This is a genomic window from Winogradskyella schleiferi (genome assembly GCF_013394655.1).
In the GTDB taxonomy this organism is placed as follows: Bacteria; Bacteroidota; Bacteroidia; order Flavobacteriales; family Flavobacteriaceae; genus Winogradskyella; species Winogradskyella schleiferi.
Genome location: NZ_CP053351.1, coordinates 749,731 through 807,401, shown reverse-complemented (window position 1 = coordinate 807,401; position 57,671 = coordinate 749,731). Strand labels below are relative to the sequence as shown.

General features: G+C 35.2%; 62 protein-coding genes (2 of these 62 only partly in view). 15 read left to right on the top strand and 47 right to left on the bottom strand.

Annotation, left to right across the window (positions count from 1 at the left end; all coding sequences use genetic code 11):
- The 34 genes from eno to rpsL all read right to left on the bottom strand — a co-directional run.
- Positions 1–768, bottom strand: the 5' portion of a protein-coding gene (gene eno, locus HM990_RS03560; protein ID WP_178987620.1) for a phosphopyruvate hydratase. 525 nt of this gene lie to the left of the window's left edge; 768 of the gene's 1,293 nt are visible here — the first part of the coding sequence; it begins with the start codon at positions 766–768; its stop codon lies beyond the left edge, outside the window.
- A gap of 335 nt (positions 769–1,103) precedes the next feature.
- Positions 1,104–2,207, bottom strand: a complete 1,104-nt coding sequence (gene carA / locus HM990_RS03555; protein WP_178987619.1) for a glutamine-hydrolyzing carbamoyl-phosphate synthase small subunit — start codon at positions 2,205–2,207, stop codon at positions 1,104–1,106.
- A gap of 189 nt (positions 2,208–2,396) precedes the next feature.
- Entirely contained in the window at positions 2,397–2,873 is a 477-nt protein-coding gene (rplQ, locus tag HM990_RS03550) for a 50S ribosomal protein L17 (RefSeq protein WP_178987618.1), read from the bottom strand.
- 154 nt (positions 2,874–3,027) lie between these two features.
- Positions 3,028–4,020, bottom strand: coding sequence for a DNA-directed RNA polymerase subunit alpha (locus tag HM990_RS03545; protein ID WP_178987617.1), 993 nt, complete (start codon positions 4,018–4,020; stop codon positions 3,028–3,030).
- A 94-nt stretch (positions 4,021–4,114) separates the two neighbouring features.
- A complete protein-coding gene (gene rpsD, locus HM990_RS03540; RefSeq protein WP_178987616.1) occupies positions 4,115–4,720 on the bottom strand; it encodes a 30S ribosomal protein S4 in 606 nt (201 codons plus the stop codon).
- A 247-nt stretch (positions 4,721–4,967) separates the two neighbouring features.
- Positions 4,968–5,351: a 30S ribosomal protein S11 gene (gene rpsK / locus HM990_RS03535; protein ID WP_173281865.1), complete on the bottom strand. Its 384-nt coding sequence runs from the start codon at positions 5,349–5,351 to the stop codon at positions 4,968–4,970.
- A gap of 101 nt (positions 5,352–5,452) precedes the next feature.
- A complete protein-coding gene (rpsM, locus tag HM990_RS03530) occupies positions 5,453–5,827 on the bottom strand; it encodes a 30S ribosomal protein S13 (RefSeq protein WP_178987615.1) in 375 nt (124 codons plus the stop codon).
- Positions 5,828–5,830: 3 nt separating this feature from the next.
- Positions 5,831–5,947, bottom strand: coding sequence for a type B 50S ribosomal protein L36 (gene ykgO, locus HM990_RS03525; RefSeq protein WP_008269159.1), 117 nt, complete (start codon positions 5,945–5,947; stop codon positions 5,831–5,833).
- A 71-nt stretch (positions 5,948–6,018) separates the two neighbouring features.
- A complete protein-coding gene (gene infA / locus HM990_RS03520) occupies positions 6,019–6,234 on the bottom strand; it encodes a translation initiation factor IF-1 (protein WP_007094967.1) in 216 nt (71 codons plus the stop codon).
- Between the two features lie 79 nt (positions 6,235–6,313).
- Positions 6,314–7,678: a preprotein translocase subunit SecY gene (gene secY / locus HM990_RS03515; protein WP_178987614.1), complete on the bottom strand. Its 1,365-nt coding sequence runs from the start codon at positions 7,676–7,678 to the stop codon at positions 6,314–6,316.
- A 9-nt stretch (positions 7,679–7,687) separates the two neighbouring features.
- Positions 7,688–8,140: a 50S ribosomal protein L15 gene (gene rplO, locus HM990_RS03510; protein WP_178987613.1), complete on the bottom strand. Its 453-nt coding sequence runs from the start codon at positions 8,138–8,140 to the stop codon at positions 7,688–7,690.
- Positions 8,141–8,155: 15 nt separating this feature from the next.
- On the bottom strand, positions 8,156–8,338 hold the full coding sequence (rpmD, locus tag HM990_RS03505; RefSeq protein WP_178987612.1) for a 50S ribosomal protein L30: 183 nt from the start codon (positions 8,336–8,338) through the stop codon (positions 8,156–8,158).
- Between the two features lie 11 nt (positions 8,339–8,349).
- Positions 8,350–8,874: a 30S ribosomal protein S5 gene (rpsE, locus tag HM990_RS03500; protein WP_178987611.1), complete on the bottom strand. Its 525-nt coding sequence runs from the start codon at positions 8,872–8,874 to the stop codon at positions 8,350–8,352.
- A 6-nt stretch (positions 8,875–8,880) separates the two neighbouring features.
- Positions 8,881–9,237, bottom strand: a complete 357-nt coding sequence (gene rplR, locus HM990_RS03495; protein WP_178987610.1) for a 50S ribosomal protein L18 — start codon at positions 9,235–9,237, stop codon at positions 8,881–8,883.
- Positions 9,238–9,247: 10 nt separating this feature from the next.
- A complete protein-coding gene (gene rplF / locus HM990_RS03490; RefSeq protein WP_178987609.1) occupies positions 9,248–9,790 on the bottom strand; it encodes a 50S ribosomal protein L6 in 543 nt (180 codons plus the stop codon).
- A 12-nt stretch (positions 9,791–9,802) separates the two neighbouring features.
- Positions 9,803–10,201, bottom strand: a complete 399-nt coding sequence (gene rpsH, locus HM990_RS03485) for a 30S ribosomal protein S8 (protein ID WP_178987608.1) — start codon at positions 10,199–10,201, stop codon at positions 9,803–9,805.
- A 104-nt stretch (positions 10,202–10,305) separates the two neighbouring features.
- Entirely contained in the window at positions 10,306–10,575 is a 270-nt protein-coding gene (rpsN, locus tag HM990_RS03480) for a 30S ribosomal protein S14 (RefSeq protein WP_178987607.1), read from the bottom strand.
- Between the two features lie 2 nt (positions 10,576–10,577).
- Positions 10,578–11,129 (bottom strand): 50S ribosomal protein L5, encoded by a 552-nt coding sequence (rplE, locus tag HM990_RS03475; RefSeq protein WP_178987606.1) that lies wholly within the window; start codon positions 11,127–11,129, stop codon positions 10,578–10,580.
- 2 nt (positions 11,130–11,131) lie between these two features.
- Positions 11,132–11,443, bottom strand: coding sequence for a 50S ribosomal protein L24 (gene rplX, locus HM990_RS03470; protein WP_178987605.1), 312 nt, complete (start codon positions 11,441–11,443; stop codon positions 11,132–11,134).
- A gap of 12 nt (positions 11,444–11,455) precedes the next feature.
- Positions 11,456–11,824, bottom strand: a complete 369-nt coding sequence (gene rplN, locus HM990_RS03465) for a 50S ribosomal protein L14 (protein ID WP_092446808.1) — start codon at positions 11,822–11,824, stop codon at positions 11,456–11,458.
- Between the two features lie 2 nt (positions 11,825–11,826).
- Positions 11,827–12,084 (bottom strand): 30S ribosomal protein S17, encoded by a 258-nt coding sequence (gene rpsQ, locus HM990_RS03460; RefSeq protein ID WP_178987604.1) that lies wholly within the window; start codon positions 12,082–12,084, stop codon positions 11,827–11,829.
- Between the two features lie 17 nt (positions 12,085–12,101).
- Positions 12,102–12,293, bottom strand: coding sequence for a 50S ribosomal protein L29 (gene rpmC / locus HM990_RS03455; RefSeq protein WP_115818549.1), 192 nt, complete (start codon positions 12,291–12,293; stop codon positions 12,102–12,104).
- Between the two features lie 12 nt (positions 12,294–12,305).
- Positions 12,306–12,725, bottom strand: coding sequence for a 50S ribosomal protein L16 (gene rplP, locus HM990_RS03450; RefSeq protein WP_178987603.1), 420 nt, complete (start codon positions 12,723–12,725; stop codon positions 12,306–12,308).
- 20 nt (positions 12,726–12,745) lie between these two features.
- On the bottom strand, positions 12,746–13,462 hold the full coding sequence (gene rpsC, locus HM990_RS03445) for a 30S ribosomal protein S3 (protein WP_178987602.1): 717 nt from the start codon (positions 13,460–13,462) through the stop codon (positions 12,746–12,748).
- A 9-nt stretch (positions 13,463–13,471) separates the two neighbouring features.
- On the bottom strand, positions 13,472–13,879 hold the full coding sequence (gene rplV / locus HM990_RS03440) for a 50S ribosomal protein L22 (protein WP_178987601.1): 408 nt from the start codon (positions 13,877–13,879) through the stop codon (positions 13,472–13,474).
- A 5-nt stretch (positions 13,880–13,884) separates the two neighbouring features.
- Positions 13,885–14,163, bottom strand: coding sequence for a 30S ribosomal protein S19 (rpsS, locus tag HM990_RS03435; protein WP_114310878.1), 279 nt, complete (start codon positions 14,161–14,163; stop codon positions 13,885–13,887).
- A 10-nt stretch (positions 14,164–14,173) separates the two neighbouring features.
- A complete protein-coding gene (gene rplB / locus HM990_RS03430; RefSeq protein WP_178987600.1) occupies positions 14,174–15,001 on the bottom strand; it encodes a 50S ribosomal protein L2 in 828 nt (275 codons plus the stop codon).
- A 12-nt stretch (positions 15,002–15,013) separates the two neighbouring features.
- Positions 15,014–15,304: a 50S ribosomal protein L23 gene (rplW, locus tag HM990_RS03425; protein ID WP_178987599.1), complete on the bottom strand. Its 291-nt coding sequence runs from the start codon at positions 15,302–15,304 to the stop codon at positions 15,014–15,016.
- Positions 15,305–15,309: 5 nt separating this feature from the next.
- A complete protein-coding gene (gene rplD / locus HM990_RS03420) occupies positions 15,310–15,939 on the bottom strand; it encodes a 50S ribosomal protein L4 (protein ID WP_178987598.1) in 630 nt (209 codons plus the stop codon).
- A complete protein-coding gene (gene rplC, locus HM990_RS03415; RefSeq protein ID WP_178987597.1) occupies positions 15,939–16,556 on the bottom strand; it encodes a 50S ribosomal protein L3 in 618 nt (205 codons plus the stop codon). The genes rplD and rplC overlap by 1 nt, the downstream gene beginning before the upstream one ends.
- A 162-nt stretch (positions 16,557–16,718) precedes the next feature.
- A complete protein-coding gene (rpsJ, locus tag HM990_RS03410; protein WP_007650482.1) occupies positions 16,719–17,024 on the bottom strand; it encodes a 30S ribosomal protein S10 in 306 nt (101 codons plus the stop codon).
- An 11-nt stretch (positions 17,025–17,035) separates the two neighbouring features.
- Positions 17,036–19,162, bottom strand: a complete 2,127-nt coding sequence (gene fusA / locus HM990_RS03405) for an elongation factor G (protein WP_178987596.1) — start codon at positions 19,160–19,162, stop codon at positions 17,036–17,038.
- A 3-nt stretch (positions 19,163–19,165) separates the two neighbouring features.
- A complete protein-coding gene (gene rpsG / locus HM990_RS03400; RefSeq protein WP_178987595.1) occupies positions 19,166–19,642 on the bottom strand; it encodes a 30S ribosomal protein S7 in 477 nt (158 codons plus the stop codon).
- 21 nt (positions 19,643–19,663) lie between these two features.
- Positions 19,664–20,038 (bottom strand): 30S ribosomal protein S12, encoded by a 375-nt coding sequence (gene rpsL / locus HM990_RS03395; protein WP_019386263.1) that lies wholly within the window; start codon positions 20,036–20,038, stop codon positions 19,664–19,666.
- Between the two features lie 130 nt (positions 20,039–20,168).
- Here rpsL and HM990_RS03390 point away from each other — a divergent pair, with 130 nt between their 5' ends.
- From HM990_RS03390 to rlmB, 7 genes are all read left to right on the top strand, one after another.
- Positions 20,169–21,902, top strand: a complete 1,734-nt coding sequence (locus HM990_RS03390; RefSeq protein ID WP_229719355.1) for a POTRA domain-containing protein — start codon at positions 20,169–20,171, stop codon at positions 21,900–21,902.
- Between the two features lie 220 nt (positions 21,903–22,122).
- Positions 22,123–25,296 (top strand): SusC/RagA family TonB-linked outer membrane protein, encoded by a 3,174-nt coding sequence (locus HM990_RS03385; protein WP_178987594.1) that lies wholly within the window; start codon positions 22,123–22,125, stop codon positions 25,294–25,296.
- Positions 25,297–25,307: 11 nt separating this feature from the next.
- A complete protein-coding gene (locus HM990_RS03380) occupies positions 25,308–26,747 on the top strand; it encodes a SusD/RagB family nutrient-binding outer membrane lipoprotein (RefSeq protein ID WP_178987593.1) in 1,440 nt (479 codons plus the stop codon).
- 14 nt (positions 26,748–26,761) lie between these two features.
- Positions 26,762–27,430, top strand: a complete 669-nt coding sequence (locus HM990_RS03375) for an immunoglobulin-like domain-containing protein (RefSeq protein WP_178987592.1) — start codon at positions 26,762–26,764, stop codon at positions 27,428–27,430.
- Positions 27,431–27,448: 18 nt separating this feature from the next.
- Positions 27,449–27,943 (top strand): lipid-binding protein, encoded by a 495-nt coding sequence (locus tag HM990_RS03370; protein ID WP_178987591.1) that lies wholly within the window; start codon positions 27,449–27,451, stop codon positions 27,941–27,943.
- A gap of 78 nt (positions 27,944–28,021) precedes the next feature.
- Positions 28,022–29,452, top strand: a complete 1,431-nt coding sequence (locus HM990_RS03365; protein WP_178987590.1) for an aryl-sulfate sulfotransferase — start codon at positions 28,022–28,024, stop codon at positions 29,450–29,452.
- A gap of 255 nt (positions 29,453–29,707) precedes the next feature.
- The gene (gene rlmB / locus HM990_RS03360; RefSeq protein WP_178987589.1) at positions 29,708–30,442 is read left to right on the top strand and encodes a 23S rRNA (guanosine(2251)-2'-O)-methyltransferase RlmB; all 735 of its coding nucleotides are present in this window, start codon (positions 29,708–29,710) and stop codon (positions 30,440–30,442) included.
- 77 nt (positions 30,443–30,519) lie between these two features.
- On the opposite strand, the gene HM990_RS03355 is transcribed toward rlmB, so the two are convergent.
- Positions 30,520–31,311: a rhomboid family intramembrane serine protease gene (locus tag HM990_RS03355; protein WP_178987588.1), complete on the bottom strand. Its 792-nt coding sequence runs from the start codon at positions 31,309–31,311 to the stop codon at positions 30,520–30,522.
- Between the two features lie 217 nt (positions 31,312–31,528).
- Between HM990_RS03355 and HM990_RS03350 the strand changes: the two genes are divergently transcribed.
- Complete coding sequence (locus tag HM990_RS03350) at positions 31,529–32,806, top strand: replication-associated recombination protein A (protein WP_178987587.1); 1,278 nt, start codon at positions 31,529–31,531, stop codon at positions 32,804–32,806.
- A gap of 215 nt (positions 32,807–33,021) precedes the next feature.
- On the opposite strand, the gene HM990_RS03345 is transcribed toward HM990_RS03350, so the two are convergent.
- Genes HM990_RS03345 through radC form a run of 4 tightly spaced genes read right to left on the bottom strand, consistent with a single transcriptional unit; the run spans position 33,022 to position 36,563 of the window.
- Entirely contained in the window at positions 33,022–33,828 is an 807-nt protein-coding gene (locus tag HM990_RS03345; protein WP_178987586.1) for a hypothetical protein, read from the bottom strand.
- A 12-nt stretch (positions 33,829–33,840) separates the two neighbouring features.
- Entirely contained in the window at positions 33,841–34,527 is a 687-nt protein-coding gene (locus HM990_RS03340) for a YjjG family noncanonical pyrimidine nucleotidase (protein WP_178987585.1), read from the bottom strand.
- Positions 34,524–35,819 carry a polysaccharide deacetylase family protein gene (locus HM990_RS03335; RefSeq protein WP_178987584.1) on the bottom strand — a complete coding sequence of 432 codons (1,296 nt, stop codon included), beginning with the start codon at positions 35,817–35,819 and terminating at the stop codon, positions 34,524–34,526. The genes HM990_RS03340 and HM990_RS03335 overlap by 4 nt, the downstream gene beginning before the upstream one ends.
- Before the next feature lie 45 nt (positions 35,820–35,864).
- Positions 35,865–36,563: a RadC family protein gene (gene radC / locus HM990_RS03330; RefSeq protein WP_178987583.1), complete on the bottom strand. Its 699-nt coding sequence runs from the start codon at positions 36,561–36,563 to the stop codon at positions 35,865–35,867.
- Between the two features lie 100 nt (positions 36,564–36,663).
- Here radC and HM990_RS03325 point away from each other — a divergent pair, with 100 nt between their 5' ends.
- The 6 genes from HM990_RS03325 (at position 36,664) to HM990_RS03300 (ending at position 42,192) form a co-directional block, all read left to right on the top strand.
- Positions 36,664–37,107 carry a DUF1569 domain-containing protein gene (locus HM990_RS03325; RefSeq protein WP_178987582.1) on the top strand — a complete coding sequence of 148 codons (444 nt, stop codon included), beginning with the start codon at positions 36,664–36,666 and terminating at the stop codon, positions 37,105–37,107.
- A 66-nt stretch (positions 37,108–37,173) separates the two neighbouring features.
- On the top strand, positions 37,174–37,761 hold the full coding sequence (locus HM990_RS03320) for an FMN-binding negative transcriptional regulator (RefSeq protein ID WP_178987581.1): 588 nt from the start codon (positions 37,174–37,176) through the stop codon (positions 37,759–37,761).
- A 39-nt stretch (positions 37,762–37,800) separates the two neighbouring features.
- Positions 37,801–38,688, top strand: coding sequence for a dienelactone hydrolase family protein (locus HM990_RS03315; protein WP_178987580.1), 888 nt, complete (start codon positions 37,801–37,803; stop codon positions 38,686–38,688).
- 90 nt (positions 38,689–38,778) lie between these two features.
- A complete protein-coding gene (locus tag HM990_RS03310) occupies positions 38,779–39,723 on the top strand; it encodes a tRNA dihydrouridine synthase (protein ID WP_178987579.1) in 945 nt (314 codons plus the stop codon).
- Positions 39,724–39,933: 210 nt separating this feature from the next.
- Positions 39,934–41,778 (top strand): PLP-dependent aminotransferase family protein, encoded by a 1,845-nt coding sequence (locus tag HM990_RS03305; RefSeq protein ID WP_178987578.1) that lies wholly within the window; start codon positions 39,934–39,936, stop codon positions 41,776–41,778.
- 111 nt (positions 41,779–41,889) lie between these two features.
- Positions 41,890–42,192, top strand: a complete 303-nt coding sequence (locus tag HM990_RS03300; RefSeq protein WP_178987577.1) for an immunity 53 family protein — start codon at positions 41,890–41,892, stop codon at positions 42,190–42,192.
- 12 nt (positions 42,193–42,204) lie between these two features.
- Here HM990_RS03300 and HM990_RS03295 read toward each other — a convergent pair whose 3' ends face one another.
- The 8 genes from HM990_RS03295 to HM990_RS03260 form a co-directional block, all read right to left on the bottom strand.
- Positions 42,205–43,803, bottom strand: coding sequence for a right-handed parallel beta-helix repeat-containing protein (locus tag HM990_RS03295; protein WP_178987576.1), 1,599 nt, complete (start codon positions 43,801–43,803; stop codon positions 42,205–42,207).
- 105 nt (positions 43,804–43,908) lie between these two features.
- Complete coding sequence (locus HM990_RS03290; RefSeq protein ID WP_178987575.1) at positions 43,909–45,312, bottom strand: hypothetical protein; 1,404 nt, start codon at positions 45,310–45,312, stop codon at positions 43,909–43,911.
- Between the two features lie 109 nt (positions 45,313–45,421).
- Positions 45,422–46,774, bottom strand: coding sequence for a UDP-N-acetylmuramate--L-alanine ligase (locus tag HM990_RS03285; protein ID WP_178987574.1), 1,353 nt, complete (start codon positions 46,772–46,774; stop codon positions 45,422–45,424).
- A gap of 221 nt (positions 46,775–46,995) precedes the next feature.
- Positions 46,996–48,399, bottom strand: a complete 1,404-nt coding sequence (locus tag HM990_RS03280) for a TolC family protein (RefSeq protein ID WP_178987573.1) — start codon at positions 48,397–48,399, stop codon at positions 46,996–46,998.
- Between the two features lie 2 nt (positions 48,400–48,401).
- A complete protein-coding gene (locus tag HM990_RS03275; RefSeq protein ID WP_178987572.1) occupies positions 48,402–49,748 on the bottom strand; it encodes an HlyD family secretion protein in 1,347 nt (448 codons plus the stop codon).
- A 10-nt stretch (positions 49,749–49,758) separates the two neighbouring features.
- Entirely contained in the window at positions 49,759–51,420 is a 1,662-nt protein-coding gene (locus HM990_RS03270) for a peptidase domain-containing ABC transporter (RefSeq protein WP_178987571.1), read from the bottom strand.
- 2 nt (positions 51,421–51,422) lie between these two features.
- The gene (locus HM990_RS03265; RefSeq protein ID WP_178987570.1) at positions 51,423–52,097 is read right to left on the bottom strand and encodes a TetR/AcrR family transcriptional regulator; all 675 of its coding nucleotides are present in this window, start codon (positions 52,095–52,097) and stop codon (positions 51,423–51,425) included.
- A gap of 115 nt (positions 52,098–52,212) precedes the next feature.
- A complete protein-coding gene (locus HM990_RS03260) occupies positions 52,213–53,166 on the bottom strand; it encodes a tetratricopeptide repeat protein (protein ID WP_178987569.1) in 954 nt (317 codons plus the stop codon).
- Between the two features lie 150 nt (positions 53,167–53,316).
- Here HM990_RS03260 and HM990_RS03255 point away from each other — a divergent pair, with 150 nt between their 5' ends.
- Positions 53,317–57,671: the 5' portion of an alpha-2-macroglobulin family protein gene (locus HM990_RS03255; RefSeq protein WP_178987568.1), read on the top strand. The gene runs 1,819 nt beyond the window's last position; only the first 4,355 of its 6,174 coding nucleotides appear in the window; the start codon lies at positions 53,317–53,319; its stop codon lies beyond the right edge, outside the window.

Genomic DNA, 57,671 nt, shown 5'->3' with positions numbered 1-57,671 from the left:
GTAATCGTACTTACCATCAACAAAAAATTCTGCCGCTGCACAATCTAAAGCAATTTTAACCTCTTCCCCAAATTTATACCCTGCATTGTCTACTGCTTTAGCTATAGTATCTAGTGCATCTTCAGTACCTCCAGGTAAGTTTGGTGCAAATCCACCTTCATCACCTACAGCTGTACTTAAATCTCTATCGTGTAATACTTTTTTAAGGTTATGGAAAATCTCGGTACCCATTTGCATGGCATGTGTAAAGTTTTTAGCCTTTACTGGCATAATCATAAATTCCTGAAATGCGATTGGCGCATCACTATGAGAACCACCATTAATGATGTTCATCATAGGTAATGGTAAGGTGTTTGCAGAAACGCCTCCAACATATCTGTATAATGGCATGCCTAATTCGTTAGCCGCCGCTTTTGCCACCGCAAGTGATACACCTAAAATAGCGTTAGCTCCTAATTTCGATTTGTTTTTCGTACCATCTAAATCGATCATCATTTTATCGATAGCATTTTGGGCAAAAACTGATACGCCTATTAATTCTTGAGCTAAAATCCCATTCACATTTTCTACGGCCTTTAAAACTCCTTTTCCCATGTAGGCATCACCTCCATCTCTTAACTCAACTGCTTCGTGCTCACCCGTAGATGCGCCAGAAGGCACAGCAGCTCTTCCCATAATGCCATTTTCTGTAGTGACATCGACTTCTACGGTTGGGTTTCCTCTGGAATCTAAAATTTGTCTTGCGTGTACGTTAATTATAAAACTCATTATTTTTTGGTATTAGTTATCTTAATATTTTTAATTAAACCTACCAGGTTTAGATACTGAAATTAATTCAGTACAACGCCTTGCAGGTTGCCCAATTTCAGGTTACCCAAATTTACGAAAATCTATAGCTTAAAACATAACAAAAATCATATTTATGAATACTATTTACTATAATGTTTTTAATCTGCAGATTTTATTGTCTTAGTTTGGTCAGATTGAATTCGCGAATTACAAGTTCTCTATGTTAGAAATATCGAGAATGCTCATTTCGTAACGAAAAAAACGCAATAAAAGCGGTGTTTTATTGCGTTTTTGGTATTGAATCTTATAGGATATTAGGCGTTTTTCATATTCTCTATAAACTGATCAAAGAGGTACAATGAATCATTTGGACCAGGACTGGCCTCTGGATGATACTGAACCGAGAAACAGTTTTTGTCCTTTATCTTTAAACCTGCGACTGTATTGTCATTTAAATGTACATGCGTAATTTCAACGTTACCATTTGCTTCTGTTTCTTCTCTGTTTATTGCAAATCCATGGTTTTGAGAGGTGATTTCGCCTTTTCCTGTTATTAAATTCTTCACAGGATGGTTGATTCCTCTGTGACCATTGTGCATCTTATAGGTTGAAATCCCATTGGCCAAGGCTATCACTTGATGGCCTAAACAAATACCGAATAAAGGTTTGTTTTTAGAAAGAATGGTTTTCGTTAAAGTAATGGCGTCTGATAAGGGTTCTGGGTCACCAGGTCCATTAGATAAGAAATAACCATCTGGATTGAAAGCTTCTAACTCTTCGAATTTTGTATTGTATGGAAATACTTTTATGTAAGCATCTCGCTTTGCTAAATTTCTTAAAATGTTCTTTTTGATACCAATGTCTAAGGCCGCAATTTTATAGGTTGCATTTTCATCACCAACAAAATAAGGATCTTTGGTTGAGACTTTAGAGGCTAGCTCTAATCCTTTCATTGAAGGGAGTTCTGCTAACTGTTTTTTAAGTTCCTCTATATTATCAACCTCAGTTGTGATTACAGCATTCATAACGCCATGATCCCTAATGTAGCTAACTAAAGCCCTTGTATCTACATCGGCAATGGCCAACGTATTGTGTTTTTCGAAGAATTCTTCTAAAGAAGCATCTGCAGCTGGTCTGGAATAATTAAAACTGAAATTTTTGCAAATCAAACCTGCAATTTTAATATCATCAGATTCCACTTCGTCTGCCTTTGTGCCGTAATTACCAATATGTGCATTGGTAGTTACCATTAATTGACCGTAATATGAAGGGTCTGTAAATATCTCTTGATAGCCTGTTGTCCCTGTGTTAAAACAGACTTCGCCAAATGCCGAACCTTCTTTTCCAATAGACTTACCATGAAAAATGGTGCCGTCTGCAAGTAAGATTAAGGCTTTTTTTCTTTGTTTGTATTTCATTGGTTTTGTTGTTGAGTCACATTAGTTGGAAGAATAATTTTAAATACGATTTAAAAACACCCCTAAAGTCCCCTCAAGGGGACAATACAACCAAGTAAAATTTATCTTTAAGTTCTACAAAATTCAAAAAAAAAAGGATAAACTTAAAAAGTCTATCCTCTATATTTATTAATCGTTATTAACATTCGATTATTCTTCTTCGTTTGAAGCTTTAGTTTCGGTAGTAGCAGGTGCAGCAGCCTTTGCTTTGCTTCCTCCTCTTCTACTTCTACGTGTTTTCTTCTCTGGTTTAGCCGCCGAGTAAAGTTCGTTGTAATCTACTAACTCTATCATTGCCATATCTGCGTTATCACCTAATCGGTTTCCTAATTTGATAATACGTGTATATCCACCTGGACGATCACCAATCTTTGGCGCAACATCTCTGAACAGTTCCGCAACAGCATCCTTTTGTCTAAGTTTAGCCATTACAATACGTCTGTTATGTGTCGTATCTGCTTTAGATTTAGTAATCATTGGTTCAACAAACTGCTTTAAAGCTTTTGCCTTAGCCACTGTAGTGTTAATACGTTTGTGCTCAATTAATGAACAAGCCATATTAGCTAACATTGCTTTTCTGTGTGCTGTTTGTCTTCCTAAATGGTTGAATTTTTTTCCGTGTCTCATGACTTTCTATTTATCATCTTGCTACCAAATCTCTTTTTTTAATTAACAATGAGAGAGCAAAATATGATTATTAATTTAATTTTAGATTTACGATTTTAGATTTACGATCAGTGATTCTGAGAATCGTCAATTGTAAATCGTATATCAAAAATCCTTAGTCTTTATCTAATTTATATTTACTTAAATCCATTCCGAAGTTTAACCCTTTTACATTTACTAGTTCTTCTAGCTCAGTTAAAGACTTCTTACCGAAGTTTCTGAATTTCATTAAATCATTTTTGTTGAATGATACTAAATCACCTAAAGTATCAACTTCTGCAGCTTTTAAACAATTAAGCGCACGTACGGAAAGGTCCATATCAACTAATTTAGTTTTCAATAGTTGTCTCATGTGAAGTGATTCTTCATCATAAGTTTCAGTTTGTGCAATTTCATCAGCTTCAAGAGTGATACGCTCATCTGAGAATAACATGAAATGGTGAATCAATATTTTAGCAGCTTCAGTTAAAGCATCTTTCGGATTGATTGATCCGTCTGTTAAAATTTCGAAAACTAATTTTTCGTAATCCGTTTTTTGCTCTACACGAAAGTTTTCAATACTATACTTTACATTCTGAATAGGTGTGAAAATTGAATCTGTAAAGATTGTTCCAATTGGTGCAGATGCTTTTTTGTTTTCTTCTGCAGGAACATAACCTCTTCCTTTTTCAATAGTCAATTCCATATTGATGTTTACTTTAGGATCTAAGTTACAGATTACTAAATCTGTATTTAATACTTGGAAACCAGAAATAAACTTCTGAAAATCACCAGCTGTAATTTGATTTTGTCCAGAGATAGAAATTGTAACCGTTTCGTTATCGATTTCATCAATTTGACGCTTAAAGTTAACTTGCTTTAAGTTCAAAATCATTTCAGTAACATCTTCAACTACACCAGAAATTGTAGAAAACTCGTGATCTACACCTTCTATTCTAACTGAAGTTATTGCAAAACCTTCTAAAGAAGATAATAATACTCTTCGCAAAGCATTTCCAACTGTTAATCCGTATCCTGGTTCTAAAGGTCTGAATTCGAATTTACCTTCGAAATCAGTAGAATCAATCATGATTACTTTATCTGGTTTCTGAAAATTTAATATTGCCATTTTTGTCTTCGTTTTAATTGTTATTCAGTTGCGCGATTTATAAGTTTGAAGAGCACTAATAAATCCTTTGGCCAAATACCAATATGATTATTTATTATTTAGAGTAAAGTTCAACGATGAATTGCTCGTTGATTTGTTCTGGAATTTGAATTCTCTCTGGAATAGCAACATATGTTCCTTCCATCGATCCTGTATTCCAAGTAATCCATTCATAAACATTGCTAGAATTAGCTAATGAATTTTGAATCGCTTCTAAAGATTTAGATTTTTCTCTAACGCCAACAACATCACCAGCCTTTAATTGGTAAGAAGGAATGTTTACCTTTTCGCCATTTACTGTTATGTGTCTATGAGATACTAATTGTCTTGCGCCGCTTCTTGAAGGGGAAATACCCATTCTGTAAACCACATTGTCTAAACGAGATTCACATAATTGAAGTAATACTTCACCTGTAATTCCTTTAGAAGCCGTTGCTTTTTTGAACATGTTTCTGAATTGCTTTTCTAATATACCATACGTATATTTTGCTTTTTGCTTCTCCATTAATTGGATAGCATATTCAGATTTTTTACCACGACGACGGTTATTTCCGTGCTGTCCTGGAGGATAGTTTCTTTTTTCGAAGGCTTTATCGTCTCCGAAGATCGCTTGTCCGAATTTACGGGCGATTTTAGTTTTAGGACCAGTATATCTTGCCATTTTAAATTTGTTTTGAGAGTGATTATAGAATTAAGGTCTTAATCTTATCCTTCTATGACCGTTAGCCTCTCGGTTGATACTTGTTAAAGAATTTATTTAAAATAAATTCAAATTTTTCAGTTTGCAAATTTATGCAAAATAAACTAATCCCAATAGTACAATTGAAATTAGTTTATTTTAAAAATTCCATTACATCTAAAAAGATGCTTCGACTGCACTCAGCATGACACTGAAACAGTATTTATTATTATACTCTACGTCTTTTTGGAGGACGACAACCGTTATGTGGCATTGGAGTTACATCGATAATTTCTGAAACTTCAATTCCTGCATTGTGAATAGATCTAATAGCAGATTCTCTACCATTTCCAGGACCTTTCACGTACGCTTTTACTTTCTTTAAACCAGCTTCTTTTGCTACACCAGCAGCATCTTCTGCCGCTAATTGTGCAGCGTAAGGTGTATTCTTTTTAGAACCTCTAAAACCCATTTTACCTGCTGATGACCAAGAAATAACGTCACCTTTTTTATTTGTTAAAGAAATAATGATGTTGTTAAAAGACGCTGTGATATGCGCTTCTCCAATTGCATCAACTATAACTTTACGTTTTTTAGTACTTGCCTTTGCCATGTTTACTTTTAGTTTTTAGTATTAGTTTAAAGTCGCTAGAATCCTAAACCGTTAAATTTCAAACAGATTCTTTCCAACGTCTAAAGACCAAAGACTATTTATTATTTAGTTACTTTCTTTTTGTTAGCAACCGTTTTTCTTCTACCTTTTCTTGTACGAGAGTTGTTCTTAGTACGTTGTCCTCTTAGTGGAAGACCAGATCTATGACGAATACCTCTGTAACATCCAATATCCATTAATCGCTTAATGTTCATTTGCATTTCAGAACGTAATTCACCTTCGATTTTAAATGATCCAACAACCTCACGAATCGCTCCGATTTCGTCGTCAGTCCAATCTTGTACTTTAGTGCTTTCGTCAACTTTAGCTTCAGCTAAAATTTCTTTTGCTCTACTTCTACCTACACCGTAGATATAAGTTAAAGAGATCACTCCTCTTTTTTGTTTTGGTATGTCTACACCTGCAATTCTTGCCATAATTTAACCTTGTCTTTGTTTGAATCTAGGATTCTTTTTGTTAATGACGTAAAGTCTACCTTTTCTGCGCACTAATTTACAGTCTGCGCTTCTTTTCTTTACTGATGCTCTTACTTTCATAATAATTCAATATTCAATATTCTTAATTCAAGGTTCAACATTTAAACTTTAAACTTTGAATTTTGAACCTATTAGTATCTATATGTTATACGAGCCTTCGTTAAATCGTAAGGACTCATTTCTAATTTTACTTTATCTCCAGGTAACAACTTAATGTAATGCATACGCATTTTACCAGAGATATGTGCGGTCACTATATGACCATTTTCTAATTCAACACGAAACATCGCATTTGATAATGCTTCTATTATTGTTCCGTCTTGTTCTATTGCTGCTTGTTTTGCCATAATATATGTTTAGTATTCAGTCTTTAAATTGCAAATACCTTGCCTAAATTTTTAAAACCTGACATTCTAATTTTTTCTCTTATTGCGCAACCGCTTTTCTATTCTTACCTGTCTTCATCAAGCCATCATAATGCTTATTCAATAAATAAGAATTAATCTGTTGCATGGTATCAATAGCTACACCAACCATAATTAAGAGTGATGTACCACCAAAGAACAATGCCCAACCTGGTTGTACGTTCATTAATTTCATAACAAATGCTGGAAAAATAGCCACCAATGCTAAGAATATAGAACCTGGTAAGGTAATCTGCGACATAATTTTATCTAAATACTCAGAGGTTTCAGACCCAGGACGTATGCCTGGAATAAATCCACCACTACGTTTAAGATCATCAGCCATTTTATTGGTTGGTACTGTAATTGCCGTATAGAAATACGTAAATATTATAATTAATAAGGCAAATACTAAATTATACCAGAATCCAAACATATCTGAGAAATTAGATTGCATCCAGATTCCTGCGCTCGTATCCTTTAACCAAGATGATTCTCCAATTAAACCCGGAACAAACATAATCGCTTGTGCAAAGATAATTGGCATTACACCAGAGGCATTAAGCTTTAATGGTAAAAACTGACGCGAACCAAATGCATTCTTTTCATAACCGCCAGAAGCCGTTCTTCTTGCATATTGTACAGCAATCTTTCTCACCGCCATTACCAAGAATACTGATGCTAGAATGATTAAGAACCAGATAACCAATTCTATTAATATCATCATGAATCCACCATTACCGCCTTCAAGTCGAGAATACATATTCTGAACAAACGATTGAGGTAATGTGGCGATGATACCAACCATAATCAATAATGAAATACCATTACCAATCCCTTTATCAGTAATTTTTTCTCCTAACCACATAGCGAATACACAACCTGTTACTAGAATGATTACTGATGAGAAGTAAAAGATATTTTCACTAAATCCAGGTACTAACAAAACACCCATAGAAGTTGCTCCAGATAATGCTGGAATACTTGCTAAATAACCAGGCGCCTGCACTAAACAAATACCAATGGTTAACCAACGTGTTATTTGGGTAATTTTCTTTTGCCCACTAGCACCTTCTTTCTGAAGTTTCTGTAAATAAGGAATCGCAATACCCATTAACTGAACCACAATGGAAGCCGAAATATAAGGCATAATACCCAATGCAAATACAGATGCGTTAGCAAACGCTCCACCTGTAAAGGCATTAAGCAACCCTAAGATTCCACTAGAAGTTCCCTCTTGTAAACCACCTAGAGCATCAATATTGATACCAGGTAGCACAACCTGAGCACCAAAACGATAAACCAAAAGTAAACCTAAGGTTAGAATAATTCTATCCTTAAGTTCTGTGATTTTCCAAACGTTTTTTAATGTTTCTATTATTTTCATCCTATAATCTTATAAAGTTACAGCTTCACCACCAGCAGCTTCAATAGCAGCTTTTGCCGTAGCAGTAAATTTATGAGCAGTTACTGTTAATTTTGCTTTTAACTCTCCTCTACCCAAGATTTTCACCAGCTCATTTTTACCGGCTAATCCCATAGATACTAAAGATTCAAAATCAACACTATCTTTAATTTTCTTTTCATCTACTAACTGTTGTAAAGTATCTAAGTTTATACCTTGATATTCTACTCTATTAATATTAGTAAATCCAAATTTAGGAACACGTCGTTGTAAAGGCATTTGACCACCTTCAAATCCTAATTTCTTAGAATAACCAGAACGCGACTTAGCTCCTTTGTGACCACGTGTTGCAGTACCACCTTTACCAGATCCTTGTCCACGTCCAATACGTTTTCCTTGACTTTTTACTGAACCTTCTGCAGGTTTTAAATTACTTAAATCCATTTTTAAGTTATATTTTTAAGCTTCTTCTACAGAAACTAAATGTTCAACTTTCTTAACCATACCAAGAATACTTGATGTAGCTTCGTGCTCTTTTACTTGACCAATCTTATTAAGACCTAAAGCTTCCAATGTTTGCTTTTGTCTTTTAGTACGATTGATTGCACTTTTTACTTTAGTTACTTTAATCTTCTTTGCCATCTTGTCCTTGATTATCCGTTAAACACTTTTTCAAGTGAAATTCCACGTTCTTTAGCTACAGACTTAGCATCTCTTAATTGTAATAAAGCATCAAAAGTCGCTTTTACCACATTATGAGGGTTTGAAGATCCTTGAGACTTAGATAATACATCGTGTACACCTACTGCTTCAAGAACAATTCTTACCGCACCACCTGCAATAACTCCTGTACCAGGTGCAGCTGGAATGATGTTAACTCTTGCTCCACCATACTTACCTTTTTGCTCGTGTGGTATGGTTCCTTTAAGAATAGGAATTCTTACTAAGTTTTTCTTAGCATCTTCAACGGCTTTTGCAATTGCAGTAGCAACATCTTTAGATTTCCCTAAACCTTGTCCTACGACATTTGTTTCGTCACCTACAACAACAATTGCAGAAAAACCAAATGCTCTACCACCTTTTGTTACTTTAGTTACACGCTGAACGCCAACTAAGCGATCTTTTAATTCTAATCCGCCTGGTTTAACAAGCTCTGCGTTTTTATATTTTTGATACATAATGTCTTAAAATTTAAGTCCTGCTTCTCTAGCACCTTCTGCTAATGATTTTACTCTTCCATGATATAAGTAACCACCTCTATCAAAAGAAATAGTTTCAACACCAGCCTTCATAGCTTTTTCTGCAACAGACTTACCAACTAAAGCGGCAACCTCTGTTTTGTTTCCTTTAGACTTTGCAATGTCTTTATCTCTTGAGGATGCAGCAGCTAAAGTTTTACCAGTTACATCATCTACGAGTTGAGCATAAATTTCTTTATTACTTCTAAAAACAGCTAATCTTGGTTTTGTTTCAGTACCAGATACTACCTTGCGGATTCTGTTTTTTATTCTTGTTCTTCTTTCGTTCTTTGTCAATGCCATAACTTAATTATTAAGCTGATTTACCTGCTTTTCTTCTAATTTCTTCACCAACAAACTTGATTCCTTTTCCTTTGTAAGGTTCTGGTCTTCTAAAACCACGAATCTTTGCAGCTACTTGTCCAACCAATTGTTTGTCAAAAGACGTTAATTTCACTATTGGGTTTTTACCTTTTTCTGAAATTGTCTCCACCTTTACTTCTGGAGCAATATCCAAAACGATGTTATGAGAAAATCCTACAGCCAAATCCAATTTTTGTCCTTGATTAGATGCTCTATAACCTACACCAACTAACTCAAGTTGTTTGGTCCAGCCTTTAGAAACACCTTCAATCATGTTATATATCAATGATCTGTACAGACCATGTTTTGCTCTTAAATCTTTCTTATCAGAATCACGTTCTAATGTAATAGTACCGTCTTCTGATTTAATTTTAATTTCTGAATACTCTTGAGTTAATTCACCAAGCTTACCTTTAGCAGTAATCATGTTGTCTTTAATCTCAACTGTTACACCTTCAGGAATTGTTATTGGGTTTTTACCTATTCTTGACATAATTTCCTGTTTTTAGTAAACGTAACATAATACTTCGCCACCAACGTTTTCTCTTTGCGCTTGTTTTCCTGTCATCACTCCGTGAGACGTAGAAACAATTGCAATACCTAAACCGTTAAGGATTCTAGGCATTTCGTTAGAGCTAGCATACTTACGTAAACCTGGTTTACTGATTCTTTGAATTTTTTTGATGACAGACTCTTTGGTGTCCTTGTTATATTTCAAAGCGATTTTAATCGTACCTTGAACTGAAGAGTCATCAAACTTGTAACTTAAAATAAAGCCCTGATCGAACAATATTTTAGTTATTTCTTTTTTTAAGTTAGATGCAGGGATCTCAACCACTCTGTGATTGGCCTTAACTGCGTTTCTAACTCGCGTTAAATAATCCGCTATTGGATCTGTATACATAGTTATTAATTTGCGGTAGCGGTTTTCGGCACTATTGCCAAACCTGAAACCAATTTATAATCTCTTTTGATAATGTGATAAGCCACATTATTCACATCAAGTTTTTACCAGCTTGCTTTCTTAACACCAGGTATTAACCCTTGGTTAGCCATTTGTCTAAACATTACACGAGAAATTCCAAATTGTCTCATATAACCTTTAGGCCTTCCAGTAAGTTTACAACGGTTATGCTGACGTATTGGTGAAGCATTCTTAGGTAACTTCTGTAATGCCTCATAATCTCCAGCTTCTTTTAAAGCTTTCCTTTTTTCAGCATATTTAGCAACCGTTTTTGCACGCTTTACCTCACGGGCTTTCATTGATTCTTTAGCCATAATTAATTCTTTTTAAATGGTAATCCTAATTCTGTTAATAAAGACTTCGCTTCCTTATCGGTTTCAGCAGAAGTCACAAAAGTGATATCCATACCAGAAATCTTATTGATCTTGTCAATGTTAATTTCCGGGAAAATGATTTGTTCTACAACACCTAAGTTATAATTTCCACGTCCATCAAAACCAGTAGCTTTGATACCGTTAAAATCTCTCACTCGTGGTAAAGCTGAAGTTACCAAACGATCCAAGAACTCATACATTTGTTCTCCTCTTAAAGTTACTTTGGCACCAATTGGCATCCCTTTACGTAACTTAAATGAAGCAACATCCTTCTTAGACATGGTGTGTATAGCTTTCTGTCCAGTTATCTTTGTAAGCTCATCTACTGCGTGATCAATTAATTTTTTGTCCGCAACAGCAGCACCAACACCTTTAGATAAAACTATCTTTTTAAGTTTAGGTACTTGCATTACATTTTTGTAACCAAATTCTTCCGTAAGAGCCGGTACAACTTTGTCCTGATACTCTTTTTTTAATCTTGCAACGTAAGCCATAATTAAATTACTTCATTAGATTTTTTAGAAAATCTCACTTTACTTTCTCCATCCATTCTATAACCAACTCTTGTTGCTTCTCCTTTTGAAGTTAACAATGATAAGTTAGATATATGAATTGATGCTTCTTTCTCTACGATGCCACCTTGAGGACTTTGTGCACTTGGCTTAGTATGTTTCTTAACCATGTTCACGCCTTCTACTATGGCTTTATTCTTATCCATTAATACTTTAAGCACCTTACCTTCTGAACCTTTATGGTCTCCAGCAATCACTTGTACAGTATCTCCTGATTTTATTTTTAGCTTTGTCATCTTATTTATCAATTAAAGCACTTCTGGTGCCAATGATACAATTTTCATGAATTGTTTATCACGAAGTTCTCTAGCTACAGGACCAAAAACACGAGTTCCTCTCATTTCCCCTTGAGGATTTAAAAGTACACATGCGTTGTCGTCAAATCTAATGTAAGAGCCATCTGGACGTCTTACTTCTTTAGCTGTACGAACCACAACTGCTGTAGATACAGCACCTTTTTTGATTTGTCCGTTTGGAGTGGCATCTTTAACAGATACTACAATTTTGTCTCCTACAGAAGCATATCTTCTTTTAGTTCCTCCTAGTACACGGATAGTTAAAACTTCCTTTGCACCAGTATTATCAGCTACTTTTAATCTTGATTCTTGTTGTAACATAATTACTTCGCTCTTTCAATTATTTCTACTAATCTCCAACATTTAGATTTACTTAAAGGTCGTGTTTCCATGATCTTTACAGTATCGCCTTCGTTGCAGTCGTTTGTCTCATCGTGCGCGACATATTTCTTTGTCTTTAACACGAATTTTCCATACATAGGGTGTTTTACCTTCTTAACTTCAGAAACAACAATGGATTTTTCCATTTTGTTACTCGTTACGACCCCTATACGTTCTTTTCTTAAGTTTCTTTTTTCCATCTTTCAGCAGAATACAATTATTGTACGTCTCTTTTAGTTAATTCTGTTGCCACTCTAGCTACTGTGCGACGTGCAACTCGTAACTGAATTGGGTTATCCAAAGGAGATATAGTATGAGCCATTTTTAGGTCCGTATAACTCTTTTTAGATTCACTAAGTTTCTCTTGTAACTCAGCTGTTGAAAGCTGTTTAATTTCTGATTGCTTCATAATATCTTTCTATTAAGCTTCGTAATCTCTAGCTATGATAAACTTAGTTTTTACAGGAAGTTTCTGTGCTGCTAATCGAAGTGCTTCTTGAGCAGTTTCTAATGGCACACCACTTATTTCAAATAACATACGTCCTGGTTTTACAACGGCTGCCCAATATTCGACACCACCTTTACCTTTACCCATACGTACTTCAAGAGGTTTCTTTGTGATAGGCTTGTCCGGAAATATTTTTATCCATAACGATCCTTCTCTTTTCATGTAACGAGTAGCGGCAATACGCGCTGCTTCTATTTGACGTGCAGTTATAAAAGTTGACTCTAATGATTTAATACCGAAAGTACCATTTGATAACAAATGACCTCTTCCCGCATTTCCTTTCATACGTCCCTTTTGCTGCTTACGAAATTTTGTTCTTTTAGGCTGTAACATTTTGTCTTTTCTTTAAAAAATTACTTTCTACGACGAGATTGGTTCTTATTTCCACCACGTCCACCTTTACCTTTTTGTTTAGATAAGCCAACTAATGGAGATAATTCTCTTTTTCCATATACTTCGCCTTTCATAATCCAAACTTTGATGCCCAATCTACCATAAGTAGTATGTGCTTCTACAAGAGCATAATCAATATCAGCTCTAAAAGTAGATAAAGGAATACGTCCTTCTTTATAGTGTTCTTGACGTGCCATTTCAGCACCATTTAAACGACCACTAATTTGAATTTTTATTCCTTCAGCATTCATACGCATGGCAGCGGCAATCGCCATTTTTATAGCACGTCTGTAAGAAATTCTACTTTCAATTTGACGAGCCACACTTGCTGCTACTAAAAATGCATCTAGTTCAGGTCTTTTGATTTCAAAGATGTTCAATTGAACTTCTTTACCAGTAATCTTCTTAAGCTCTTCTTTTAACTTATCTACCTCTTGGCCACCTTTTCCGATAATAATACCAGGTCTGGCAGTAGTGATAGTAACGGTTACAAGTTTAAGCGTACGCTCAATAATTACTCTACTTACACTAGCTTTAGATAGACGAGCATGAATATACTTTCTAATCTTATCGTCTTCGGCAAGTTTATCACCATAATCGTTTCCTCCGTACCAGTTAGATTCCCATCCTCTGATAATTCCTAAGCGATTTCCGATTGGATTTGTCTTTTGTCCCATATCTCTATCTTAGCTTTGTGTTTTATTTATTGCATCTACAACCACGGTTACGTGATTAGATCTTTTTCTAATTCTGTGTGCTCTACCTTGAGGTGCTGGACGCAATCTCTTTAACATAGAACCACCATCTACTCTAATTTCCTTGATAAACAATTTAGCCTCCTCAACGTCAGCATCTTCGTTTTTAGCTTGCCAGTTTGCAATTGCAGACATGACCAACTTCTCTAAACGACGAGACGCTTCTTTAGGACTAAATCTAAGAATCTGAAGAGCTTTCTCTGCCTTTTCACCTCTTACCAAATCCGCAACTAAACGCATTTTTCTTGGTGATGTAGGACAGTTATTTAGCTTAGCAAAAGCAACCTGCTTTTTCTCGGCCTTAATAGCTTCCGCCATTTGTTTTTTACGACTTCCCATGATTCTTATTTTTTACCTTTATTCTTAGCACCTGCATGACCTCTAAACGATCGTGTTGGTGAAAATTCTCCTAACTTATGTCCTACCATGTTTTCTGTAACGAAAACAGGAACAAATTGACGACCATTATGAACTGCAATCGTTTGTCCAACGAAATCCGGAGAAATCATTGAAGCTCTAGACCAAGTTTTAATAACTGTCTTTTTGTTTGAAGCTACATTTTCTGCAACTTTCTTTTCTAATTTATAGTGGATATAAGGTCCTTTTTTTAATGAACGTGCCATACTATCTTAATTATTTCTTTCTACGTTCTACAATATACTTATTACTCGCCTTCGTCTTAGAACGTGTTCTAAATCCTTTAGCAGGAATACCGTTTCTATTTCTTGGATGACCACCTGAAGATTTACCTTCACCACCACCCATTGGGTGATCGACTGGGTTCATTACCACTGGTCTTACTCTTGGACGTCTTCCTAACCATCTACTTCTACCTGCTTTACCAGATACTAGTAATTGATGATCTGAATTTGAAACTGCTCCTATTGTAGCCATACAAGTAATAAGGATCAATCTAGTTTCACCTGAAGGCAACTTGATAGATGCGAACTTATCACCTCTTGCCATTAATTGAGCAAATGCACCTGCACTACGCGCCATTACAGCACCTTGACCAGGACGCAACTCTATACAAGAAATAATTGTACCTAAAGGTATTTCACTTAAAGGCATTGCATTTCCGATTTCTGGAGCGACACCTGTTTCACTAGATACAATATTTTGACCTACTTGTAAACCATTTTGAGCGATAACGTAACGTTTCTCACCATCTTGATAGTTTAACAATGCAATAAATGCTGTTCTGTTTGGATCGTATTCTATCGACTTAACTTCGGCAGGAATCCCAGCTTTGTTACGTTTGAAATCGATAATACGATACCTTTTCTTATGACCTCCACCTACTTGGCGTATGGTCATTTTTCCTCGATTGTTTCTACCACCAGATCTTTTTTTCGGAGCAAGCAAGCTTTTCTCCGGCTTATCAGTAGTAATGGCATCGAATCCATTTACTACTCTAAATCGCTGACCTGATGTGATCGGTTTTAATTTTCTTACTGACATTAATGTCTAAAATTACATGTTAGTGTATAAATCTATTTCTTCACCTTCCGCCAGTTGTACAATTGCTTTTTTAACAGCATTTGTTTTACCATGTTGAATACCAGTCTTTGTGTGACGTGTTCTTCTATCTGGACGGACATTTATCGTACGAACTTTTTCTACAGAAACTCCATAAGCAGCTTCCACTGCTTTTTTGATTTCTACCTTGTTCGCCTTTGTATTCACTTCAAATGCATAAGCATTTAACAACTCACTTTGCATGGTTGCTTTTTCAGTGATTATAGGTTTTATTAAGATACTCATCTGTTCTATTTACTTAAATTCGATTCAATTCCTTCTAATGCACTCTCAATCAGAATTACTTTATTAGCATTCATGATTTTATAAGTGCTTAATTCAGAAGCTGTTACAACTTCAGAACCTTTAAAATTGCGTGATGACAAATATACATTATTATTTGTACCACCCAACACAATAAGAGATTTTTTGTTTTCAACCTCTAAAGCCTTTAAAACATCAACAAAATTCTTAGTTTTTGGAGCATCAAAATTGAAGTCTTCCATTACTAAAATTGATTTGTCATTTGCCTTAATACTTAATGCAGATCTACGTGCTAATCGCTTTAGGTTTTTATTTAATTTAAAACCATAATTTCTTGGTCTAGGACCAAACATACGACCACCACCTTTAAATACACCAGACTTAATAGAACCTGCACGTGCCGTACCTGTTCCTTTTTGTTTTTTAATCTTACGTGTACTTCCAGCAATTTCTGCTCTTTCTTTAGCCTTGTGCGTTCCCTGTCTTTGATTTGCTAAGTATTGCTTAACATCTAAATAGACAGCGTGATTATTAGGCTCTATAGCGAATACGTCTTTAGAAAGCTCAGCTTGTCTACCCGTATCTTTTCCGTTTATATCTAAAACTGCTACCTTCATTACTTCTCAATGATTACATAAGAATTCTTGTGACCAGGAATACATCCCTTTACAACAAGTAAGTTCTTTTCAGGAACCACTTTGTAAACTCTTAAATTTTGAACTTTTACTGTTTCACCACCCATTCTTCCGGCCATCTTCATTCCTTTGAATACTCTCGCAGGATAAGAAGCTGCACCAATAGAACCTGGAGCTCTTAAACGATTGTGTTGACCATGCGTTGCTTGACCTACACCACCGAAACCGTGACGTTTTACTACACCTTGAAAACCTTTACCTTTAGAAGTCCCTGCGATATCCACAAATTCCCCTTCTATAAATTGTTCTACAGTGACAGCATCACCTAATTTGTACTCCGCATCAAAACCTTTAAATTCAACAACTTTGCGTTTTACAGAAGTACCCGCTTTTTTAGCATGCCCTTGAGCTGCTTTAGTAGCGCTTTTTTCTGTCGCGTCATCGAAACCTAATTGAAGTGCATTATAACCATCCACTTCTTCAGTTCTGACTTGGGTAACGATACATGGTCCAGCTTCGATTACTGTACATGGAATGTTCTTTCCATTTTCATCGAAAATGCTGGTCATACCGATTTTTTTTCCAATTAACCCAGACATAATTATTATTTATTGATTATTACTATTTGTTATTCAAAATTCAAGGCTGAAATACGTTTCAGCCTTGAATTGTATTTTTTACCGTTTTTCCCGCGACCGCATCGGTGGGACATTTTTATCAATGAGATTCTTCGACTGCGCTCAGAATGACATTGTGTTCAATTACACTTTGATTTCAACTTCAACTCCACTTGGTAATTCAAGCTTCATTAAGGCATCAATCGTCTTAGAAGATGAAGAGTAAATATCCAATAACCTCTTGTAAGAGCTTAATTGAAATTGTTCTCTAGACTTCTTGTTAACGTGTGGTGAACGTAACACAGTGAAAATTTTCTTGTGTGTTGGTAATGGAATTGGTCCTGTTACAACTGCACCTGTACTTTTTACTGTTTTTACAATCTTATCAGCAGACTTATCTACTAAGTTGTGATCGTAAGACTTTAATTTTATTCTGATTTTTTGACTCATTTTCTTAAGATTTACGATTCAACTCCTTTAGCTGCTTTAATTACTTCTTCTGATACATTCTGAGGCGTTTGTTCATAGTGAGAAAACTCCATAGTTGATGTTGCTCTACCTGAAGATAATGTTCTTAACGTAGTTACATAACCAAACATTTCTGATAATGGCACAGTAGCTTTTACAGTTTTTGCACCAGCTCTATCTCCCATGCTACTCATTTGTCCTCTTCTTCTATTTAAATCACCTACAATATCACCCATATTTTCTTCAGGTGTAATCACCTCTAGTTTCATAATAGGTTCCATTATTACAGCTTTAGCAGCTTTCGCAGAATTCTTAAATCCTAACTTCGCAGCTAATTCGAAAGACAACTGATCTGAATCGACATCGTGATAAGATCCATCCTTTAAAGTTACTTTCATAGAATCTACTTCGAATCCGGCTAAAGGTCCATTGACCATGGCCATTTTAAATCCTTTTTCAATTGAAGGGATAAATTCTTTAGGAACGTTACCACCTTTAATTACAGATTCAAATTGTAATCCTACAACACCTTCGTCTGCTGGTTCAATCGTAAATACGATATCAGCAAATTTACCACGACCACCAGATTGTTTCTTATAAACCTCTCTATGATCTGCAGCTTGTGTAATAGCTTCTTTATATTCTACTTGTGGTTGACCTTGGTTAACCTCAACTTTAAATTCTCTACGTAAACGATCTACAATAATATCTAAGTGAAGCTCACCCATTCCAGAAATAATAGTCTGGCCTGAAGCCTCATCAGTTCTTGCCGTAAATGTTGGATCCTCTTCAGCTAATTTAGCTAAAGCCATACCTAACTTATCGACATCCGCTTTCGTCTTAGGCTCAACCGCAATACCAATTACTGGATCTGGGAAGTCCATAGATTCTAAAACAATTGGATGTTTTTCATCAGACATAGTATCACCAGTCTTGATGTCTTTAAATCCTACTGCCGCTCCAATATCTCCTGCTTCAATAAAATCGATAGCATTTTGTTTGTTAGAGTGCATTTGGTAAATACGTGAGATACGCTCCTTTTTACCAGAACGGTTGTTCAAGATATAAGAACCTGCATCTAAACGCCCTGAATAAGCTCTAAAAAATGCTAAACGACCTACGAAAGGATCTGTAGCAATTTTAAATGCTAAAGCTGAAAAAGGCTCGTTAACACTAGGCTTACGTCTTTCTTCCTTGTCAGTGTCAGGATTAGTTCCAACAACACTTTCTCTATCCATTGGAGACGGTAAATAACGACAAACAGCATCTAATAAAAACTGCACTCCTTTATTCTTAAATGAAGAACCACATACCATTGGAATAATAGCCATATCCATTACAGCAGCTCTCAGCGCAGCATGCACTTCTTCTTCTGTAATTGAATCTTCATCCTCCATGAATTTTTCAAGAAGGTTCTCATCGTAACTTGCTACTTCTTCAATCAATAAAGCACGATACTTACGTACTTCATCTTTCAGGTTTTCTGGAATATCAACAACATCGAAAGTAGATCCATAATTGTCTTCATGCCATACAATAGCTCTATTCTTAACTAAATCAACGATACCTTTAAAGCCATCTTCTTCACCAATATTCAATACAATTGGCACAGCGTTAGATTTCAACATATCCTTAACTTGCTGACAAACGCCTAAAAAGTCTGCTCCTTGACGGTCCATTTTATTAACGAAACCAATTCTTGGTACTTTATAATTATCAGCTAGTCTCCAGTTAGTTTCAGATTGAGGCTCAACACCATCAACCGCGCTAAATAAGAATACTAAACCATCCAATACACGTAATGAACGGTTAACTTCTACCGTGAAATCAACGTGACCAGGTGTATCAATAATATTAAAATGGTAATCTTGAGCTTCTGCTGTTGGCTCACCATTTTCTTTAGGGAAGGTCCAGTCACAAGTAGTAGCCGCAGATGTAATTGTAATACCTCTTTCTGCCTCTTGCTCCATCCAGTCCATTGTTGAAGCTCCATCATGAACCTCTCCAATTTTATGCGAAACTCCCGTATAAAAAAGAATACGTTCTGTAGTTGTGGTTTTACCAGCATCAATATGTGCTGCAATACCTATATTTCTTGTAAGTTTTAAATCTCTTGCCATTTCTTAAAATCTAAAGTGTGAGAATGCTTTGTTTGCTTCCGCCATCTTGTGTGTATCAGCTCTTTTCTTAACAGCTGCGCCTTCTTCTTTAGCTGCTGCTAAAACTTCTGCCGCTAAGCGTTGTGCCATAGATTTTTCGTTTCTTTTACGTGAAAAGCTAATTAACCATTTCATCGCGGTTGAAACCTTACGGTCTGGACGAATCTGCATTGGAATTTGGAATGTCGCACCACCAACACGACGACTACGTACTTCTACGTGAGGCATTACGTTAGATAAAGCTTCTTTCCAAATCTCTAAAGCTGTTTTTTCGTCATCATTTTTTTTCTCTTCAACAATATCAATTGCATCGTAGAATACTTTAAAAGCTACAGACTTCTTACCGTCCCACATCATCATGTTAACAAAACGTGTCACTAACTGATCATTGAATCTTGGGTCTGGTAAAAGCGGTCTCTTTTTTGCTGCTCTTTTTCTCATGTCTTCTTCTTAAAGTTTTAATTACTTCTTAGGGCGTTTTGCACCATACTTAGATCTACGTTGTGTTCTTCCAGATACACCTGCTGTATCTAAAGCACCACGAACGATATGATATCTAACTCCTGGCAAATCTTTTACCCTTCCACCTCTAACCAATACTATCGAGTGCTCTTGTAAATTGTGACCTTCTCCACCAATGTATGCATTTACTTCGTTTCCGTTTGTTAAACGAACCCTTGCTACCTTACGCATTGCTGAGTTAGGTTTTTTAGGTGTCGTTGTATAAACACGAGTACATACACCACGTCTTTGAGGACACGAATCTAAAGCAGCCGATTTACTCTTCTTGGTTATTTTGGCTCTTCCTTTTCGTACTAATTGTGAAATTGTTGGCATATATTTCTATATAAATTTTATTAACCCTCACTTTTGAGGGCTGCAAAGGTAGAAATATATATTTATAATTCAAACAGTTGAGAATTAATTTTTCAAAGAAATATAAACTTTTATTTTATTCATATATAATATGCTCTATTTTTACGTTACACAAGAGTTATTCTATACCGTATTGATGCCTATTTTTAACCGTATTCTTTTTTTTGCTTTATTTCTGGTTTTTCCAAATCTAAGCATTGGCCAATCGCTTATTTTAAATATTGCTGGAGAAAATGAAACGGCAACAATGACAATTGATTCTTTAGGGTACCAAAAACGTTTTGACAATTATAACGGGCTACAATTAGAAATCAATAGTCTAAAGCACAAATTAACTAATCGCGGATTTATTGACACAACAATTGAAGGTGTAACTAAAAAAAGCGACTCCCTTTTTGAAGCACAGCTTATACTAGGTAAAAGAATTGATAGAATCAGAATCCATTACGATTCTAGTTTTAATACCAAACTATTGCAGACCATCAATTACAAATCTGGTGATGGATTCTTCGAGATAAAAATAACAGAGGCAGAAAATCATTTAAAAAAGCTCAATACTAAAATTGCTGAACAAGGTGATCCGTTTTCAACTTTACAACTTATTAATGTAGCGAAATTGAATCCTGATTTGATTTCGGCAGATTTGAAAATTGTAACGAATCAAAAAAGACGCATCGATAAGATTATTGTAAAAGGTTACGAGAAATTTCCGAAGTCCTATATAAAACGTTTCTTAAAGCTTAAAACCGGAAAATCGTTCAACTTGAATGCCATAAGAGATAAAATTGAGTTATTAGAAGATTTACGCTTTGCCAGCAAGATAAAAGACCCTGAAGTTCTTTTTACACAAGATTCCACAACACTATACTTATATATAGAGAAAACCAAAACCAACAATTTTGATGGATTTTTAGGTTTTGGCACTAACGAAAACACCAATAAGATTGAATTTGACGGCTATTTGGATTTAAGACTAATCAATAACCTGAACTACGGAGAAACCTTAAAACTTTTCTATAAAAGTGATGAAATTGACCAACAGACCATTAATGTAGATGTAGATTTACCATATTTATTTGCTTCTCCAATTGGCCTCCAGGTAGGACTTAATCTTTTCAGAAAAGATTCTACCTTCTTGACCGCTAAACAATATGCCAAGATTAATTATCAAATAAATGCTCGGCATAAAATTGGAGCTGGAATCAATGCAACTAATTCTACTAACCTTTTGGAAAACGACACCGAAATTTTAAACGATTATAAAACCAATTATTATACGCTTCATTATAATTATACAAAACCACAATTTTATGACCCTTTATTCCCGATTAATTTCTGGCTTGATTTTTCATATGGTTTTGGAGATAGAAAAAATAATTTAGGAACACAAAACCAAAATATTTTCAGTTTAGATACGTATAAAATCTTTAACCTTAATAATAAGAATAGTTTTTATACCAGAATAAATGGATCGCTATTAACATCTGACACTTATTTAGACAATGAATTATTTCGTTTTGGAGGTATCAACTCTATCCGTGGATTTGAAGAAAACAGTTTAGTGGCTAATCTATATGGAGTCATTAACACAGAATACCGTTATAGATTAAGCAACGGTATTTATGTGCATTCGGTTATAGATGCTGCGTACTTTGAAAATAAACTCACATTGAGCAAGGAAAAGCTTTTTGGTTTTGGATTAGGGCTGGGATTACTGACCAATGCCGGACTCTTTCGTTTGAATTATTCCGTTGGTAAGACCGATAATCGTCAGTTTAAATTATCAGACTCTAAAGTTCATGTAAGTTTGACTGCCACTTTTTGATCATAAACAAAATTTCTTTACTTTCCTTCTAATCGACTAAGAGGTTTAAAAAAAATTGAATATCAAACCTTTATCAACATATTTTATAAGATAGCACCCCAGAAATAGCATTGAGTAAATGGGTGAATTCCATATTCTTTTAAAATTTTAAGACATTATTATTGTTTTATTAACTTTTTATTGTGATTTTTGGCAATGACTAATTCAAATTAATTCAAATATGAAAACAAAGTTTAATGGAATTCTAACCCTATTTTTAGCGTTAGTTGTGCAATTTACGTTTGCACAAGAGAAATCGATTTCGGGAACAGTAACGGATACGTCCGGTTTACCTGTGCCTGGAGTTAACGTAATTATTAAAGGTACAACAACTGGTACCCAAACTGATTTTGATGGTAAGTATACCATTGATGCCAATCAAGGCGATGTTTTGGTCTTTAGTTATGTTGGGCTTTCAACAAAAGAAGTTACCGTAGGCGCATCAAACTCTTATGATGTAGGTATGGCTGAAGACACTGAGGCTCTTGACGAAGTTGTGGTAACTGCCTTTGGTAAAGCAAAACAAAAACGATCATTAGGTTATTCAGCAACTTCGATTGACAGTGAAGAGCTTACTGAGGTTACTGCAATTAACCCTTTAGAGAATCTATCTGGTAAAGTTGCCGGTGTTAATATTACGGCTCCTAATCAGCCTGGTGCTTCTACGAAGGTGATTATAAGAGGCTATTCCTCATTATCTGGTAACGGTCCATTGTATGTTATTGATGGTACTCCTATTTCTAGTTCGGCCAATGGTACATCTGGAACTGGCTTTTCCAGATCATATGATGGTGGTACTAACATTAATGACTTAGACCCTAACAGTATTGAGAGCATCAACGTCCTTAAAGGTGGTCCTGCCGCAGCATTGTATGGCTCCAGAGCCGGTGGTGGTGCTATAATTATCACAACCAAAAAAGGGCGCGATAAGCTAAAAGTAGAGGTTAAAACTGCGATGGACTTTTTAGAAGTTTCTCGTGTTCCTCATTTACAAACAGACTTCGGTCAAGGTTGGGATGGTAAAGGATATTCCTTTTCTGGAGGTGTATTAGGAGCTTCCAATGAAAATGGTTCTTGGGGACCTGCTTTCAATGACCAAGTAAGAGTTTGGGGTAATGTTGTTAATAACACACAACAAATTAAGCCTTATTCACTCCTTGAAAATAACATAAAAGACTTTTATGATATTGGTAACACATTTTCTAACTCTATTAGGTTAAGTGGAGGAACTGAAAAATCTGATTTCTCACTTGTATTTTCTAGAGTAGATTCTGATGGTGTTATTCCTACAGATGCTGATGCATTGACTAAAAATACATTGAACTTAAATGCTGGAATTTCAGCTGATAAGTTTAGGGTACGTGTTGCTGCAAATTATGCTCAAAACAGACAAAATGCTGTTAATACAGGACAAGGTGATGGTGCAGGTCAAGGAAATACGCTAATGCAAGAATTACTGCAGATTCCAACAGACATTAGTGTTGTTGATTTAGAGGATTACAACAATAACATTTTTAACAGTAACGATTATTATTTTACACCGTATGCTAATAATCCTTATTTCACAGTAAAAGAAAATGCTACAAATTTAAGTAGAGAACGTTTTTACGGAAACATTAATTTCCAGTACGATCTCCTTCCTAATTTAGTGGCTACATTTCAAACTGGAGCGGATATTTTAAATGGTGGTGTTCATAGCCACGGTGCTATTATCAGTTACTCCGCTGACTCCCCTAACGCTGGTAACCAAGGTGTTGTAGGTGGAGTAACAGAGCGAACTACTCAAGAAAGACGCTATGAATCTTTATTTACATTAGATTACGATACGCAATTAAGCGATGCTTTTGGATTTGAAGCTTCAGTAGGTGCTACTATGAGAAATCGAATCGGTTCTAGTCTTCAAGTGACTGTTACCAATTTAGATATTCCTAACTATTATGAAATCTCCAATAGCGCAGTACAACCAGTAACTACGCAAAGCGATTATCAAGAAAAAAACAACTCTATATTTGCAGCTCTAACATTTTCTTATCTTGATCGTATCTATTTAAACCTAACTGGTAGAAATGAATGGACCTCTTCATTAGCTCCTGGGAATAATTCCTTTTTCTATCCATCAGCAAACATTAGTGCAATCGCCATTGATAACGGTGAGCATTTTGTAAAATTAAGGGCGGGTTATTCTCAACTTGCTAATGGTGCGCCTCTTTACAGTACTGAGAGTATATCCAATCAAGGTGTAGCTGCTGCTTATTTTGGATCTATTAATTTTCCTTTTAATGGCATAAACTCATTTGAAATAGGAAGAACTTTAGGAAATCTGAATATCGAACCTGAATTTGTAAATGAATATGAATTCGGTATTGAAGCTAATTTCTTTAATCGACGTGTGTCTCTTGATGCTGTCTATTATAATAAAAAGACTGATGGCGCTATCATTAGTCAACAATTGCCACCGTCTACAGGTTATGGTGTTACAGTTGGAAACTTCATGGATATTGAGAACAAAGGGGTTGAGCTAGCTTTGGGGTTAGTTCCAATAAGAACTGATGACTTTAGATGGGATATTAACTATACCTTTACAAAGAATGAAAATGAAGTTACGGATTTGCCTGATGGAACTGACAACTTAGTGATTAACAGTAATTATGGTGTAACCTTTAATGCTGTTAAAGGTCAGCCTCTCGGTGAATTTAGAGCGTTAGTCCCATTAACTAACGATGACGGTCAAATTGTTGTAGGTGATGATGGTGTTCCACTAACATCTGCAACTGAGCAAACAATTGGTAACTCACAGCAAGATTTTGTGATGGGACTTCAGAATGTCATTAGTTATAAAAACTTCAGACTTTCAGTCGGTTTTGATTGGAAAGAAGGTGGTGAGATGTACTCTTATACCTCAAGATTATTAGGTTTTACGGGTGCTTCTCAAGAGACTACTTTTAACAATCGATTACCATTTATTGTACCAAATTCTGTTGTAGATAATGGAGATGGTACATATTCTGAAAACACAACACCAATTGGTTTCGAAGATCAAACTGGTTACTATAACGCTCAAAATAATCCATCGACAGAAGCAACCAATCATTTAATTGATCGTACGTTTATACGTTTAAGAGATGCGTCTTTATCTTATGACTTTCCTTCTAAATGGTTAGATGGAACTGGTATTAGTACATTCTCTCTTAGCGTTTATGGAAGAAATCTTATGTTGTGGACGCCAGATGATAACCCTTATGTAGATCCTGAGGTAACAAGTTTTGGTGGAGCGGATCTTGCTAGTGATGTCGGTGAATTTGCCGCTAACCCAGCTCAAAGAACTTATGGTATGTCTGTTAATATGTCATTTTAAAAAAAAGAAATATGAAAAAAATAATTTATATCTTAATAGGGTTTACTTTAATAACTTCTTGTGAAAAGGAATTAGATATTAATCGTGATCCTGATGCTATTGCTCCTTCGCAGCTAGCATTAAATGTTGAACTACCTGCTAGCATAACTGGTATTGCAGGTGCACAAGGCGCTCCTTATGCGCTTATTGGAGGCTTTTGGTCTCAGTATTGGACACAAAGTAATGCGGCAAATCAATACCGTCTTCTAGATAATTATAATCTAGGAACTACAGATGGTATTCAATCCGGCGCATGGAATGCCATGTATGATGGTCTTTTAGATGTGAGAAATGTAAAGAACAATGCTGCAGCCGCAGAAAATTGGAACTATTACTTGATAGCTACTGTTTTAGAGGCTTATGGATCTCAATTATTGACAGATTTTTATGGGGCAATTCCTTATAGTCAAGCGAATGATCAAGAATTCTTACAGCCAATTTTTGATTCTGGACCAGATGTTTATGATCTTATGATCGCTGATTTAGACGATGCACTCTCCAGAAATCTAAATGCTTCAAATGGATTAGTTCCAGGTGCAGATGACTTAGTTTTCGGTGGAGATATGAGCAATTGGGTGAAATTTGCCAATACTCTGAAACTTAAAATCTACTTAAGACAAACTGAAGCTAGACCAGGTGTTGCGTCAGCCGGTATTTCTGCTATGATAAATTCAGGAACACAGTTTTTAGATACAGATGCTGCTTTAACTGGATTTACCGATGCACCTAATCTAAGTAACCCATTATTTGAATCTGATAGAAGACAATTGAACGTGGGTACTAACTTAAGAGCATCAACTACCATGTATTCATTCTTGGATACTAACGGTGATGAGCGATTATCTGAGTTCTATGGAGCAGGTAACCCACTCAATCAGGGTGATTTTAACAATACCGAAATTGATCCAACGTCAATCTCTGTTGTAAATTTATCACCTACTACACCAGTTTATTTTATAAGTTGGGAAGAAAGTTTGTTTTTACAAGCAGAGGCCATGGTAAGATACAATGGTGGTTCTGGAGCTGAAGATTTATATAATGCAGCAGTTCAAGAAAGTTTTAATAAATGGGGTATAGACGGTTCAACATATGTTAACGGTGGTGTATATGATTATGCTGGCGGTTCCATGGAAGCCCAAATTGAGGATATAATAACTCAAAAGTGGGTTGCTAGTTTCCCTGGAAATGGAGCAGAAGCATTCTTTGAATGGCATAGAACTGGCTACCCAAACACCTCAAGTGTAGCTCAAGATGATGTCGCTTATGTACCTGGTGAGATCGTATATTCTATTGAAGGCACAACTGGAGGCGTGTTTCCTCAACGTATCGAATATCCGAATACTGAGCTGTCAAGAAACTCTAATGCTCCAGAATTAGAATCAATTACATCCCCAATATGGTGGAATCAATAAAAAAAAGAAATATTATGAAAAAATTAATTTTAAGTCTATTTGTGATCAGTGCGCTTTTTCTAAGCTCTTGTGAAACAGATTCTACAGAAGACGTGTCAGAAGTAACGGTCTTCGCTGAACTCTCCTTGTTAGGAGATCCAATAATGTTTAGTCCAGTTGGGCAACCTTTCGCAGATCCTGGAGCAGATGCTTCTATTGGTGGTGCGTCAGCGCCTTTTGAAACTGTAAGTAATGTTGACACCAGCACACCTGGGTTTTATAACGTTACTTATATAGCTACGAATGATGATGGTTTTCAAGCTTCAGCTAATCGACAAGTTATAGTTTATGAAGATAATGGCACTATAGCAGGTATATATGATGGTATTAGAGTTGGAAGAGATGATGGTGGTCTTGTGCTAATTTCACAAATTAGTGCTGATCAGTTTTATATCTCAGATCTTCTTGCTGGATGGTATGAATTTGGACCAAATGGTTATGGTCCAGCCTATGCTTGGCCAGCTACCATTAACGTTTCTGGCAATAGTGTAACTTCTCCTGGTGCTTCAGCAGGATTTGGACCTGCGGCGATATCTAATGGTAACATAAATAATAGTGGACCGTCAACGGTAATAACTTGGGATATACTACTTACCGATTATAATTTTGGTTTTCCTGTTCAATTCACTAAAATAACTCCTTAATTTAAATAAATTAAAAAGATGAAAAACTTAAAATATAATATTAATAAATTAATACTTTGCCTATTTGTAAGCATATTATGTGTTGCTTGTGATGAAGGTGGAGAATTAGACCCTGGAAATACTGCTACCGTTGAGGTAGCTGGTGAGTGGGTTGTTGAAATTCTAAGAGATGGATCACCAATAGATGTGAATTATATCTCTACATATAACACTGCAGATAATGTAGCCACCGAAATTTGGCTAGACGATCTACAACATGGCTGGGGCTTAAAAGCTAAAGTGCCTGTTGACATAGGAAATCTAACATTTTCTGGCTCTGGTTTAGAAGAAATATATTATGATGTTACCGTTGATATTACTGACGGAGTAATTATTAAAAACGGAACCACAGCTCCTAGCGGAACTGTAGTTGACAGTATCTATTTTAAAGCACAATTTTCTGATATTCCTAATGAAACTTGGGAATATGCTGGATATAAGAGAACGGGCTTCTTAGAAGATGATCTGAATTAAACGAGTATAAACTTTTAAAATCATGAAGAGCCAATCATTTAAATATGTTTGGCTCTTTTTATGAAAAAGAACATGAAAATGAAATATTATCCTATAATTCTAATTTTGCTGGTGTTTGGTTGTGAAAAAGATAATCCGACCTCTAATCCTGATGATGAACCAGATGAAAATATTATTATACCAGATAGCAACACTATCGGTACATTAATAAATTCTAGCACCAGTTGGGATTCTTTTACTCTATTTACGCCTTCGCAATCATCAGACACCTATCTAATAGATAATTGTGGACAAATGATCAATAAATGGACAAGTGATTATTTATCGGGCAAATCCGTTTATTTATTAGAAGACGGAAGCATTCTTAGATCTGGTGAAATTATAAATGAAAATATAAGAATCGGTGGTATTGGTGGAGCTATTGAGCTTATAGATTGGGATGACAACCTATTATGGAGCTATGTTTACAGTTCGGATCAATATAGTCATCATCATGATGCCATACCTTTACCCAATGGAAATTTTCTTTTATTGGTTGCTACCAGAAAAACATCTGAAGAAGCTATAGAAAACGGAAGAGATCCTTCTACATTGACTGAAGGAGAACTCTATAACGAACAAATTATAGAAGTTACACCTATTGGCCAAAACCAAATAGAAATCGTATGGGAATGGAATGTTTGGGATCATTTAATTCAAGATTTTGATCCTACCAAAGCCAATTATGGAATTATTTCAGATAACCCACAATTAATGGATATTAATTTCATTGGCCGTTCAAATAATAAAGCTGATTGGTTGCATGCAAATGGACTTGCATACAATAGTATGAAAGATGAAATTATTATTAGTTTCCAAGGTACTAGTGAACTGTTCATTATAGACCATTCAACAACAACCTTAGAAGCGGCTTCGCATACTGGCGGATTCCACAATAAAGGAGGAGACATTATCTACAGATGGGGAAATCCACAAGTATATGATCAAGGCTCAAGCGGTAACCGCACATTATACGGACAACATTATCCACATTGGATACCTGATTCGTATCCAGATGGTGGTAAAATCATTATTTTTAATAACGGATTGGATCGGGAAGGTAATTATTCTGAAGTGAATATAATTTCCCCACCCACAGATGGTTTCGGAAATTATCTTTATCAAACTGGAACAGCTTTTCTCCCAGAAGAGGCGGAATGGCAATATAATGATATAGGTAATTTTTCTTCAGAGATCATATCTAGTGCGCAAAGATTAGCAAATGGCAACACCTTAATTTGCGAAGGCCAAAAAGGAAGATTCTTTGAAATTAGTTCCAATAACAGAATTGTCTGGGAATATATTAATCCAGATTCAGGCTCTGGAATTCTTACTCAAGGTGAACAAGGTTTAGATAATGCTGTTTTTCGAGCATTAAAATATAGTCAAGACTATCAAGCTTTCAATAATCGAGAACTTATTCCTGAAAATCCTATTGAATTAGAACCTAATATTGGTAATTGTCAATAATTTCTAATGCGTTTTTAGAGAATAACAATTCTTTGAAATCATAATTGATCTATATTATGGTAAGCCAAATGAAATAAAAAGGTGCTTTATTTCCAGATATCAACAGACTGTAGCGTTCATTTAATTTTGACTGTTGCTTTTTAGAACTGTTTCAATATCTTTACAACATAAATCCATAATGGATGTTAGCCGAGATTAATCAGATTCCTGAACCTATCGAAATATTATTTTTTGATTTGGAATATTAATACATAAATGAAAAAAGAAACCACAATTTTTGGAATTAGAGCCATTATAGAAGCGATAAAATCTAACGAGACTATCGATAAGGTTTTTATGCAAAAAGGGCTTCATGGCGAACTGTACAAGGAATTAGAAAGCTTAATACGTTCAGAAGCCATCAATGCTTCTTATGTGCCCATAGAAAAGCTAAATCGATTAACACGCGGTAACCATCAAGGTGCCGTGGCTCAGATTTCGCCAATTGCCTTTCATGATATTGATAATTTGGTCATGAGCGTTATTGAATCCGGAAAAACGCCTTTGTTCTTATTGCTAGATCAATTGAGTGATGTTAGAAATTTTGGCGCCATTGTTCGTACAGCAGAATGCACTGGAGTCCATGGTATTATCATTCAGAAAAAAGGTGGAGCACCTATAAATGGAGATACCATAAAAACAAGTGCTGGTGCTATTTTCAAAATGCCGATTTGTAAAGTAGATCATATAAAAGATGCCGTTTTCCACATGCAATCTTCAGGAATTAAAGTCATAGCAGCTTCAGAAAAGGCAGATAATTATTTATATAACGTCTCTTTTAAAGAACCATGCGCTATAATTATGGGTTCTGAGGGAAGAGGTATTAATCCATCCGTATTAAAAGTGGTGGACGACCAGGCAAAGCTTCCCATTTTAGGAGAGATAGAATCATTGAATGTGTCTGTGGCATGTGGTGCATTTCTCTACGAAGCTGTTAGGCAACGTTCCTAAGTTTACAGTCACAGTCACAGTTTTCAGTAGTGCAACGTTGCTAGTTGGCAGTTTTTCATTCTTCAGTAGGGCAGTCTTCAGTTGGCTGTATCATTATTGGACTTTTTGAAAATGTAATTGATATTGGTATTCGGATTCTCTTTTGATTCAAGCTTTAAATTTTTTTCAATTTCAGATTCGATTTCAATTTCGTTTTCAAGTTCTGGTTCAAACTCAATAAAATTACCATCTTCATCAAAATGCTTCATAAATGGATCATCCTCTTCGTTATAATCCGCTTGTTCCCATTGGTACCTTTCAGGTTTCGCTATTTGTCTTCTGAATATTAATGCGAAGATTAATCCTGTAATCAAACCTGCCAAATGGCCTTCCCAAGACATTCCACTTTTAATTGGGAATACATACCAAATCATACTGCCATAGAGAAAGATAACCAATAAGGACAACGCAATAAGTCTGTAATGCTTAGCGAAAATGCCTTTAAAAAACATAAAACTGACCAACACGTAAACCAGTCCACTAGCTCCGATATGATTTCCATTACTGGCAATCAACCAGGTTAAAAATCCTGAAAACAAAAGGCCAAAGCCCATGACTTTCCAAGCAATTTTATTATAGAAATAAAACATGGCTAAACTGAGGACAAAAAGCGGTATAGAGTTATTATAAATATGATTGATATCTCCATGTAAAAATGGACTAGTCACAATACCTAATAGACCTTCAACCTTTTGCGGCCTTATACCGAATGCCTTAATACCGCTATCAACTCTTACTTGAAACCAAAACACCAACCAAATAGTAAACAAAATTATCAGTGGATAGACAATAATGCTGTTAGAATATTTGAATTGTTGGTTTTTGCTCATAAGTAAATTTAAAGAAATCTGTTCAAATTTATAGCCAAACTGAGATCGTATGAAAAATTGGCAGAGACTACAATCTTAAATAAGACGCATGTAAATTTAAATCTTCAATAGGAAATAAGGATTTTCGCAGATTATCAAAAATCAAAGATTTTCCAACGCGTCTTTAGAAATTTTAAAATAATCGATCCATCACAAAAGCATTTCGTAATTTTGAATTATGAATACACCTTTAGCCGAACGTTTAAGACCAAATACACTTGACGACTATTTAAGTCAGCAGCATCTAGTGGGTAAAAACGGTATGTTATACCAACAAATTAAAAGCGGTGTGATTCCTTCATTAATTCTTTGGGGACCACCTGGTATTGGAAAAACCACATTAGCCAACGTTATCGCTAATGAATCGGAGCGTCCGTTTTTTAAATTGAGTGCTATAAATTCTGGAGTTGCAGCTATAAGGGAGGTCATTGATAAAGCTAAAAAAAGTGGTGGATTATTTACGGCAAAAAATCCGATTTTATTTATTGATGAAATCCACAGGTTTAGCAAATCACAACAAGATTCTCTTTTAGAAGCCGTTGAAAAAGGTTGGGTAACCTTAATTGGAGCTACAACTGAAAACCCGAGTTTTGAAGTTATTTCTGCTTTGCTTTCCAGATGTCAAGTGTATACCTTAAATGCATTTAGCAAGGCCGATTTAGAAGCGTTACTGCAGCGTGCAATGACAGAAGACACTACACTTTCTAAATTAAACATTGAATTAAAGGAAACGGAAGCCTTATTACGATTCTCTGGAGGCGATGCTAGAAAATTGTTAAATATTTTTGAGTTGTTGGTCGCGTCATTTGAAGGTAAAAATATTATTATCACCAACGATTTAGTTACAAAGCAAGTACAGAGTAAAGCGGCTCGCTACGATAAGACTGGAGAGCAGCATTATGATATCATTTCAGCATTTATAAAATCGATTCGTGGTAGCGACCCAAATGCAGCCGTGTATTATTTAGCACGAATGATTGAAGGTGGCGAAGATGTGAAATTTATTGCTAGACGACTTTTAATTCTAGCAAGTGAAGATATCGGAAATGCCAACCCAACGGCGTTAGTCATTGCCAATAATACATTTCAAGCAGTTTCTGTCATTGGCAATCCCGAATCTCGAATTATTTTAAGCCAATGTACCACCTATTTAGCAAGTTCAGCAAAGAGCAACGCCGCCTATGAGGCTATTGGTAAAGCTCAACAATTGGTCAAAGACACAGGCGATTTATCTGTACCTTTAGCAATCAGAAATGCGCCAACCAAGCTTATGAAAGAATTGGGTTATGGCGATAGTTATAAGTATTCCCATAGCTATGAAAATAACTTTGCAGCTCAAGAATTCCTACCAGAAGAAATTGCCAATACCAAATTATACAACCCTGGAAATAATGCTCGTGAGCAGGCGCAACGAAATTATTTGAAGCTACTTTGGAAAGATAAGTATGGGTATTAATGAATCTGAAAGTAGTCCTTAGTAGACAGTCTTCAGTAAAAAGTCGAAAGTATTTTATTTGGATTGGTTTTTCAATTCTGCTTTAAATTTCTAATTCCTCAGTGTTGCGTCAATTTTTTTCTTATATGCGTTTTACTGAACACTGCGATCCGCCCGAACGAGCCTATTAGGAAAGGATAGGTTGCAACAGAAAACTCATTATCACCTATAACCTGTTAGAACTTAATATTCATTGATTTTTTTTCTTCAAGTTCTCCTGTATTTTCAGAATAATACCAATAACCATCTTCCTTAAAGACAATAGCACTTTTTCCTTGTACTATAAACACATTTTTTGCTGCTGTATTAAGTAAAACCATAACTATTCTTGGTTCAGAATTTACCAGTTGAAAACCGTTTTTGATAGGTTGCGCATAGTGTAATTCCGTAGTATCTGGTTTAGACAGAACCGCTATGGTCTCATTATCTACATCCTTAGCCTCATCTATAATTTTGTCTGCCTTTTTCTTGGCTATAACAACATCACCATCCTTCTTTTTATCATCAACTTGCGCTGTTGATGATTCAACAGTAGTATCTTGTGCTCCAACATAAGAATAATCTAAATCTTGAAAGGTTTCAAACGCTTCCCTTAAGGCTTCAGTATAGGCCTTTTGATAATCTTTTTCTCGCGATTCCCCTATTTGAGAGGTCTTTATCGTGTTACCGAAACAATCTTTCAGTGTGATTTCCAGTTTGGTTTTAAACAATCCGCTCTTTGCTTTTATAGCCTCGGAGTTTAATGCCAAACACCTATTATTCTTTAATTCTTCAGGTAAGTCATCATTAGCAAAATAAGCTTCATATCCATATTTGTTGAAAAGGAATTTCAATAGGGAATTCAATTGGTACTGATCTTCACTATTAGAAAACTCGAATGACTTTGGTACAAGGACATACTTAAAATTATTAATATCCTTTTGTGCCATTCCACATAAACTAATAAGTATGAACGAAACTGTAAAAATTATTTTCTTGAACATATTTTATATTTTTTAAAGATGATTTATAAGTGTTTTTAAATTTGTAACGCGTTTATAACCATGGCCGTTATAGGCATCTTTATAGTCAAAATGAATGGTATCCATTCCAATTTTGTGCGCACCTTCAATATCTGCTTCCAGACTATCGCCAATCATAATACTTTCTTTCGCATTAGCCTTGGCTAAATTCAGAGCAAAGTTAAAAATTTTAGGATTAGGTTTCTTAACGCCTACCATTTCAGAATTAGTAACGGTTTTAAAATACATTTTAATATTTGAAGATGTCATTTTCTTTTCTTGTGCTTCCTCAAAACCGTTAGTAATGATATGCAATTCGTATTTATCTTTTAGGTAATCCAGAATTTCAAAAGTCCCATCAAACAAATGGTTAAATGAGGAAAGGTTATCTATATAAGCTTCCGACAAATGATTGATCATATCATCCTCTATCCTCACTCCTACTCCATCAAAAGCTTCTTTCAATCTTCCGTAGCGCAAGGCTGATTTTGTGACTTTTTCTTCTCTATAGAGTTTCCAATAATTCAAGTTTATGGGTTCATATATTGACAAAAAATCGTTGAGTTCTACTTCAATTTTATTCAAATTAAAAATCTTTTCGAATGTTAAACCAGAGTTTTTATCAAAATCCCAAAGGGTATGATCCAGATCGAAAAAAACATGTTTTATAGGGTTTGTCATTCAGCAGATTCTAATATTAAATCAAATAGCGACCTAAAACCTTTCCAACGGTCTAGATTACTAAATGCATAGTTATGAAATATAGGAATAAAAGTACCATTTACAGCCTTAACTTCTTTGATTATTTTTTGTAAATGTTCTGTTTTATCTAATTCAGAATGGTACTTTAACAACCCATAATCCAAACATTGATATGAGTTGATCTGTAATGGTGTCTGCACTTCATAATCCAAATCGTAGAACTGAAATGGAGTACATGTACCAGCTCTAAAGCCTAAAGTATTGATGTAGCCCATCGTAAAATCTTGATGAATTTCTAATTCTACTAGATTACGATACGAAGTTGGTATATTCAATTTTGAAAATGAATGGCGAACCGCCTTTAAATCGGTATGTGTAATCGTTTCCATCTTAAGTTTTTCCATTTTAAGAATTGATACGTCATCCAAAGAGAGATATGATGCTTTAAGACCAACATCACAATAATCCGCAACCGATTTAATAAGCGAAACAAATTGTTTTTTGTTGGTATTGATGTTTTTATCATAAGTTGAATAATCGCCTATAAGAAAGAGGACCATAAACTTAAAATTATATTGTTTCTGTTTTCTTATGATCCACTTAAACGTATCGTAAGGGTCGCGTTTAAAACCCATCAACACCAAATAGCGTGAATACAAATGTTTCAGCCTGAATCGTCTGAGCTCATTCAAAGTGCCTCCAATGGTTCTTAAAAACCCTTTCTGCTTAAAATAATAAGCCATTGGGACGTCAATAACCGGCTGAACGCGATAATTCCGCGTTGGGAATTCGTAATCTGGAAACCGTTGTATTAAAATTTCCTTAAGCTTATAAGCCCAAATATCTACAACGGGTTGATTTAAAAATTTGTGCTGAAAGGCCAAACTCTCTGAAGCTAAAAAACGACCGTATTCGTCTCTTACATGAGGTAAATATTCTTCATATCTGCTGAGTAAATAAAAAGCCGCCGCAAAAATATCGAACGGTAAATCGCTACGTTCTCCCGTTGGGAAAAATCCCTTAGTATTATCCCATTGTTGTACGTTAATATCAATATCGGAAAGACCAGTTTCAAACAACAACTCATTACTTCTCACAAACAACTCATGACTCAACGGTTGTTTTGTATATGACATTTTAAGGCTGTCGTGCGCAATAAAATCTTCAATTTTTGAAGTAAAACGCACCTCTATTCCCAAAATACGCTTACAAATATGCTTAAACGTATAAGTAACTCTTGGTGTAATTTTATGTGTGTAAACTAGTAACATGTTTTCAGTTTGCAGTATTCAGTTGATAGTAGGTAGTCATAAAAATTATATAATATTCTCATCTGCGAAACTAAAATACGCTTTCTCGGTTATAATAAGATGGTCCAGAACTTTTATGTCCAAACTTTCTGCAGCTGCTTTTAATTTTTGGGTCACATCCTTATCAGATTTGCTTGGTTTCAACGTTTCTGATGGATGGTTATGGCAAAGTATTAAGGCCGTTGCCCCAACTTCGAGCGCATTTTTTAGTACTAAGCGCACATCAACTAAAGTGCCCGTAATTCCGCCTTTACTCAATTGGTTTTTATGAATGACCTTGTTGGAATTGTTAAGGTATAGAATCCAAAATTCTTCATGTGGCAAATCGCCAATAATAGGTTGCATTAGATCAAAAACCGAACGGCTCGATATTATTTTATCTAATCGAAGTGTGTCTTCCAACCGTCGACGTCTTCCTAGTTCCAATGCTGCAGCAATAGTTATCGCTTTGGCTTCTCCTATACCTTTAAATTCCATTAATTGTGCAATAGATAATTTCCCTAAAGCATTCAGATTATTATCAACGCTTGCAAAAATACGCTTGCAGAGTGCCACAGCACTTTCTTCCCGGTTCCCAGATCCGATTAAAATGGCGATCAATTCCGCATCACTTAACGATGTCTTTCCTTTGTCCCTGAGCTTTTCCCGCGGTTGATCGTCTTGTGACCAATTTTTAATTGAAAATGAAGTTGATTTCTCTGTCATGGACGAAAGGTTTTGTGAAGCAATACTTTATACATTTTATTACTGAACACATCCAAAGATAAAAAATTGTAAATTTAAGCATCAATTAAAAACACGAAATATGAAATCTATTTTTGAAGAAAATGCGTATAATGAAATAAAATCGCGAATCGATAATTTAAATGAAAACTCTAAGGCCAATTGGGGAAAAATGAGTGTTGGGCAAATGACGTGGCACTGCCAAGGCCCATTTAATATCATGCTACAAAAAGAAAACTATGGTTTAAAACCCAATTGGTTGGCTAAAGTTTTCTTTAAAAAAGGACTATACAACGATAAACCATGGCGTAAAGGTTTGCCAACTGCCAAGTTTTTAAAAGCTAAAGAAGATAAGGAATTCAATGCCGAATCCAAGACGCTTAAGACCTTAATTGATGAAGCCTATGCCGAAAAAAATAAAACCGAATGGGAGCCACATCCAGCATTCGGCTATTTTACAGCGCAACAATGGGGTCAAATACAGTACAAACATCTCGATCATCATTTAAGACAATTTGGAGTCTGAATTAGAAATTCAGTCCTCACTAGTCAGAAATGATATCAACATTCATAAATCAAAAATCGTAAATCTTTGTATCCTCCAAAACAGCATCAAGACAACGAAAAAAAACATTTAATTGAAGTGATGAAAACGTATCCTTTGGCGACGTTAATTTCAATTAAAGACAACCAACCTTTCATTACACATTTACCGTTAATTTATGACGATGGAAAATTGATAGGACACATTGATATTTATAATCCACAAGCGGAATTATTAAAAAACAATAATAATATTACCGTTATTTTCAGTGGTCCCAGTTGTTATATTTCTCCTAGTATATATAGTACAACCCAGCTTCCCACATGGAACTATATTAAAGTGCATGTTACAGGAAAAGTAAAAGCTATAAAAGATAAAATGGCTTTAAAAGAATCGCTAATTACTATGACCGAATTTCTTGAAGCGCCAAACCACCACTATGTTTTGAAAGCGGACAATCCACGAATGGAAAGTAATCTCAAATACATTGAGCTCTTTGAAATTGAAATAACAACTTGGGAAGGGAAATTCAAATTATCCCAAGATAAAAAGCCAAGAGATATCAAAGCTGCTCGTGAGGAATTAATAAGATCAAATCAGGAAAGTATAAAACAATTTTTAGATACGGTATTTTAATATTTTATATCTTATAAATTTTAATCCAAACCCAACATTATGAAAGACTTAAAAAAAGAAGATATTAGTCAAGAAGTTTTCGATTTATACGATGATTATGCGCACAATAAACTCAACAGAAGACAGTTTGTTGAAAAACTCGGCATATACGCGGTTGGCGGTTTAACGGTATCATCATTATTAAGTTTTATGTCTCCTGATTATGTAAATAGTTTACTGGTACAACCCGATGATCCCACTTTAGATTCCAAATATATTACTTACGAATCTCCAAAAGGTGGTGGCACCATAAAAGGGTTATTGTCACAACCAAAAGATAACAAAATCAAATTGCCAGGTGTCATTGTGGTGCATGAAAACAGAGGACTGAACCCATATATTGAAGATGTTGGAAGACGCACGGCAAAAGAAGGGTTTATTTCCCTAGCGCCAGACGCTTTATCGCCTCTTGGCGGTTATCCAGGAAATGATGACGACGGCAGAACCATGCAGAAAAAGCGGAACCAGCAAGAAATGCTCGAAGATTTTATTGCGGCTTACCATTACTTAAAGAATCATGAGAATTGCGATGGCAATGTTGGCGTCGTTGGGTTTTGCTTTGGAGGTTGGATCTCAAATATGATGGCTGTTCGCTTACCAGATTTAGGTGCTGCAGTTCCATATTATGGCAGACAACCAGAAGCTGAAGATGCTGTAAAAATTGAAGCGCCTCTTCTACTCCAATATGCCGAATTAGATACCAGAGTTAATGCAGGTTGGCCAGAGTTTGAAAAAATACTCATCGAAAACGGAATAGACTATCAAGCCTATATGTATCCAGGCGTGAATCATGGTTTTCACAATAATACGACACCAAGATATGATAAAGAAGCAGCAACTTTATCTTGGGACCGGACTATTGCTTTTTTTAACGAACATTTGAAATAATAACTATAAAAAGGAAAGAACGGTTTTGTTTGACGATATTAAAAAAATAAACCACCTTCGTTTTATAAGACTTATAAAACGTAAAATCAAATGCCATTAACACTATTATCTTCGCCTTTGCAAGGGTTTACGGACTTCCGATTTCGGAATGCCTTTAACCATTTTTTTGGAGGTATCGATACGTTTTATGCACCTTATATTCGGTTCAACAAAAAACTCATAATTAAAAATTCTTACCAAACAGACTTACAAATCGAGAATAATACAGAGCTCGAAGTAATTCCACAAATTATGACCAATAGTGCTGATGAGTTTCTGTTTGTAGTCGATTATATCCAAGAATTGGGTTACAAGGAACTCAACTGGAATTTAGGTTGCCCTTATCCAATGGTTACCAATCGTGGTATGGGTTCTGGATTGATTTGTGATCCGGAAAAAATCAATCATATTTTAGAGCGTGTTCATAAAGAAACAGATATAACGGTTTCTATGAAAATGCGCATGGGCTATGAGAACCCTGATGAAATTTTACACACCTTCCCTATTTTAGATGCTTATCCCCTTAAAAATATTGCCATACATGCGCGTATAGGGAAACAACTTTATAAGGGAGACGTTGACCTTGACGCTTTTCAACGTTGTATTGACAGTACAAAGCATAAATTATATTACAATGGTGATATTACCTCTGTAATTAAGCTCAAAGAGATGCAAATGCGCTTCCCAAGCATCGATCATTTTATGATTGGTAGAGGGTTGATTGCCGATCCATTTTTACCAAGTATGATTAAAAACGATACTATTACATATCCAGAAAACCGATGGGACATTTTTAGAGAATTTCACGATACTATATATCAGCAATACGATGCAGTATTGTCTGGTCCAACACCTATAAAAATGAAAATGCAAGGGTTTTGGGAATTCTTTGCGCAGTCGTTTTCAAATCCACAGAAAACCTTTAAGAAAATTAAAAAAGCGAACAAACCAAGAGCTTATCAACAAGCTGTTGCTGAAATTTTGCGGAATGGGTAGATTTAATTGGTTTTAGTTTGAAATTTATAGTCAAACTCGTTATTTCTAGTCGCATTGAGTTTAGTCTAAAAATACTTCTGTAAAAGTGTTTATCTGCATAATTTTACATGAATACAAAGTCTAGCTGAGTACATACAAATAAAACATCATGTAAGGTTTTAATAGAAACCCAACTAACGTATCTTTGCAAACTATTTAATGCTCGGAGTTATGGAAAACAATAAAATACTAAAATATTTAAATGACGTTTTAAAAAACATGCCCAAAGATTGGCTAAACCTTACCACGCATCGCTTAGATATTTACAATGAAAAATTAGCTAAATCACAGTTTTTAGATCAGTTTGAAACCTTATATCAAAACAATAACTCTCAAACTTCAGCACTCCATAATTTACCAACGGCTTACGATTATATTCGTTTAGGCCATCCTTTATCTTCCATTTTAGAATGGACCATTGCAAACATAAATGGTCTGAAATCAGAACAAGTGATTAGTTTTTCGTCACAAACGATTCCTATTTTGGCAATTCTTCGACGAAATTTATTCGACAACAAAAAAACCCAAATCTTATACACAGATCACTTACCAGAATATTTTGATGCTGAATTAATAAAGTCCGTTTATGGTTATGATTTCCAATTAATTAAAACCGATGATGCAGATGCTATCTTAGAATTTGAAGGCAGCACTATTTTTATGTCGCAACTGAACCGAATCGAGACCATTAATCGAAATATAAATATTGATTTCTATATTCATCTTTATGAGGATCTAGGCAGCATATTAGTAGTTAACGGTGCTAAAAACGACAGTTACATTTCAGCAATTCAACATGTACGACGGCGGGAAACCATTGCGATGACACCTTCTAATTGTTTGTTGGCATTAGAAGCATTGACGCACCAATCTTCTTTTAGTCCTCAAAAAAGTAATCTTAAAGCCAATAAAACATCAGTCTTAAATTCTATCAAAGACATTACTGGCGTAACCACTCAACCGCTCGTTGGTTCAAGTGGACTCTCTATTCAGTATGCGATTATGATGGGCTTAATTCATGATGCCCAGCAAAACCACAGCGGTAAAGCGATTAAATTTATTGTACCCACCAATTGTTATGGTGGCACCAATGACCAAGCCAGACGCGTTGCTGCTTGTACGGACAATGTTGATATTGTGGATTTAGAAGTGGATGGCGATAATGATATGGTTAAGAGTATTAACACCGTTTTAGCTAAAATTGCGCTCGACGATGCCGTTCCTTATATCATTGCGGAAATTCCGACCAATCCAAGAGTTGAAGTTCCAGATTTGCAACAACTAAAAGCGGTTTTAAGTCAAGAGCGTCAAGCAGCAAATGGTACTATGGCCATTGATCCCGTTTTTATTTTAGACCAAACTTTTTGTCCTAATGTTAACTTTCTAGGAGAAGGTGAAATACTTTCAACTGTGAGAACTATTTCTTATGCCAGTGGTTCAAAATTTCCGAGCGGAGGAAAATGTACTGCTGGTTATGGCGTTGCCAATACAAAAGCAGCACCTCTGATGGACAAGATAGCACTGCATTTAGAGCTATGCGATAATGAAGCAACAGATCTTCAATACGAAATCTTAGCGCAGCAAATGCCGTCAATGAATCAAAGGATTGTGGACGCTTATAAGAATACTAGAGACTTCGTCAACTTTATCCATAAGGTATTGCCTGATGCGAAAATTAATTTTGTTTCCGAAGAACTCGCCGAACAAGGGTTCACACCTTCTGTATTTTCATTAGATCTTCCTACCAAAGGCCACACAGCTCAGGAAAAAGAAACCTACAAAAGAGCCTTAAATCATAAATTAATCAATTTAATGATTACCAAAATCCCAAATGAAAGTAAGTACTGTGTAAGTTATGGACAGTTAAAAGGGTGTTATTGGACGATTCCCGCCACCTCAACCCAAGGTACCACAAAAGAAGGTGATAAAGATTATATTGCACGCGTTTCAATCTCACCAGATATGGATTTGGAAAAGCATAAGGAAGTGTTCTTGGAGTTTGTTGAGAGCATTTAAAGCGCTTTGTCATTCAGAGGGAAGCATTGACCGAAGAATCTTTATTTATTATTAATTGTTGTCTGAGATTCTTCGCTGCGCTCTGAATGACAAAAAAACAAGATAATACAAATGGAAATTTTAGAATGGATACAAGATTGGTTTAAAGCGAATGCTGACGGCGAATGGGAAAAGGGTGATGCCATTCAGATAACCACATTGGACAGCCCATTAGGTTGGGATGTTGAAATTGATATCTCAAATACGTCTATTGCCAATCTCGAAATCAAATGGATCCTCAATGAAAATGGGAAACAAGATTGGTATGGTGTCAAAATAGAAAATCAAAAATTCAGAGCCGCTGGTGATGCAGGAAAACTGATTTTTCTGTTGAATCTGTTTCGGGAAATGATTGAGAAGATTGAGAATGAATAAGATTATATTATTCTAAAATCCAAGAAAACGAAAGAATTTTTTAAAAAAACCATCTTTTTGTGCTTCTGTAGTTTCATCTTCTTGGAATTCGATAAGAAATACTCCAAAATTATTTAGAGTTTTATTGGGATTCCCTCCATTTAATGTCATAGGAAATGAGATTTGAGACATACCATCAATTCTTCCTGTTCTTAAAACCTCATCGTAATTCTCTACATCTCTAATGATGAAATTTGTTCCTTCTTTTAATCCATATTTAGAAAAATCGACAATAATATCCTCATTATTTTTGTTAAACAATACCACTCTAAAAGTATTTGGTTTATAAGTATTTTCAGTAATATCTAAAACAGGGTCTAAATCAAATTCTTTTATAGGTTTCCATTGACTGTTGGCATCTAAATTAAACTGGGAATTCCAGTTCTTAATATTATAATTTTCGGTATTGGAACGTCTAAATGCTTTACTCTTTTTTGTGTAATATTGATTGTTATCAAAATTCCAACGTTCTGTATTTAGGCTAAATAAATGCACATACCCTGTGTAAACCGTATTATTAGTAACAGTTAATGAGTTGGCATATAAAATCCGAAATGCATTATTTCTTCCAATAATAATATTGTTCTCTACAACAACATTTTCAACTGGTGCTTTTTTGTGAAATCCAATGGTTAATGACGCGGCATCACCATTAACTTCATTTTTTTTAAAGTTAGTATTATGATATAATATGTTATTTTTTACGGTAATGTTTTCAGCAATATTGATACCTTCCCTATCGTCTGTAGCGACGATAATGTTATCAACCGTTCGGTAATTGGAAGGTAATCCGCTATTAAAAATCACATTGTTATCTAAACTTATATTCTTTACCCATTCGGACGTTGCGTGTTTAGATGCAGACCAAACTTCTATGCCCTTATAATAGTTGTTAAAAATTATATTATCCTTTAATATGCGTGTTTCGGTATCACTATTATTTTGAACATAAAAACCTTCGCCTCTACCTTTTCCATCTGAACTAAGTGCCCCATTATTGAAAACAATACAATTAGCAATTAAGGTGCCTCCCGTATGTTTCCAGGAACCAAAACCAAGACCTGGATTATTATAAATCATTAAATTAATGAACTTGCAATTTTTACCACTTAAATGATTTACACCTGCAACGAATTTTGTAATGCCACCATTTCTATCAATTTGCCTTGTAAATTCACCTAACCATGTAACCTCAAAATTTTGAAATATTACACGAGTACTCCGAACATTTAAGGTTTGATCTTGTGAAGACTCCACGTTACCATTAAGCACCACTTTATCATCTTTATAAGCACTTACCGTTATATATTTATCCTCTATAGTACTGTTTAGAGTGCTCGAAAAACGGCCATTGTAAATACCTTTGTGTAACCAAATGGTATCGCCTCCATTAACAACCTTGGATTTCTGGCTCAATGCTGTCTGTAAATCCCAAGGATTTTGTAAACTACCATTTCCGATTTGAGTACCAGGCGTTTCAGAATGGTTTTCTGGAAACACGTGGAACTCTTGTTGTGCATAAGTTAGAACAACTGTAAATAGGCATAGAATTGACAATACTATTTTCTTCATGGTAGTAAAATTACAATTACTGTACCATAAGATGAATTAAGAAAGAACGAATCCATATTTAACTATTCATCTCATCAAAATCTAAACCATTAAAATCTCTAGAGTTCATTCAAACCGTTCTGTAATACGAAATGGATACATTTCTAGTATTCGATTTCTTTCTTCATAAAGTTTCTCATCACGACTAAACTGATTTCGGCGAATCATTTCATCTAACTTATCAAAATTTTCAGTTGCTCTCAATTCCCAAACTGCTGTTTTATGTGCTGATAAAACATTAATATAATCTTGATAGGTTGCATCATCCGCATAGATGTATTCAATTATAGATGTTTGATTAATATGAGTTTTGAGATTCCTCGGAAGCATATTTAAGGGTACTTCACGATTATCAATTTCAATACTTTCAGAAATATGCACGCTTAGTGTATCCTGAAACTTTTGTTCTTTATAAAAATCCCAACCTGGAACTTTAGGCGGCTTTACTATACGCGGAAAAGCTTCTTGTAAAGAAGGAGAAATTCGAGTCTCTAATTGATTATTATAATAGCTAGCAGTTGATTCATCATTATTAGAAACTTCATAGAAGAGTCTCCATAGGTTCATCTCTAAAAGTATTAATTCTAATTCTTTTATATATTTAATTGGTATACTTTTATTTGCCCTTAAACGAACCCATGTTCTACCATGCTGATAAGACTGTTCATTGTTATAATCCAATACTAACATAGATAAAGCATTCCATTCTATCCGCTCATTTGCTTCATTAAAAACACCAACATCATTCTCAGATACTAATTCCATTTTTAAAACTAGGTTATCATAGTAATACTTACGTTTATTATCGTTGAGATAAAAGCTGGAAGGAACATCTATTGTTGGGTTTGAATCTAAAATAGACTCATCCATTGATTTATAATCTATAACATCAACTCGACTTAGAATAAACGTGAGAATTAGAAATACTATTAAGTGAACGCATTGAATTTTCCATCGATTTTTCTTTATAACAGTTATAAGTGTTTTCCATAAATCTAAATACAATACAATAATTAATAATATTGAGGGTAATATAAAAGTAGTAATAAATTTTGTACCCATAAATTGAGAAGCAAAAATTCCAAAAAGAAACCAAACTTTAGCAAACCAATGAATAAAATTAAATCCTAAAAATGCTTGGTCATTTAATATTCTTGTGCGTTTAATATTTCTTCTAGAGAAGGCATTTTGTGGACGAGAAAATAAAAAACTAATTGTAATAGAATTGCCCAAAATCATTGAAATCGCTGCAAAGAAAAGATTATATAATTGCCTTTCAGTTTCAGGAATTACGATAGGTCGATACTCAAAATCTAGAAACATCATTCTATCAGTTTCTCTTAAGACATAGAAGAAACTATAAATCAATACTGCAGAAACTAGACCAAGAAAAATTGACAAAACAATTCTTTTCTTAGAAATTGAATTAAAATTTACATGAGAATCATAAAATAAATGATTGAAATTCATACTTGATTGGCTCTAACAAATAAGTCTTAGAATTATCATATTTGTTACGAAACAAGAGTTAAAATCCTAATCTGATGAGATCCTGAAACAAGTTCAGGATGACAAAACGTTAAAACAGTTTTGTCACCTCCCCAAAATCCAAACCACCATAATTACCAGAACTCATTAACAATAACGACTTATTTAGAAAATCCTGCGAGAACAAAAAGTCTTTAAATTCATCTGGATTGGTGTAAATAATCAAATCATCGCGTTCAAACGCATTAGCAATTTGTTCTTTAGTAACTTCTTCTAATTTTTTAATTTCCACAGCGTGTGGCGAATAAAATACCACGGCGACATCTGCTGCGTCCAATGCACCTTTGTATTCTTTTAAGAATTCCGCATTAAGACTACTATACGTATGTAATTCCAAACAAGCGACTAAAGTTCGGTCGCTGTATTGCTCCTTGACCGCTTTGGTTGTCGCTTCTACTTTACTTGGCGAGTGTGCAAAATCTTTATAAGCGACGCTTGTTTTAGATTCGGCAATTTTTTCGAGCCGTTTGCTTGCACCTTTAAACGTAGAAATGGCTTCGTAAAAATCGTCTTCATCAATTCCCATATGTTGGCAAATCCATTTGGCACCAGCTAAGTTATTTAAGTTGTGAGCACCAAATACTTCGATAGGCATTGGACCTTCTGGAGTTTCCAATAAGGTCTCGCCATTTTCGACCGAATATTCTGGAGTTTTATAGGCAATCTTCCGAATCTGATTTTCGGAGGCTTCCACTACGCGTTTTACTTCAGCATCTTCTTCATTATAATTGATACTTCCACCTGTAACTATAGAATCCACAAAAATGCTAAACTGTTCCACATAGTTTTCATAAGTTGGAAATACATTGATATGGTCCCAAGCAATGCCACTTAACAAGGCAATATTAGGTTTGTACAAATGAAATTTTGGCCGCCTATCAATTGGAGAACTTAAATACTCATCGCCTTCCAACACCATAAAATCATTATCTTCAGTCAGTTTTACCATGACATCAAAACCTTCGAGCTGTGCGCCAACCATATAATCCACATCTCTATCATGATAATGCAGCACATGCAAAATCATTGAGGTAATCGTCGTTTTTCCGTGGCTTCCGCCAATAACAACCCGTGTTTTATGTTTGGATTGTTCGTAAAGAAATTCAGGATAACTGTAGATTTTTAAGCCGATTTCTTGGGCTTTTAACAATTCAGGATTATCAGCTTTAGCATGCATTCCCAAAACTATGGCATCTAAAGAAGACGTGATTTTTTCAGGAAACCATCCAAATGACTCTGGTAATAAGCCTTTAGCTTCCAATCGCGATTTTGAAGGATTGAAAATTTCGTCGTCACTACCAGTGACTTTGTAACCTTTATTGTGAAGTGCTAAGGCTAAATTGTGCATTGCGGCACCACCAATGGCTATAAAATGTACGTTCATTTAACAAATATCAACTTACAAAACTCAAATTCCAAATTATCGGCTCGCAAAGTCTTGATTCGAATAAAAATCTCTCGTAAAGACACAAAAGCACAAAGACTATTCTTTTAAAACGATACTGCAATGAAATTACCTCAACTTAAAAAGGCCAGCGTAAATTCATGCTTCAAAAAATCCATTTTTTTGTCCATATAGCTTTGCGAGACTAAAAACTTATTATTTTACAAATCCGGATTCACTGCCAAACTATTAAATAACTTCGCCTTGGTACTAAAAAATTTATTCTGTATTTCTATAGCTTTTAATTGTCCGTCAATCAATTTCGATTCTCTAGAGTTTACCAAAAACAGCGAACTTTCCCCTAGCTCAAATTTTCGTTCTTCTGCAAGTAGCATTTGCTGATAATCCGACACCATTTCTGTTGTAATTTCATTTTGTGCACTATAAGATTCCAATTCTTGTCTTAAAGCATTGATTTTATTTTGAAGATTAACACGCGTGGCATCGCGTTCGTATTCCGTGTCTTGTAATTTTAGTTTTGCTAGCTTTAAATCGCCACGTTCTTTTCTTAAAAACAATGGAAAACTTAGATTTACGCCTCCTTTATATTCCGCAGTATTAAGTGTTCTGACGACTTCTGGCGTTTCAGTTAAGAAATTATATTCCACATCAATTCTCGGTAACAATTTATTCGCCTTTAATCTTGTATCCACTTCTAAACCTTCTAACTTATAACCTAAGGACACCATTTTTGGATGGTTTTCTAACACAACGTCATCACTCCGTAATTGATTGATATTAAAAGTAGCATCTATAATTGGTTCTGAATTTATGTCAGGAATCACATTGGGCTGTAACTCAACTGGAACATTATTGTCCAACCATAAAAAATTAGACAGTTCCAAAGCTGCTTTTATCAATTTCACCTTAGATTGCTCTAAACCCAATTTTCTATTGTTGACTGCAATTCTGGCTTCGGTAGCATCAATTTCAGCATTCTCACCAACCTCAACACCTTTTTGCACGCCATCATAACGTTGTTGGGCATTGGTCAAAATATTTTCAAATAGCTTCAGTTCATTATACGCTTGTAACCATTCGAAATACACCAAAGACGCTTCAAACAATATGTTGTTGACGTATAAATCGCGATCTGCTTTGGCTTGTTCCCTAAATAACTTGGCTTGTTTTAATGCTGCCATTCGATTATTAATCAACAATCCTTGACCTAGAGGCACAGAAACACCTGCGCTGTACAAACCATCTTCTGGTACAAAATTTTCAGGATTTAAATAGTCTCCAGAGTTTTCTTCAAACACTGCTTTTAATTCTACGCCAAACCAAGTCGGAATTTTAAAGATTCCATTAAGTTTATCATAATATTCCGTGTTTTTGAATTGCTTTCTACCGTAATCAACTTCAATCTTTGGATCGAAAGCTCCACGGGATTTCATCAATTTGGCCTGACTTTCATCAATCACCAATTCTGCTTGCTTCACAATCGGGTGGAATTTTTTAACGTATCCTAAGTATTCATCAAAACGAAGCCTATTAGATAAGTCCTCCGTTTGAGAAAACCCAATATAACTAAAGCCTATAAGAACTATTGTAACTATGAATCTCATTCTTATTTCTTTTTAGCGGTTGCGCCTTCAGGTTGATAATAATTAGGTGGGAATCCATTCAATTTTCGCCATAACTCGAACCAAATTGGTACATCATCCAATAACGCCATAGTGTAGGCACCTGATCCAGCTCTAATTGCTTCTGGCCATTTTTCGGCTTCTTCATCTGGTGCTAGAAGCACTCTAAACTTACCGTTGTCGCTAATAAAATTTTCTACAGCCACCACTTTGGCACCATAAGTTCCGTAAGACACATTTGGCCAACCACTGAAAACGATAGCAGGCCAACCATCGAATTGCACGCGCACTTTTTCTCCTAAATTTAATAAAGGCAAATCAATAGGTTCTACAAAAGTTTCTACAGCCAAATCCACCTCAGCTGGCATGATGCCGACCAATGCTTCACCTTCCTTAAAGGTTTGCCCTACGCCTCCTCTTATCGCTTTATTAATGTAACCATCGTAAGGCGCCGTAATAAATAGTAAATCGTTTCGCATTTTGTAATTAGAATATTCATTGTCTAATTTAGATACTTGGGCTTCGGTATCAAACTGACTCGATTGTGCTGTAAACTTATCACTTTGCGCTTTGGAAATCTTATCAGAATATTCAGCATTGACTCTCGAAATTTCGAATTGCGCATTGAGTACCTCGTTCTTGCTCGCTAATAATTTATTTTCCTGTGATATTAATTTTGCTTCTGTTTCCTGAAGTTTTAATCGCTTGTCCTCAACATCCTTTGTGGCTTTAAAACCTTCTTCTTGTAATGTTACTGTACGGTCAAATTGACGTTCTGCAATTTGCTTATTGGTCTTGGCTGCTTCAAAATCAATGCTATCACTTTGCACCTTAAGTTTCGCTTGAAGCAATTTATTTTTCGCTTGCTCTAACTTCAGACCACGCTCATTGGCTAAGGCATCAATTTGTCGGTTTAGTGCTTTTACTTTTTCTTCATAAGAACCTACGGATTGTGATTTAGCATCACGTTGCTGAGCGGTACGCTCCACCAAATTAGGATCAAAATATTCGCTTTTAATTTCTGAGATTTTCATAATCGTATCACCTTTAGCAACAAAATCACCTTCCCTAACCAACCAAATCTCTATTCTACCAGGAATTGGAGATTGAATGGTTTGTGGTCTTTGGTCTGGCGTCAACGTGGTTACGTTACCTCTCCCTGTTATGTTTTGCGTCCAAGGTAGAAATAGAATGATGATTCCGATGATGGCAAACGCTCCTAAGAAACGATTGAAATACATATAGTATCGTCCGTGAAATACGCGTTTTCCTGATTTGGAATCCGAGATATCCACCGATTTATGTAATTGATTATGAGATATATTTAGCATAAAATGTTCTTTAAATAATTTCACCTTTTTTAAGGGTCACCACTTGAGTACAACTTTGTGACCAATCATTACTCATACTTACAACAACTAGAGCCCAAGGATTGTCATCACTGGTTAAGAACGAAATGATTTTCTTGACTTCTTTTGCCTCAAAATGCTCTAATGGATCTTCTAAAATAAGCACCTTTGGTTTGTTTACTATAGCTCTGGCCAATACAATTTTTTTAGCAATTGTAAATGAAATCTGCTTACCCTCTGGATATAATATGGTATTGAGGCCTTTAGAACTTTCCTTAATAAATTGATACAGTCCAACATTCTCGATGGCCCACATTAATTGCTCATCTGAGACATCTGGATTTCCAAAAGTTATGTTTTCCCTGATGGTACCTTCAAAAGGCGTTTCATCCGCTAGAGATAATCCTAAGTGACTTCGATAATGGTTGAGATTAACGTTGCGTAACATAAATTTATCTAAATATACTTTTCCATATGTAGGCTCTATGATTCCACCAATTAAACGGAGTAAACTCGATTTACCCGAACCACTTTCGCCTTTTACCAATAGTCGGCTCTTTGGTTTAATGACCAATGAGACATCTTTAATGATCGCATCATCTTTATCTGGTACCTTATAAGACACATTATCCAATTCAATATTAAAGTCGTTTTTGAATTCTGGTTTATCTCCTTCTTGCATTTCCAATTCCTTATCCACAACCTGACCCATTTTCTCTAAAGAGGTAAGTACATCATAAAAGGACTCCAAACCTAAAATGAGTTTTTCAACTGATGCAATGACGAGAAGAATTATAATTTCTGCAGCAACGAATTGACCGATATTCATTTCTTGATTTAAAACCAATAATCCACCAATCAATAACAAACCAGCCGTAACTATAACCTTAAAGCCTATCATTTGAATAAATTGAATAACTAAAATTCTAAAATGACTTTCTCTTGCCACCAGATATTCGTTTACCAATTCATCGTTTTTTTCAATAGCTAAGCTGGTCTTACCAGAAAGTTTGAAGCTGACTACAGCCCTTGCGACTTCTTGTATCCAATGGGCGACCTTATATTTATTTTTGGATTCCATAAGACTTGTGTCCATACCTTTTTTAGCCGTGAACTTAAATACGATATAGATAAGAATTAATAGCAAAATTCCGAAAGCAATAAAAAACGGATGGTAAAAGGATAACAATATCAAAGCAAATACGATTTGGAGAATTGCCGCAGGAATATCCACTAAAATCTTAGCCAAACCTTTTTGGATATTCAAAGTATCAAAAAATCGATTTGCCAATTCAGGTGGATAACTGTTGCGTAACTCATCCATCTTTAGCTTTGGAAAACGATAGGTAAATTCAAAAGAGGCCCTTGTAAAAATACGTTGTTGAATAGTTTCAATAATTCGCATTTGCATTAATTGCAATATTCCTACAAATGCAACACCTACGGTTACCAGAATGACAAGAATAATCCAGGACGTACTTACCTGAGCACCTTGTATTAAATTGATTATAGCCTGTATTCCCAAAGGCAATGTAAGTGCTAAAAAGCCAGAAAAAATGGCGTAGTAGATGACCTGTAAAACATCTCTTTTCTCTAATTTTAAAAGACCCACTAGCCTTTGCCAAGGAGACATTACTGTTTTTTTTTCTGCCATAATTATTTATTAATGGTTTTAATGGTCAACTCTTTAAAGAAATCTGTTGGTGTGGTGTTGCCATCACAGTCTGTAATTGATGTAAAGTGATCAGCCAAATAGTGCTGATGAAGTGCACCATCTACAATTGTACTCGCTAAAGTCAGTGAAAATTTATAATCTGAATTATTATTGGAAATCATATCACTTAAGCGTTTCACTAAACGTTTGTATACTATAAAATAGCCTTCTTTATTTTCGCTATCCACTTCTTTGGTTAGAAACGATTTAGAATTTTCGTTGATAATAATTCTATTTAGTACGATTTCATCAATATGATCAAAGGCTACATCTTGTTTTATCTTTTGAGTGACGATTTCAATGGCTTTGAATAATTGTTCCTTGTGATCTTTCATATTAAATGTGGCAAACACCATCTGATATTCAATCCAAGCCCAATACCAAGAGGTAAGATATAGAAGGAGCTTATGCTTACTTTCAAAATAACGATAAATAGAACTTTCGTTAGATCCAATTTTTAAACCCAGCTTCTTAAAGGTAAAACTGTCAAAACCAATATCATCTATTAAAAGAATACTATGTTCAATAATGCGCTTTCCTAAATCTGATGATTCTGGATCTTTTATGTAAATTTTATCAGGTACCTGAATCTTTAAATTTGAAAGTAAATTAATCATAACTAAAATATTTAATTGCAAATATAATAGTATTACTATTAATTTTGGGTATTTAACAATTATTTAGCATCCTATAATTAGGATGAACTCTAAAATATAAATGATGAAAATTAACCTATAGCTCGGAAATTGCTGATTTTTCGTCCTTAAAGACTTGTATTTCGGGCAAACCAGCAATCGCTTTATTAATCCAATTTAGGGCTTCAGACTTATTATCCTTGTGCTTATAAATTTGCGCCAAGCGATAATAAGCCCATTCTTTTGGTACGCCATCCTGAGCCGAGTGATTGGTTAAATAGGCTTTAATACACTTCTCACCTTTATTGAGCTGAATATTATAATCTGCACAAACTTTTCCGATTTGATAGTGCATTGCATTGCGTTGGTGTTTGTCTTTCGCTTCTTCTAAATTACCAATGGCTTTTTCTGGTTGGTGTTGACCTTCGTAGAATTTAGTCAACTTTTCATAACAGGTTACAGAACCGCCTACCTTTATGGCCAATCTGTAATATTTTTCGGCCAGTTCTGGTTCGTCATCATATTCGTAAACATAACCTTTAGCTAAGTAGCCATCGACTTTTGACAGATTTTGTAACTCATTGGCATATCTTAAAGCTTTGTCATTACTACCGCCTATAATACCTGGCAAGGACACGTATAACTCCACCAGAGCCCAACGTGCTTCGATATGGTTTGGGTCTAATTGAGCTGCTTTTATAAAAGAATATTTAACGTCGCCTATAATGGCGAGGGCTTTTAATTTACTTATGCTTAATGCTTTCATGCCTAAAGCACCACCATATTTATAATGGTAGTCTGCATTTTCTGGTCGTTTCTGTTTTAAAATTTGAAATTGTGCAATGGCTTCATCCCATTTTTTCTGATAGCCATAGGCTTCGCCTAAAAGTTCAATGGCCTTCATATCGTTTGGATTCGATACTAAAAAATCGGTCATTTCGTTTTGTGCCTTTACGTATTCTTTATTCGCTATAAACGCCTCAGCATTTGCTATAGACGTTTGGGAATAACAAAACGAAGACAACAATAAAACAAACAGAAATCTCAGCATATTAATATTCGGTTATCGGACAAATATATGATTTAATAACGTTCAGTTTCCTCAACAAATTGTTAACTTCACTCATCGAAATGAACCTTTTACTCATTTGGTCTGTTTTTGGAATACATTTTGAATGTTTTTTGTAATAAATACTATCATATGAAACACTATATATCATTACTTATGCTCATCTGCTTCGCTTCTTTTTCCAATGCCCAAAATGATTTTGAAAATCAATGGAAAGAAGTATCCAAACTCGAAAACGACGGACTTACAAAAAGTGCTTCGGAATTGGTAGAGACTATTTATAAAAATGCGGTTAAGACGGAAAACACCCAACAACGGATCAAAGCTTTGTTACATATTAGTAAGTATATGCTAACCCTTGAAGAAGATGCACAACTTAACATCGTTAATCGTTTCAAATCTGAAATCGATGCCACGAAAGATATCGTGACCAAGCACCTTTTGGAAAATATGTTGGCCACCATGTATTGGCACTATTTTCAGCAAAGTCGCTATCAATTTTATAACAGAACCAAAACCTCTGAAAAAGTTAGTGATGATTTTAGAACTTGGGATTTAGAAACTATTTTTAATGAAATCCACAAATATTATCAGCGTTCTCTTGAAAATGCAGATCTACTTCAAGAAGAATCGCTAAATGAATACAGCATACTGCTTAATGAAGTCAAAAACTCAAAAACATATCGTCCAACATTATACGACTTATTGAGTCATAATGCCTTAAGTTTTTATAAAACGGACGAAAACAGCATCACACAACCGGCCTATAAATTTACTATTGATAACGCTGATTTTATTTCCGATAGCGAACTATTTCTCAATGTGAATTTAACATCCAAAGACACCTTATCACTTCAACGAAATGCTCTTAAAATCTTTCAGAATTTATTAAAATTCCATCGTAAAGACCAAGTCTCAAAAGCCTTTGTAGACGTAGATATTGAACGTTTGAATTTTGTAAAACAACATGCCACATTTTCAAATTCAGAAGATTTACTTCTTGAAACCTTAATGTCGAAATCAGATGAATTAAAAGTTTCGGAATTATCCACTTTATATGATTACGAAATTGCAACAGTTTATCAAAAACAAGGCAATTCATTCAACAATAATCTTGAAGACAACGTGATAAACACCAGAAATCGTTGGAAATTAAAAGAAGCCATTGAACTTTGTACTTCGGCAATTGCTAAATTTCCAGAAAGTATTGGAGCTCAAAAATGTAAGGTTTTAATAGCACAAATTCAACAACCGAGTTTACAGTTACAAGCTGAAGAATTTATTGGTATTAATGTACCTTCAAGAATCTTAGTGACGTATAAGACTTTAGAAAACTTAGATTTCAAAATTTACAAAGTTTCACAAAGTCAAATAGAACGTTTTAATGGAATTTACAGGGCAGATGAAAAACGAGCGTTTTTCAAAAACCTGAATCCTGTTGAAACTTTTTCGAGCGCTTTAAAAACAGAAGGCGATTATCAAAACCATGGTACCGAAATTGTAGTACCAAATCTGGCAAATGGTTTATATCTTATTAAAGCAAATACTAATTCTGACACTGACGTTTTTGCTACGGCTCATATTCAGGTTACGGATGTAGCGTTGGTGGAAAGCTCTGAAAACGAGTCGCATTTCTATCAAGTCATCAATAGACACGATGGGAAACCAATGACTAATATTACAGCTGAACTATCTTATTCCAATAACCAAAATGACAAGCGCTTGACCAAAAGATTTACAACCGACCGTTTTGGAAAATTTGAATTTAGTAAAGACAATAAGTATTACAGAAACGTTCAAATAAAAATCAATTCAAAAGACGATACAGGCTATTTTGGCGATTATTACATCAACAGAACCTACAATCAAAACACAAGTAACGATACACAATACCATACGTTTTTATTTACGGACCGAAGCATTTACAGACCAGGACAAACGGTTTATTTTAAAGGCATCATTACGCAATCGAAAGACGGAAAATCATCGGTTGCTGATGACAAAGAAATTACGGCAGAGTTGCATAATGTGAATGGCGAGAAAGTATCGGAATTAAAGTTTGTAACCAATGAATTTGGATCGTTTCATGGTGAATTCATACATCCCAACGGAGGATTAACAGGTCAGTTCTATATCAGAACATTATCAAATACGGTGGGCAGTGGACATCATTATTTTTCGGTTGAAGAATACAAACGACCAAAATTTAAACCTGAATTTCAGCCGATTACAGAAACCTATAAAGTCAATGATTGCATCACGGTTAAAGGTACTGCCATTGCTTTTGCTGGTAGCAACATTACAGATGCCAAAGTAGTTTATCGCGTTAAACGAAATGTAAGATTTCCAGGTTGGTATTATTGGAGACGACCATATTTTAACTCAGAAGCGCAAGAAATTACCTTTGGAGACACTAAAACAAATGCCAAAGGCGAGTTTGAAATTACGTTCAAAGCCATTCCAGACGAAAGTGTGTCAAAAGACAACCTTCCGGTTTTCAATTATGAAGTCACTGCAGATGTTACCGATATTAATGGCGAAACACGTTCAACTTCTACGATTGTCAATGTTGGTTATCATGCTATGACACTCAACATTGTGGCACCTCAAAAAATTGATAAAGAGACCAAAGAAATAGAATTGACTCTAACATCGCAAAATCTCAATGGCGAATTTATACCTACAAAAGGAGAATTAAAAATCTATAAACTGAACGCACCAGACCGTGTTTTAAGAACAAGGCCTTGGCAAGCGCCAGATTATCAAACGCTTTCTAATGGAGAATTTATAAAACTATTTCCGCACGAACCTTATGACAATGAAGGTCAATTGACCAATTGGCCAAAAGGCGAGGAAGTTTACAGCACATCTTTTGATACTGAAAACGCGAAAACCATCACCCTAAAAAAACTGAACAAATGGGAATCCGGACAGTATATCCTTGTTGCAGAAAGCAAAGATAAGTTTGGGCAAACCGTAAAAGATCAAATATTCACGGCACTTTTTAGTGATAAAGACAAAACCGTTGCCGACAACCAATTATATGAAGCGCAATTGAACAAAACGAGTTACGAAACCAATTCCATGGCAAAATTAACTTTAGGTTCGGCAGCAGAAAACCTAACCGTCACGGTTGAAATTGAAAAAGACAACACAATTATAATGACACAATTGGTTGAACTTAATGATTCTAAAAAAACGATAACGATTCCTGTTTTGGAAAGTGATTTAGGAGGGTTTGCGGTGCATACATCATTTGCAGCTTTCAATGAATTTCACTCCCAGAGTTTTAATGTAAACGTGCCTTATCCTAAAACCGATTTGGAAATTGAAACGACAACGTTCCGAGACAAACTACAACCAGGACAAGACGAAACCTGGAGTTTTAAAATAAAAGGCCCAAAAGGCGATAAAGTTTCTGCGGAATTGTTAGCAAGTATGTACGATGCGTCTTTAGATGAATTTAGGGCTCATAATTGGAACTTCAACCCTATTCATAATCCTGTTTATTATGGAAGAATCCATAAAAATTCGGGACAGAGCTTTGGAACCACTCATTTTAGATTGTTTAATAATTTTAATGTAAACCAGAGTTACCCATATCAAGGTTTCGACCAATTGAATTGGTTTGGGTTTTATTTAGGAAATGATTTTTTTGTAAAAAGAAGTATCAGTTATAGTAACAGAGTATCCGCACCACAAGCAGATTTGATGGCCATGGAAGATTCTGCAGAAATGGAAGAAGTTGTAACTGTAGGTTATGGTGAAACAACGAAAACTGAAAGTGATAAAGAATGGAATCCAAAAAATTCAGATGGAAGTAATCCTAATCAAAATAAAAAAGAGATTGATTTAGATAATATCCAAATCCGAAAAAACCTAAACGAAACCGCCTTCTTCTTTCCACAATTGCAAACCGATGCGGAAGGCAACGTCAGTTTCAACTTTAAAGCACCAGAAGCGCTGACCAAATGGAAACTACAATTGTTGGCACATACTAAAATTTTGGAAAGTGCAGTAACGCAACTAGAAACCGTTACCCAAAAAGAGTTAATGGTCATACCTAATGCACCACGTTTTTTGAGGGAAGGCGATGAAATTACTATTAGTACTAAAATAGCCAATCTTACAGAAAATGAATTATCAGGTGTTGCACAGTTAATTTTGACCGATGCATTAACCGGAAAGATCATTACCGAATCTCTTATCCGCACACAAGCTAGTTCTTCCCCTCTGGGGAAGCTAGAAGGGGCTTCTTTTTTAGTTTCCTCAAAAGGCAACACACAAGTCTCATGGATTTTAGGTATTCCTGAAGGTCTACAAGCGGTACAATACAAAGTGATTGCAAAAGCAGGCGATTTTAGTGATGGTGAGCAAAATGCCTTACCTGTTTTAAGTAATAGGATGCTAGTCACGGAAACACTTCCTATGTGGGTACGTTCTAACCAGACCAAAACATTTACGTTGGATAAGTTGAAGAATAATAC

Excerpts from the sequence above, each read along its gene's own strand:
- rpmD (WP_178987612.1), bottom strand. The coding sequence starts at position 8,338 with ATGGCAAAGAAGATTAAAGTAACTAAAGTAAAAAGTGCAATCAATCGT.
- rplB (WP_178987600.1), bottom strand. The coding sequence starts at position 15,001 with ATGTCAGTAAGAAAATTAAAACCGATCACATCAGGTCAGCGATTTAGA.
- HM990_RS03265 (WP_178987570.1), bottom strand. The coding sequence starts at position 52,097 with ATGATTAATTTACTTTCAAATTTAAAGATTCAGGTACCTGATAAAATT.
- carA (WP_178987619.1), bottom strand. The coding sequence starts at position 2,207 with ATGAAATACAAACAAAGAAAAAAAGCCTTAATCTTACTTGCAGACGGC.
- HM990_RS03370 (WP_178987591.1), top strand. The coding sequence starts at position 27,449 with ATGAAAAACTTAAAATATAATATTAATAAATTAATACTTTGCCTATTT.
- HM990_RS03380 (WP_178987593.1), top strand. The coding sequence starts at position 25,308 with ATGAAAAAAATAATTTATATCTTAATAGGGTTTACTTTAATAACTTCT.
- HM990_RS03365 (WP_178987590.1), top strand. The coding sequence starts at position 28,022 with ATGAAATATTATCCTATAATTCTAATTTTGCTGGTGTTTGGTTGTGAA.
- HM990_RS03280 (WP_178987573.1), bottom strand. The coding sequence starts at position 48,399 with ATGAGATTCATAGTTACAATAGTTCTTATAGGCTTTAGTTATATTGGG.
- HM990_RS03325 (WP_178987582.1), top strand. The coding sequence starts at position 36,664 with ATGAAATCTATTTTTGAAGAAAATGCGTATAATGAAATAAAATCGCGA.
- rplC (WP_178987597.1), bottom strand. The coding sequence starts at position 16,556 with ATGTCTGGGTTAATTGGAAAAAAAATCGGTATGACCAGCATTTTCGAT.
- rpmC (WP_115818549.1), bottom strand. The coding sequence starts at position 12,293 with ATGAAGCAATCAGAAATTAAACAGCTTTCAACAGCTGAGTTACAAGAG.
- HM990_RS03270 (WP_178987571.1), bottom strand. The coding sequence starts at position 51,420 with ATGGCAGAAAAAAAAACAGTAATGTCTCCTTGGCAAAGGCTAGTGGGT.
- HM990_RS03545 (WP_178987617.1), bottom strand. The coding sequence starts at position 4,020 with ATGGCAATATTAAATTTTCAGAAACCAGATAAAGTAATCATGATTGAT.
- rpsD (WP_178987616.1), bottom strand. The coding sequence starts at position 4,720 with ATGGCAAGATATACTGGTCCTAAAACTAAAATCGCCCGTAAATTCGGA.
- HM990_RS03310 (WP_178987579.1), top strand. The coding sequence starts at position 38,779 with ATGCCATTAACACTATTATCTTCGCCTTTGCAAGGGTTTACGGACTTC.
- HM990_RS03340 (WP_178987585.1), bottom strand. The coding sequence starts at position 34,527 with ATGACAAACCCTATAAAACATGTTTTTTTCGATCTGGATCATACCCTT.
- rpsL (WP_019386263.1), bottom strand. The coding sequence starts at position 20,038 with ATGCCAACAATTTCACAATTAGTACGAAAAGGAAGAGCCAAAATAACC.
- rplV (WP_178987601.1), bottom strand. The coding sequence starts at position 13,879 with ATGGGAAGTCGTAAAAAACAAATGGCGGAAGCTATTAAGGCCGAGAAA.
- rplX (WP_178987605.1), bottom strand. The coding sequence starts at position 11,443 with ATGACAAAGCTAAAAATAAAATCAGGAGATACTGTACAAGTGATTGCT.
- HM990_RS03295 (WP_178987576.1), bottom strand. The coding sequence starts at position 43,803 with ATGAAGAAAATAGTATTGTCAATTCTATGCCTATTTACAGTTGTTCTA.
- rplP (WP_178987603.1), bottom strand. The coding sequence starts at position 12,725 with ATGTTACAGCCTAAAAGAACAAAATTTCGTAAGCAGCAAAAGGGACGT.
- rplD (WP_178987598.1), bottom strand. The coding sequence starts at position 15,939 with ATGAAGGTAGCAGTTTTAGATATAAACGGAAAAGATACGGGTAGACAA.
- HM990_RS03290 (WP_178987575.1), bottom strand. The coding sequence starts at position 45,312 with ATGAATTTCAATCATTTATTTTATGATTCTCATGTAAATTTTAATTCA.
- rplR (WP_178987610.1), bottom strand. The coding sequence starts at position 9,237 with ATGGCATTGACAAAGAACGAAAGAAGAACAAGAATAAAAAACAGAATC.
- rpsE (WP_178987611.1), bottom strand. The coding sequence starts at position 8,874 with ATGTATCAAAAATATAAAAACGCAGAGCTTGTTAAACCAGGCGGATTA.
- rpsG (WP_178987595.1), bottom strand. The coding sequence starts at position 19,642 with ATGAGAAAAAGAGCAGCAAAAAAGAGACCGCTTTTACCAGACCCAAGA.
- rpsQ (WP_178987604.1), bottom strand. The coding sequence starts at position 12,084 with ATGGAAAAAAGAAACTTAAGAAAAGAACGTATAGGGGTCGTAACGAGT.
- rplQ (WP_178987618.1), bottom strand. The coding sequence starts at position 2,873 with ATGAGACACGGAAAAAAATTCAACCATTTAGGAAGACAAACAGCACAC.
- HM990_RS03315 (WP_178987580.1), top strand. The coding sequence starts at position 37,801 with ATGAAAGACTTAAAAAAAGAAGATATTAGTCAAGAAGTTTTCGATTTA.
- rpsS (WP_114310878.1), bottom strand. The coding sequence starts at position 14,163 with ATGGCACGTTCATTAAAAAAAGGACCTTATATCCACTATAAATTAGAA.
- rlmB (WP_178987589.1), top strand. The coding sequence starts at position 29,708 with ATGAAAAAAGAAACCACAATTTTTGGAATTAGAGCCATTATAGAAGCG.
- rplE (WP_178987606.1), bottom strand. The coding sequence starts at position 11,129 with ATGGCTTACGTTGCAAGATTAAAAAAAGAGTATCAGGACAAAGTTGTA.
- HM990_RS03335 (WP_178987584.1), bottom strand. The coding sequence starts at position 35,819 with ATGTTACTAGTTTACACACATAAAATTACACCAAGAGTTACTTATACG.
- secY (WP_178987614.1), bottom strand. The coding sequence starts at position 7,678 with ATGAAAATAATAGAAACATTAAAAAACGTTTGGAAAATCACAGAACTT.
- rpsK (WP_173281865.1), bottom strand. The coding sequence starts at position 5,351 with ATGGCAAAGGCAAGTACTAAAAAACGTAAAGTTATAGTTGATGCAATT.
- HM990_RS03385 (WP_178987594.1), top strand. The coding sequence starts at position 22,123 with ATGAAAACAAAGTTTAATGGAATTCTAACCCTATTTTTAGCGTTAGTT.
- HM990_RS03390 (WP_229719355.1), top strand. The coding sequence starts at position 20,169 with ATGCTCTATTTTTACGTTACACAAGAGTTATTCTATACCGTATTGATG.
- HM990_RS03350 (WP_178987587.1), top strand. The coding sequence starts at position 31,529 with ATGAATACACCTTTAGCCGAACGTTTAAGACCAAATACACTTGACGAC.
- rpsJ (WP_007650482.1), bottom strand. The coding sequence starts at position 17,024 with ATGAGTCAAAAAATCAGAATAAAATTAAAGTCTTACGATCACAACTTA.
- HM990_RS03285 (WP_178987574.1), bottom strand. The coding sequence starts at position 46,774 with ATGAACGTACATTTTATAGCCATTGGTGGTGCCGCAATGCACAATTTA.
- rpsN (WP_178987607.1), bottom strand. The coding sequence starts at position 10,575 with ATGGCTAAAGAATCAATGAAAGCCCGTGAGGTAAAGCGTGCAAAAACG.
- rpsC (WP_178987602.1), bottom strand. The coding sequence starts at position 13,462 with ATGGGACAAAAGACAAATCCAATCGGAAATCGCTTAGGAATTATCAGA.
- infA (WP_007094967.1), bottom strand. The coding sequence starts at position 6,234 with ATGGCAAAACAAGCAGCAATAGAACAAGACGGAACAATAATAGAAGCA.
- HM990_RS03275 (WP_178987572.1), bottom strand. The coding sequence starts at position 49,748 with ATGCTAAATATATCTCATAATCAATTACATAAATCGGTGGATATCTCG.
- rplF (WP_178987609.1), bottom strand. The coding sequence starts at position 9,790 with ATGTCAAGAATAGGTAAAAACCCAATAACAATTCCTGAAGGTGTAACA.
- rpsH (WP_178987608.1), bottom strand. The coding sequence starts at position 10,201 with ATGTATACAGATCCAATAGCGGATTATTTAACGCGAGTTAGAAACGCA.
- HM990_RS03300 (WP_178987577.1), top strand. The coding sequence starts at position 41,890 with ATGGAAATTTTAGAATGGATACAAGATTGGTTTAAAGCGAATGCTGAC.
- rplN (WP_092446808.1), bottom strand. The coding sequence starts at position 11,824 with ATGTTACAACAAGAATCAAGATTAAAAGTAGCTGATAATACTGGTGCA.
- rplW (WP_178987599.1), bottom strand. The coding sequence starts at position 15,304 with ATGAGTATCTTAATAAAACCTATAATCACTGAAAAAGCAACCATGCAA.
- rpsM (WP_178987615.1), bottom strand. The coding sequence starts at position 5,827 with ATGGCAAGAATTGCAGGTGTAGACATACCAAAACAAAAAAGAGGAGTG.
- radC (WP_178987583.1), bottom strand. The coding sequence starts at position 36,563 with ATGACAGAGAAATCAACTTCATTTTCAATTAAAAATTGGTCACAAGAC.
- HM990_RS03305 (WP_178987578.1), top strand. The coding sequence starts at position 39,934 with ATGGAAAACAATAAAATACTAAAATATTTAAATGACGTTTTAAAAAAC.
- HM990_RS03355 (WP_178987588.1), bottom strand. The coding sequence starts at position 31,311 with ATGAGCAAAAACCAACAATTCAAATATTCTAACAGCATTATTGTCTAT.
- HM990_RS03260 (WP_178987569.1), bottom strand. The coding sequence starts at position 53,166 with ATGCTGAGATTTCTGTTTGTTTTATTGTTGTCTTCGTTTTGTTATTCC.
- rplO (WP_178987613.1), bottom strand. The coding sequence starts at position 8,140 with ATGGATTTAAGTAATTTAAAACCTGCAGAAGGTTCAGTAAAAAGTCAA.
- ykgO (WP_008269159.1), bottom strand. The coding sequence starts at position 5,947 with ATGAAAGTAAGAGCATCAGTAAAGAAAAGAAGCGCAGACTGTAAATTA.
- HM990_RS03375 (WP_178987592.1), top strand. The coding sequence starts at position 26,762 with ATGAAAAAATTAATTTTAAGTCTATTTGTGATCAGTGCGCTTTTTCTA.
- HM990_RS03345 (WP_178987586.1), bottom strand. The coding sequence starts at position 33,828 with ATGTTCAAGAAAATAATTTTTACAGTTTCGTTCATACTTATTAGTTTA.
- fusA (WP_178987596.1), bottom strand. The coding sequence starts at position 19,162 with ATGGCAAGAGATTTAAAACTTACAAGAAATATAGGTATTGCAGCACAT.